This window comes from Sphingomonas sp. BE138, from assembly GCF_031456125.1.
In the GTDB taxonomy this organism is placed as follows: domain Bacteria; phylum Pseudomonadota; class Alphaproteobacteria; order Sphingomonadales; family Sphingomonadaceae; genus Sphingomonas.
In genome coordinates this window covers 345122-401072 of sequence record NZ_JAVDUC010000001.1, presented here as the reverse complement: position 1 = coordinate 401072, position 55951 = coordinate 345122, and the positions used below count along the sequence as shown (strand labels likewise).

54 protein-coding genes and 1 tRNA gene (2 of these 55 cut by a window edge) are annotated in these 55951 nt (G+C 68.8%); 29 read left to right on the top strand and 26 right to left on the bottom strand.

Annotated elements, in window-relative coordinates; genetic code table 11:
- The 10 genes from J2Y58_RS01710 to J2Y58_RS01665 all read left to right on the top strand — a co-directional run.
- Positions 1–437 carry the 3' end of an HlyD family type I secretion periplasmic adaptor subunit gene (locus tag J2Y58_RS01710; RefSeq protein WP_310097773.1) on the top strand. The gene continues 925 nt to the left of window position 1, outside the view, so the window shows 437 of its 1362 coding nt (coding positions 926–1362); the start codon falls outside the window, past its left edge; it ends in the stop codon at positions 435–437.
- A gap of 71 nt (positions 438–508) precedes the next feature.
- Positions 509–1450: an ATP-binding cassette domain-containing protein gene (locus tag J2Y58_RS01705; RefSeq protein WP_310097769.1), complete on the top strand. Its 942-nt coding sequence runs from the start codon at positions 509–511 to the stop codon at positions 1448–1450.
- A complete protein-coding gene (locus J2Y58_RS01700) occupies positions 1447–2673 on the top strand; it encodes an ABC transporter permease (RefSeq protein WP_310097766.1) in 1227 nt (408 codons plus the stop codon). Before J2Y58_RS01705 ends, J2Y58_RS01700 begins: the two co-directional genes overlap by 4 nt.
- Before the next feature lie 184 nt (positions 2674–2857).
- Entirely contained in the window at positions 2858–5401 is a 2544-nt protein-coding gene (locus J2Y58_RS01695; protein WP_310097763.1) for a TonB-dependent receptor domain-containing protein, read from the top strand.
- Positions 5402–5495: 94 nt separating this feature from the next.
- Positions 5496–6656, top strand: coding sequence for a histidine kinase (locus J2Y58_RS01690; RefSeq protein WP_310097760.1), 1161 nt, complete (start codon positions 5496–5498; stop codon positions 6654–6656).
- Positions 6656–7456: a LytTR family DNA-binding domain-containing protein gene (locus tag J2Y58_RS01685; RefSeq protein ID WP_310097757.1), complete on the top strand. Its 801-nt coding sequence runs from the start codon at positions 6656–6658 to the stop codon at positions 7454–7456. Before J2Y58_RS01690 ends, J2Y58_RS01685 begins: the two co-directional genes overlap by 1 nt.
- Positions 7456–8400: a rhodanese-related sulfurtransferase gene (locus J2Y58_RS01680; protein WP_310097754.1), complete on the top strand. Its 945-nt coding sequence runs from the start codon at positions 7456–7458 to the stop codon at positions 8398–8400. The genes J2Y58_RS01685 and J2Y58_RS01680 overlap by 1 nt, the downstream gene beginning before the upstream one ends.
- Before the next feature lie 200 nt (positions 8401–8600).
- Positions 8601–9689: an AI-2E family transporter gene (locus tag J2Y58_RS01675; protein ID WP_310097752.1), complete on the top strand. Its 1089-nt coding sequence runs from the start codon at positions 8601–8603 to the stop codon at positions 9687–9689.
- 66 nt (positions 9690–9755) lie between these two features.
- Complete coding sequence (locus J2Y58_RS01670) at positions 9756–11621, top strand: ABC-F family ATP-binding cassette domain-containing protein (RefSeq protein ID WP_310097749.1); 1866 nt, start codon at positions 9756–9758, stop codon at positions 11619–11621.
- Positions 11618–12703, top strand: coding sequence for a nitronate monooxygenase (locus tag J2Y58_RS01665; RefSeq protein WP_310097746.1), 1086 nt, complete (start codon positions 11618–11620; stop codon positions 12701–12703). Before J2Y58_RS01670 ends, J2Y58_RS01665 begins: the two co-directional genes overlap by 4 nt.
- Here the strand turns inward: J2Y58_RS01665 and J2Y58_RS01660 are convergent.
- Together J2Y58_RS01660 and J2Y58_RS01655 are read right to left on the bottom strand one after the other, a co-directional pair.
- Positions 12664–12924 carry a DUF3297 family protein gene (locus tag J2Y58_RS01660; protein WP_310097743.1) on the bottom strand — a complete coding sequence of 87 codons (261 nt, stop codon included), beginning with the start codon at positions 12922–12924 and terminating at the stop codon, positions 12664–12666. The two genes, J2Y58_RS01665 and J2Y58_RS01660, sit on opposite strands and share 40 nt — an antisense overlap.
- A gap of 260 nt (positions 12925–13184) precedes the next feature.
- On the bottom strand, positions 13185–13382 hold the full coding sequence (locus tag J2Y58_RS01655) for a hypothetical protein (RefSeq protein ID WP_310097740.1): 198 nt from the start codon (positions 13380–13382) through the stop codon (positions 13185–13187).
- Between the two features lie 134 nt (positions 13383–13516).
- On the opposite strand from J2Y58_RS01655, the gene J2Y58_RS01650 reads away from it, so the two are divergent.
- Positions 13517–13909, top strand: a complete 393-nt coding sequence (locus tag J2Y58_RS01650; RefSeq protein WP_310097738.1) for an EVE domain-containing protein — start codon at positions 13517–13519, stop codon at positions 13907–13909.
- Between the two features lie 24 nt (positions 13910–13933).
- Here J2Y58_RS01650 and J2Y58_RS01645 read toward each other — a convergent pair whose 3' ends face one another.
- Entirely contained in the window at positions 13934–14599 is a 666-nt protein-coding gene (locus tag J2Y58_RS01645) for a PEPxxWA-CTERM sorting domain-containing protein (RefSeq protein ID WP_310097735.1), read from the bottom strand.
- A gap of 393 nt (positions 14600–14992) precedes the next feature.
- Here J2Y58_RS01645 and J2Y58_RS01640 point away from each other — a divergent pair, with 393 nt between their 5' ends.
- Complete coding sequence (locus J2Y58_RS01640; protein WP_310097732.1) at positions 14993–17311, top strand: TonB-dependent receptor domain-containing protein; 2319 nt, start codon at positions 14993–14995, stop codon at positions 17309–17311.
- A 132-nt stretch (positions 17312–17443) separates the two neighbouring features.
- On the opposite strand, the gene J2Y58_RS01635 is transcribed toward J2Y58_RS01640, so the two are convergent.
- Positions 17444–18148 (bottom strand): HAD family hydrolase, encoded by a 705-nt coding sequence (locus tag J2Y58_RS01635; protein WP_310097729.1) that lies wholly within the window; start codon positions 18146–18148, stop codon positions 17444–17446.
- Between the two features lie 350 nt (positions 18149–18498).
- Here J2Y58_RS01635 and J2Y58_RS01630 point away from each other — a divergent pair, with 350 nt between their 5' ends.
- Entirely contained in the window at positions 18499–19542 is a 1044-nt protein-coding gene (locus J2Y58_RS01630) for an acyltransferase (RefSeq protein WP_310097727.1), read from the top strand.
- A gap of 147 nt (positions 19543–19689) precedes the next feature.
- On the opposite strand, the gene typA is transcribed toward J2Y58_RS01630, so the two are convergent.
- The gene (gene typA / locus J2Y58_RS01625) at positions 19690–21513 is read right to left on the bottom strand and encodes a translational GTPase TypA (RefSeq protein ID WP_310097724.1); all 1824 of its coding nucleotides are present in this window, start codon (positions 21511–21513) and stop codon (positions 19690–19692) included.
- Positions 21514–21692: 179 nt separating this feature from the next.
- On the opposite strand from typA, the gene J2Y58_RS01620 reads away from it, so the two are divergent.
- The 3 genes from J2Y58_RS01620 (at position 21693) to J2Y58_RS01610 (ending at position 23772) form a co-directional block, all read left to right on the top strand.
- Positions 21693–22898 carry a toxic anion resistance protein gene (locus J2Y58_RS01620; RefSeq protein WP_310097721.1) on the top strand — a complete coding sequence of 402 codons (1206 nt, stop codon included), beginning with the start codon at positions 21693–21695 and terminating at the stop codon, positions 22896–22898.
- Positions 22895–23593, top strand: a complete 699-nt coding sequence (locus tag J2Y58_RS01615; RefSeq protein ID WP_310097718.1) for a hypothetical protein — start codon at positions 22895–22897, stop codon at positions 23591–23593. The genes J2Y58_RS01620 and J2Y58_RS01615 overlap by 4 nt, the downstream gene beginning before the upstream one ends.
- A 103-nt stretch (positions 23594–23696) precedes the next feature.
- Positions 23697–23772: transfer RNA gene (locus tag J2Y58_RS01610), tRNA-Val, on the top strand.
- 9 nt (positions 23773–23781) lie between these two features.
- Here the strand turns inward: J2Y58_RS01610 and J2Y58_RS01605 are convergent.
- The 7 genes from J2Y58_RS01605 to J2Y58_RS01575 all read right to left on the bottom strand — a co-directional run bounded on the left by J2Y58_RS01605 (position 23782) and on the right by J2Y58_RS01575 (position 28737).
- On the bottom strand, positions 23782–24714 hold the full coding sequence (locus J2Y58_RS01605; protein ID WP_310097715.1) for a winged helix DNA-binding protein: 933 nt from the start codon (positions 24712–24714) through the stop codon (positions 23782–23784).
- A 3-nt stretch (positions 24715–24717) separates the two neighbouring features.
- Positions 24718–26208, bottom strand: a complete 1491-nt coding sequence (locus J2Y58_RS01600; RefSeq protein WP_310097712.1) for an NAD(P)(+) transhydrogenase (Re/Si-specific) subunit beta — start codon at positions 26206–26208, stop codon at positions 24718–24720.
- Positions 26209–26308: 100 nt separating this feature from the next.
- Positions 26309–26605, bottom strand: a complete 297-nt coding sequence (locus J2Y58_RS01595; RefSeq protein WP_310097709.1) for an NAD(P) transhydrogenase subunit alpha — start codon at positions 26603–26605, stop codon at positions 26309–26311.
- A gap of 17 nt (positions 26606–26622) precedes the next feature.
- Positions 26623–26991: a PH domain-containing protein gene (locus J2Y58_RS01590; RefSeq protein WP_310097705.1), complete on the bottom strand. Its 369-nt coding sequence runs from the start codon at positions 26989–26991 to the stop codon at positions 26623–26625.
- Positions 26992–27006: 15 nt separating this feature from the next.
- Positions 27007–27483, bottom strand: coding sequence for a hypothetical protein (locus J2Y58_RS01585; protein ID WP_310097702.1), 477 nt, complete (start codon positions 27481–27483; stop codon positions 27007–27009).
- A gap of 2 nt (positions 27484–27485) precedes the next feature.
- Positions 27486–28607 (bottom strand): NAD(P) transhydrogenase subunit alpha, encoded by a 1122-nt coding sequence (locus J2Y58_RS01580; protein ID WP_310097699.1) that lies wholly within the window; start codon positions 28605–28607, stop codon positions 27486–27488.
- A gap of 7 nt (positions 28608–28614) precedes the next feature.
- The gene (locus J2Y58_RS01575) at positions 28615–28737 is read right to left on the bottom strand and encodes an aa3-type cytochrome c oxidase subunit IV (protein WP_310097696.1); all 123 of its coding nucleotides are present in this window, start codon (positions 28735–28737) and stop codon (positions 28615–28617) included.
- A 153-nt stretch (positions 28738–28890) separates the two neighbouring features.
- Between J2Y58_RS01575 and J2Y58_RS01570 the strand changes: the two genes are divergently transcribed.
- Entirely contained in the window at positions 28891–30300 is a 1410-nt protein-coding gene (locus tag J2Y58_RS01570; RefSeq protein WP_310098338.1) for a sigma-54 dependent transcriptional regulator, read from the top strand.
- 19 nt (positions 30301–30319) lie between these two features.
- Positions 30320–31075 (top strand): SDR family oxidoreductase, encoded by a 756-nt coding sequence (locus J2Y58_RS01565; protein ID WP_310097693.1) that lies wholly within the window; start codon positions 30320–30322, stop codon positions 31073–31075.
- 6 nt (positions 31076–31081) lie between these two features.
- On the opposite strand, the gene J2Y58_RS01560 is transcribed toward J2Y58_RS01565, so the two are convergent.
- The 9 genes from J2Y58_RS01560 to J2Y58_RS01520 form a co-directional block, all read right to left on the bottom strand.
- Positions 31082–31969 (bottom strand): bestrophin family ion channel, encoded by an 888-nt coding sequence (locus J2Y58_RS01560; RefSeq protein ID WP_310097690.1) that lies wholly within the window; start codon positions 31967–31969, stop codon positions 31082–31084.
- A gap of 52 nt (positions 31970–32021) precedes the next feature.
- Entirely contained in the window at positions 32022–33074 is a 1053-nt protein-coding gene (gene folP, locus J2Y58_RS01555) for a dihydropteroate synthase (protein WP_310097688.1), read from the bottom strand.
- Between the two features lie 40 nt (positions 33075–33114).
- Complete coding sequence (locus tag J2Y58_RS01550; protein ID WP_310097686.1) at positions 33115–34248, bottom strand: site-specific DNA-methyltransferase; 1134 nt, start codon at positions 34246–34248, stop codon at positions 33115–33117.
- A 183-nt stretch (positions 34249–34431) separates the two neighbouring features.
- Positions 34432–35040: a ribonuclease HII gene (locus tag J2Y58_RS01545; RefSeq protein ID WP_310097683.1), complete on the bottom strand. Its 609-nt coding sequence runs from the start codon at positions 35038–35040 to the stop codon at positions 34432–34434.
- Positions 35028–35852 carry a bifunctional hydroxymethylpyrimidine kinase/phosphomethylpyrimidine kinase gene (gene thiD, locus J2Y58_RS01540; RefSeq protein ID WP_310097680.1) on the bottom strand — a complete coding sequence of 275 codons (825 nt, stop codon included), beginning with the start codon at positions 35850–35852 and terminating at the stop codon, positions 35028–35030. Before thiD ends, J2Y58_RS01545 begins: the two co-directional genes overlap by 13 nt.
- Complete coding sequence (locus tag J2Y58_RS01535; protein WP_310097677.1) at positions 35849–36073, bottom strand: DUF1272 domain-containing protein; 225 nt, start codon at positions 36071–36073, stop codon at positions 35849–35851. Before J2Y58_RS01535 ends, thiD begins: the two co-directional genes overlap by 4 nt.
- A gap of 53 nt (positions 36074–36126) precedes the next feature.
- The gene (locus J2Y58_RS01530; RefSeq protein WP_310097673.1) at positions 36127–36957 is read right to left on the bottom strand and encodes a ferredoxin--NADP reductase; all 831 of its coding nucleotides are present in this window, start codon (positions 36955–36957) and stop codon (positions 36127–36129) included.
- A gap of 102 nt (positions 36958–37059) precedes the next feature.
- Entirely contained in the window at positions 37060–37221 is a 162-nt protein-coding gene (locus J2Y58_RS01525) for a hypothetical protein (RefSeq protein ID WP_310097671.1), read from the bottom strand.
- Between the two features lie 15 nt (positions 37222–37236).
- Positions 37237–37491 (bottom strand): hypothetical protein, encoded by a 255-nt coding sequence (locus J2Y58_RS01520; RefSeq protein ID WP_310097668.1) that lies wholly within the window; start codon positions 37489–37491, stop codon positions 37237–37239.
- A gap of 100 nt (positions 37492–37591) precedes the next feature.
- On the opposite strand from J2Y58_RS01520, the gene uvrB reads away from it, so the two are divergent.
- Positions 37592–39775, top strand: coding sequence for an excinuclease ABC subunit UvrB (uvrB, locus tag J2Y58_RS01515; protein ID WP_310097665.1), 2184 nt, complete (start codon positions 37592–37594; stop codon positions 39773–39775).
- 221 nt (positions 39776–39996) lie between these two features.
- Positions 39997–40737, top strand: a complete 741-nt coding sequence (locus J2Y58_RS01510; protein ID WP_310097662.1) for an energy transducer TonB — start codon at positions 39997–39999, stop codon at positions 40735–40737.
- A gap of 114 nt (positions 40738–40851) precedes the next feature.
- Here J2Y58_RS01510 and J2Y58_RS01505 read toward each other — a convergent pair whose 3' ends face one another.
- Both J2Y58_RS01505 and J2Y58_RS01500 read right to left on the bottom strand, forming a co-directional pair.
- On the bottom strand, positions 40852–40986 hold the full coding sequence (locus J2Y58_RS01505) for a hypothetical protein (RefSeq protein WP_310097659.1): 135 nt from the start codon (positions 40984–40986) through the stop codon (positions 40852–40854).
- 12 nt (positions 40987–40998) lie between these two features.
- Positions 40999–41367: a PRC-barrel domain-containing protein gene (locus J2Y58_RS01500; RefSeq protein ID WP_310097656.1), complete on the bottom strand. Its 369-nt coding sequence runs from the start codon at positions 41365–41367 to the stop codon at positions 40999–41001.
- Between the two features lie 110 nt (positions 41368–41477).
- Here J2Y58_RS01500 and J2Y58_RS01495 point away from each other — a divergent pair, with 110 nt between their 5' ends.
- The 6 genes from J2Y58_RS01495 (at position 41478) to J2Y58_RS01470 (ending at position 48834) form a co-directional block, all read left to right on the top strand.
- The gene (locus tag J2Y58_RS01495) at positions 41478–42008 is read left to right on the top strand and encodes a hypothetical protein (protein ID WP_310097653.1); all 531 of its coding nucleotides are present in this window, start codon (positions 41478–41480) and stop codon (positions 42006–42008) included.
- 703 nt (positions 42009–42711) lie between these two features.
- Positions 42712–44889, top strand: coding sequence for a TonB-dependent siderophore receptor (locus tag J2Y58_RS01490; RefSeq protein WP_310097650.1), 2178 nt, complete (start codon positions 42712–42714; stop codon positions 44887–44889).
- A 58-nt stretch (positions 44890–44947) separates the two neighbouring features.
- Entirely contained in the window at positions 44948–45943 is a 996-nt protein-coding gene (locus J2Y58_RS01485) for an SDR family oxidoreductase (protein WP_310097647.1), read from the top strand.
- A gap of 226 nt (positions 45944–46169) precedes the next feature.
- Positions 46170–46697 carry an SRPBCC family protein gene (locus tag J2Y58_RS01480; RefSeq protein ID WP_310097643.1) on the top strand — a complete coding sequence of 176 codons (528 nt, stop codon included), beginning with the start codon at positions 46170–46172 and terminating at the stop codon, positions 46695–46697.
- Entirely contained in the window at positions 46694–47869 is a 1176-nt protein-coding gene (locus J2Y58_RS01475) for a zinc-dependent alcohol dehydrogenase (RefSeq protein ID WP_310097640.1), read from the top strand. The genes J2Y58_RS01480 and J2Y58_RS01475 overlap by 4 nt, the downstream gene beginning before the upstream one ends.
- 179 nt (positions 47870–48048) lie before the next feature.
- Entirely contained in the window at positions 48049–48834 is a 786-nt protein-coding gene (locus J2Y58_RS01470; protein WP_310097637.1) for an SDR family NAD(P)-dependent oxidoreductase, read from the top strand.
- A 227-nt stretch (positions 48835–49061) separates the two neighbouring features.
- Here J2Y58_RS01470 and J2Y58_RS01465 read toward each other — a convergent pair whose 3' ends face one another.
- On the bottom strand, positions 49062–50462 hold the full coding sequence (locus J2Y58_RS01465; protein ID WP_310097635.1) for a short-chain fatty acyl-CoA regulator family protein: 1401 nt from the start codon (positions 50460–50462) through the stop codon (positions 49062–49064).
- 147 nt (positions 50463–50609) lie between these two features.
- On the opposite strand from J2Y58_RS01465, the gene J2Y58_RS01460 reads away from it, so the two are divergent.
- From J2Y58_RS01460 to J2Y58_RS01450, 3 genes are all read left to right on the top strand, one after another.
- Positions 50610–50768: a hypothetical protein gene (locus J2Y58_RS01460; protein WP_310097632.1), complete on the top strand. Its 159-nt coding sequence runs from the start codon at positions 50610–50612 to the stop codon at positions 50766–50768.
- A gap of 31 nt (positions 50769–50799) precedes the next feature.
- Entirely contained in the window at positions 50800–52389 is a 1590-nt protein-coding gene (locus J2Y58_RS01455; RefSeq protein ID WP_310097629.1) for an isocitrate lyase, read from the top strand.
- A gap of 106 nt (positions 52390–52495) precedes the next feature.
- Positions 52496–52738 (top strand): hypothetical protein, encoded by a 243-nt coding sequence (locus J2Y58_RS01450; RefSeq protein WP_310097626.1) that lies wholly within the window; start codon positions 52496–52498, stop codon positions 52736–52738.
- A 98-nt stretch (positions 52739–52836) separates the two neighbouring features.
- Here J2Y58_RS01450 and mdoH read toward each other — a convergent pair whose 3' ends face one another.
- Both mdoH and J2Y58_RS01440 read right to left on the bottom strand, forming a co-directional pair.
- Positions 52837–54639, bottom strand: coding sequence for a glucans biosynthesis glucosyltransferase MdoH (mdoH, locus tag J2Y58_RS01445; RefSeq protein WP_310097621.1), 1803 nt, complete (start codon positions 54637–54639; stop codon positions 52837–52839).
- A protein-coding gene (locus J2Y58_RS01440) for a glucan biosynthesis protein (RefSeq protein WP_310097618.1) crosses the window boundary here: on the bottom strand, positions 54636–55951 show its 3' portion. It continues 178 nt past the right edge of the window; the window shows 1316 of its 1494 coding nt (coding positions 179–1494); the start codon falls outside the window, past its right edge — the gene reads right to left on this strand; it ends in the stop codon at positions 54636–54638. Before J2Y58_RS01440 ends, mdoH begins: the two co-directional genes overlap by 4 nt.

Sequence of the window (55951 nt, the reverse complement as noted above, 5' to 3'; positions counted from 1 at the left end):
TCGGGCTGACCGTGTTCACGCCGGGTGGGGTCATCCAGCCGGGACAGAAGCTGATGGACATCGTTCCCGAACAGGCGCAGCTGCGCATCCAGGCGCGCATCTCGCCCGACGACGCCGACGACCTGAAGGTCGGGCAACTGACGCGCGTGAAGTTCCCCAGCCTGCACGAGCGCGACATCCCGCCGTTGAACGGCACGCTGACGCGGCTGTCGGCGGACAGCTTCACCGACGAGAAGAGCGGCATCAGCTATTTCACCGGCGAGGTCACCGTGTCGCCGCAGGAGCTGCACGTGCTGGCCAGGTTCCGCGGCGAGCAGTTCAAGCTGCGTCCCGGCATGCCCGCGCAGGTGCTGATCCCGCTGCGCCCGCGCACCGCGCTGGATTACGCGCTAGAGCCGCTGGTCGGCAGCTTCTGGGCGTCGTTCCGCGAGCATTGATCGCACCGCGATAGCGGTTGGCGGCGCGGTGCCGCCCCGCTAGGCTCTGCCGCGAACAGGGGGCACGACGCGTGGCATCGACCGGATATGCCGTCATCGCCGACGGATTGGTGAAGCGATACGGCGAGCGGCGGGTGGTGGACGGCGTCGACCTCGCCGTGCCGCACGGCGCGATCTACGGCGTGCTCGGCCCCAACGGCGCGGGCAAGACCACGACGCTACGCATGACGCTGGGCATCATCGAGCCGGATGCCGGCACGCGCACGCTGCTCGGCGCGCACCATCCGCGCGATGCCGGCGACCGCGTCGGCTATCTGCCGGAGGAGCGCGGGCTCTATCCCTCGATGACCGCGCGCGACGCCGTGGCGTTCATGGGCGCGCTGCGCGGACTCGACCAGCGGACCGGGCGCACGCGCGCGGCCGAGCTGCTGGAGGCCGCCGGACTCGGCCATGCGGTAGACGAGAAGATCCGCAAGCTCTCCAAGGGCATGGCACAGATCGTCCAGCTGCTGGGCGCGGTGGTGCACCGCCCCGACCTGCTCGTGCTCGACGAACCGTTCTCGGGCCTCGACCCGGTCAACCAGGAACGGCTGGAAGCGCTGATCCTTGCCGAGCGCGACCGCGGTGCGACGATCCTTTTCTCCACCCACGTCATGCAGCATGCGCAGCGGTTGTGCGATCGCTTGGCGATCATCGCCGGCGGCCGGCGCCGGTTCGAGGGAACGGTCGACGCGGCGCGCGCGCTGCTGCCGCAACAGGTCGATTACGTCCCCAACCACCCCGACGCGCGGCTGGCGCAGATGCTGCCCCCCGACGCGCTGCCGCGCGGCGAGGGCTGGCGATTCGAACTGCCCGGTGAAGGAATCGAGGGACTGCTCACGCGCCTGATCGCGGCGGGCTATGGCATCAAGGGGCTGTCGATCGAGCGCCCGGGATTGCACGACGCCTTCGTCCGCATCGTCGGCCGCGCCGCCGCCGGGTCGCCGGTGCCCGAAGCGGAGCGAGCCGCATGAGCCCGCTGCGCCGGCCGATCCGCCAGACGCTGACGATCGCGCGCCGCGATTTCAAGGCGACGGTGTTCACGCCGATCTTCCTGCTGTTCCTGTTCGCGCCGGTGCTGATGGCGTCGTTCGGGGCGATCGGCGGGATGGGTGCGGCCTCGGTCTCGCAGGGCTCGACCGACAAGGTGCGGCTGGTGGCGATGCTGCCGATCGCGACCGCCCCGGCGCTGCACGGCGCCGATGCGCAGCTACGCGGGTTGTTCGGCACCGACGCCAGCCCTCCGGTGCTGGCGCTGCGCCCGCCCGCCGCCGACCCGCAGCGCGCAGCCCGCGCGGCGCTGACCGCGCGCGACGCCGACGTCACCGCGATCCTCTACGGCTCGCTCGACCGTCCCGTGATCGCCTATGGCGCGGGCGGCCGGCAGGACGCGCGCTACCTGGCGGCGGTCGCGCGGCAAGCGGCGCTGTTCGAGCGAGCCGGCAGCATCCCGCCCGCCGCACGGCTGGAGCGGGTGGTCACCGACGCGCCGTCGCGCAGCGGGCGCGACGCCGCGGCCTTCTTCGCGGTCTTCGGCATCTTCTTCCTGACGCTGTTCCTGTCCGGACAGGTGGTCGGCACGATGGCCGAGGAACGCAACAACAAGGTCATCGAAATTCTCGCCGCCGCGGTCCCGCTGGAAAGCGTGTTCCTCGGCAAGCTGTTGGGCATGTACGGCGTCGCGGTACTGTTCGTCACGTTCTGGGCCGTGGTGCTCAGCCAGGTCGAGATGCTGCTGCCCGGCGACATGGGCGGCGCGCTGGAGCAATTGCGCCCCGCGATCGGCGTCGTGCCGTTCGCCCTTCTGTTCGCGACCTATTTCACCACCGCCTTCCTGCTGCTCGGCTCGGTGTTCTTGGGGGTGGGCGCGCAGGCATCGACGATGCGCGAGGTGCAGATGCTGTCGCTGCCGATCACCATCGTGCAGGTGGCGATGTTTGGTCTGGCCTCATCCGCGGTGTCGCATCCGGGCAGCTGGCTGGCGACGGCGGCGACGATCTTCCCGCTCTCCTCCCCGTTCGCCATGGCCGGCCGCGCGGCGGCGGACACGGCACTGTGGCCGCACGCCGCGGCGCTGGCGTGGCAATTGCTGTGGGTCGCGATCTTCATCACCGTCGGCGCGCGGCTGTTCCGCCGCGGGGTCCTGCAATCGGGCAATGCGAAGCCGGCGTGGCGGCGGCTGCTCGCGCGACGCTGATTAACCGACGCAAGTCAGCCGCGCTGTCGCTTTTTTGCAACGGCCTACGGTGAAGTTTGGGGCGGTCTTGATGATCTCCACGGTTGTCACGTAGCCGACATATTTGCCGGTCAGGGGCGCGGCATCGGCGATCGGATGCCGGCTCTCGAAATCGCAAGCCTGTTGGGCTCAAAGGGGAATTTACATGCGGAACAAGCTCTTCTGCGGCGCCGCCGTTGTCGCGCTCATCCTTCCGGGCGCGGCGTTCGCGCAGTCGACGGCCTCCACGGAGTTCGAAGGCAACACCACCGAGGACATCGTGGTCACGGGCACCGTCAATCCGGAAGTTGGCGGTATCCGCATTCCCGACCAGCCGAAGGCCACGGTCATCATCGGCGAGGAGTTGATCCGTCGCCAGCGCCCCGGCCAATCGATCAACGAGATGCTGAACCTGGTGCCGGGCGTCAGCAACCAGTCGAACGATCCGTATGGCTCGGGCGGCGGCAACTTCCGCGTTCGCGGCTTCGATTCGTCGCGCATCTCGCAGACCTTGGACGGCATTCCGCTGAACGACAGCGGCAATTACGCGCTTTACACCAACCAGCAGGTCGACTCGGAGATCATCGGCTCGACCTCGGTCAACCTGGGCGCCACCGATGTCGACAGCCCGACCGCCTCGGCAGTCGGCGGCACGATCAATATCCGCACGCGGATGCCCGACGACAAGCTGAACGCACTCGCCAGCTTCTCGCACGGCGACTTCGACTTCGTGCGCGCCTTCGGCATGATCGACACCGGCGAGTTCACGAAGTTCGGCACCAAGGCGTTCGGCTCGGCCTCGTGGACGCGTTACAAGAGCCCGTTCAACGACTATAGCCGCGTGGAAAAGCAGCAGTATAACGGGCGTATCTATCAACCGCTCTCGGGTGACGATTTCATCTCGATCGCCGGCCACTATAACGAGAACCGCAACAACTTCTTCGGCTCGTTCGCGCTCGGCAACACCTTCCCGACGAACTACGACTCCTCGAGCCTGAACCTGAATTATCCGTGCACCGTCTCGGCGGCGCGCGCGGGTGTGGCCGATGCGCCGAACAGCTGCGGCACCGAATTCGACCGCCGCTTCAACCCGTCGAACACCGGCAACATCCGCGGCAATTCGCGTTTCACGCTGGCCGATGGTTTGGTCCTGACGGTGGATCCCAGCTTCCAGTACGTGAAGGCGAACGGCGGCGGCACCGTGGCCGGGTTGGAGACGCTGCGCACGGTTGGCACCGGCGCCTCCGCAACCCGGATCGGCGGTTTCATCGGCAACGCCTATTATTTCGGGCGTGACCTGAACGGTGACGGCGATGTCCTCGACAGCGTTCGGCTGATCGCACCAAGCCAGACCCGCACGCGCCGGTACATGGTGATCTCTAACCTGATCTACGACTTCAACGAGCATCATCGCGTTCGCCTCGCCTACACGTTCGATCGTGCCTGGCACCGTCAGACCGGTGAATCCGGGTTCGTCGACAACGGCGGTACGCCGTTCGACGTGTTCCCGATCAACGATCCGGTCACCGACCTGAACGGCAATGTCGTTCAGAAGCGCGACCGCCGCTCGTTCGCGACTCTGCACCAGATCTCGGGCCAGTATCGCGGCGAATTCTTTGAAGATCGTCTGGTCGCCGACATCGGCGTGCGCGTGCCGTTCTTCAGCCGCGACTTGCGTCAGTATTGCTACACCACCTCGGCGGGTGGTAACGTCGACTGCATTCCGCAGCAGTATCAGGCGGCGTACCAGGCAGCGACCCCCACGGCTCGCCTGCCGCAGGACCGCAACTATAATTACAATCGCGTGCTGCCGAACATCGGTCTGTCGTACAACTTCACGCCGACCGCGAGCGTCTTCGCCAGCTACGCCAAGGGCCTTTCGGTGCCTGGCACCGATCAGCTCTACAACGCGATCTACTTTCCGACCGGCACGGGCGGCAGCGAGCCCGCACCGGAAACCACCGACAGCTTCGACCTGGGCTTCCGCTACAAGTCGTCGCGCATCCAGGCGCAGCTGAGCGGCTGGTACATCAAGTTCCAGAACCGCATCGGTACCGCGTTCGACGCCGAACTGGGCGAGAGCGTGACCCGCAACCTCGGCCCGGTCGACCGTTACGGCTTTGATGCGGCCGTGTCCTACTCGCCGGTCAAGCAGCTGAACGTCTACGTGTTTGGTTCGTACCTCAACTCGGAGATCAAGAACGATCTGCTGGGCGGCACCTGCAATGCGGTGGCGGTCAGCGTCGGATCATACGGCTGCACCGCGGTTAACGCGCAATACTTCCTGCCGACCGCCGGCAAGTTCGAATCGGGCGTGTCGAAGTGGCTTGCCGGCACCCGCGTGCAGGCGTCGCTCGGCCCCGTACAGCTCGGCGCGCAGTACAAGTACACCGGCTCGCGCTGGGTGAACGACCTGAACCTGCCGCTGGTTTCGATCGCGACCGGTGGTGCGCGAACGCAGATCTTCGGTGCGAAGGCTCCGGCCTATAACATCGTCGATCTCGATGCACGCATTTCGCTGGAGCAGTTCGGTGCCAAGAACACCTTCATCCAGCTGAACGTCTCGAACCTGTTCGACGACTTCTTCGTCGGCTACATCGGAGGTGCGAGCACCAACCTCGTCGGCACGACCGGTGTCGGCGGCAGCGCGCCGTTCGTGCAGGTCGGCGTGCCGCGCACGGTCAGCGCGACGCTGCAGATCGGCTTCTGACCCAAGCACCTGGCGCAAGCCCGGGCCGCCGTTCCTCCCGGAACGGCGGCCCTTCTTTTTGCGCCCGCTGCCCGGGCCGTGTAGAGGGAGCGGGATGGCGACTTCCGTGACCAACGTCTCCGCGGCTCCTGCCCCCTCCGCCCCCTCGGCCTATGCCGGCACGCCGGAGCGCCCGCTGTTCGTGCGGCCGTTTTTCGAGAACAAGGCGTCGGCCTTCTGGAAGCTGCAGGCGGCGGGCTGGACAGGCTATCTGGTTCTGCGCTCGGTCTCGTCGCTCAGCAGCAATGCCTCGCTCAACGTGATCCTGTCGGTGCTGACCGAATCGATCATCGGCTATTGCATCACCTTGCTGCTCTCGACGCTCTACGGCTTCTACCGGCAACTGCCGCGCGTCACCGGCATCCTGCTGTCGGTGTTCACGCTGGCCGCCGCGGCGTTCCTCTATGCGACGCTCTACGCCTTCTCGTTCAGCCTCATCATCCGTGCCGAGCCCGGCGTTGACATGTCGACGCTGCTCGCCGCGCTGTTCCTCAGCTTCACGGTGCTCGCCGGCTGGTCGGCGCTGTACTTCGGGATCAATTTCTACCTGATCCTCGAGGACCAGATCGACCAGAACCTGCATCTGGAGAACCAGGCGTCCTCGGCGCAACTCGCGATGCTGCGTTACCAGTTGAACCCGCACTTCCTCTTCAACACGCTCAACTCGATTTCGACGCTGGTGCTGCTGAAACAGACCGAGCGGGCCAATGCGATGCTGAGCAGGCTGTCGTCGTTCCTGCGCTACACGCTCGCCAACGAGCCCACCGCGCACGTCACGGTCGCGCAGGAGATCGAGACGCTGAAGCTGTATCTCGATATCGAGAAGATGCGGTTCGAGGACCGGCTCCGTCCGAAATTCGACATCGATCCCGCCGCGGAAAAGGCGCGGCTGCCGTCGCTGCTGCTCCAGCCGCTGGTCGAGAATGCGATCAAATATGCGGTGACGCCGCAAGAGGACGGCGCGGAAATCTGCATCGCGGTGCGGCTCGTCGGCGACAGGGTGCTGCTCGGCGTATCCGATACCGGACCGGGCTTGATGCCCACGAAAAGCCGGCCATCCCTTTCAACCGGCGTTGGCATCGCCAATATCAGGGAGCGGCTGGCGCAGGCTTACGGGCCGGACCACCGCTTCGATGTGCGCGCCATGCCGACGGGCGGGTTCGGGGTCGAGATCGAGATCCCGTACCAGCTCGAAGTACCGAATAGAGAGGTGTGATGACGATTCGTACCATCCTCGTCGACGACGAGCCGCTTGCGATCCAGGGGCTGGAGCTACGCCTGGCGGTGCACGACGACGTCGAGATCATCGCCAAGTGCCAGAACGGCCGCGAGGCGATCAGCGCGATCAAGACCCACAAGCCCGACCTCGTCTTTCTCGACATCCAGATGCCGGGATTCGACGGCTTCTCGGTGGTGCAGGGCCTGATGGACGTCGAGCCGCCGCTGTTCGTCTTCGTCACCGCTTACTCCGATCATGCGATCCGCGCGTTCGAGGCGCAGGCGACCGATTACCTGATGAAGCCGGTCGAGGAGTCGCGGCTCGCCGACACGCTCGACCGCGTGCGGCAGCGGCTCTCCGAGCGGCAGAGCGCGGGCGAGGCGGAAAAGCTGAAGGAGGCGCTGGCCGAACATGCGCCGGAGGCGGCCGCCGAAATGGCGGACGGCGGCGACGCGGTGAACGCCAGCCGCTTCGAGAAGATGATCAACATCAAGGACCAGGGCCAGATCTTCCGCGTCGACGTCGACACGATCGAGCGGATCGACGCGGCGGGCGATTACATGGTGATCTACACCGGCGATCGGAACCTGATCCTGCGCGAGACGATGAAGGATCTGGAGAAGCGGCTCGATCCGCGCCGTTTCCAGCGCATCCATCGCTCGACAATCGTCAACCTCGACCTGGTCAAGCAGGTGAGACCGCATACCAACGGCGAATGCTTCCTGGTGCTCGATTCGGGGGCGAACGTGAAGGTCAGCCGCAGTTACCGCGACGTGGTAGCGCGCTTCGTCCACTGATGCCGGTTCCGAGCAGCAACGCCGACCTGCCGGTCACCGTCGCCGCGCTGTACCGGTTCGCGCGGTTCGATGATCCGCATGCGCTGCGCGAACCGTTGCTCGCGTGCGCCCGCGACCACGGCGTGAAGGGCACGCTGCTGCTCGCGACCGAGGGCATCAACGGGACGATCGCCGGACCGGACGGCGGCGTCGCGGCGGTGATCGCGCACATCCGCACGCTGCCGGGCTGCGCCGAGCCGTCGCTCAAATACGCGCGCGCCGCGACGCCGCCCTTCCACCGGCTGAAGGTGAAGGTGAAGCGCGAGATCGTGACGATGGGCGTCGCCGTCGATCCGCTGACCGATGCGGGCACCTATGTCGCGCCCGCAGACTGGAACGCGCTGATCGCCGATCCGGAGACGTTGGTGATCGACACCCGCAACGCCTATGAGGTCGCGGTCGGAACGTTCGCAGGCGCGGTCGATCCGGGGACGGCGGGGTTCGCCGACTTTCCGGCGTGGTTCCGCGCGCATCGCGACGAGCTTCTGGCCGGCAAGCGCCGCGTGGCGATGTTCTGCACCGGCGGCATCCGTTGTGAAAAATCCACCGCCTTCCTGAAGGCGGAAGGGATCGAGCAGGTCCACCATCTCGACGGCGGCATCCTGCGCTATCTGGAGGAAACGCCCGAAGCGGACAGCACCTGGCAGGGCGAATGCTTCGTCTTCGACCAGCGCGTCGCGGTCGCGCACGGCCTGACCCCCGGCACGCATACGCTGTGCCATGCGTGCCGGATGCCCGTCAGCGAGGCCGACCGCGCCTCCCCTCGCTATGTCGAGGGGGAGAGCTGCCCGGCGTGCCACGACACGCGCACGGCTGGAGAACGCGCCGGCTATGCCGAGCGCCACCGGCAGGAGCTGCTCGCCGCCGCGCGCGGCGAGGCGCATGTCGGACGGGTGTTCGGCTAGCGTCGCCGCCGCGACGTCTGCTCACTCCCGACCTTCTCGTCGCTCCGGCGGAGCAGGGGTGACGAGACGAGAAAAGATCAGGCGGCGGCCGGAGACGGCACACCAGCCGGAACGAAACCTAACCGACATCGGTAGCGTTCCCCCTCCGCAACGAGCCGAATATCGGCCGGTGCAAGGGATCATCACGGGGGCTCGCACATATGACGATCGGACGGCGGCACGTCGAAGACGGCGGGCTCATCCTGTTCCTGGCGCTCATCACCGTCGCCCTGCTGGCGGTCGTCTCGGGCTTTATCGGTGCGCTGCTCTGGGCGGCGCTCGCCGCCCTGCTCTTCCAGCCGATCTTTCAGCGCTTTCTCACACGCTGGCCGGATCGCCGCAACATGGCCGCCGCACTGACGCTGCTGGTCATCACCGTCGCGGTGGTGATCCCGGCGCTGGTCCTCGGCAGCCTGATCGTCGATCAGGCCGCGGGCGTGTATCAGCAGATCCGCACCGGCCAGATCAATTTCGCGCTCTATTTCGAACAGATCCACGACGCGCTGCCCGCCCGGCTCCAGCGCGCGCTCGACACCGCCGGGTTCGGCAGCTTCGAGCGCGCGCAGGCGCGCATCTCGGAGACGGTCAGCAACAGCGCGAGCATGTTGACGCGCCAGGCGCTGTCGATCGGCGCCAACGCGGCGGCGTTCCTGCTGGCGTTCGGCGTCGGGCTCTACGTCACCTATTTCCTGCTGCGCGACGGCGAGAAGATCGGGCCGGCGATCGTCCGCGGCCTGCCGCTGGAGCCTTCGGTCGCCGAGCGGCTGGCGGACAAGTTCGTCGCGGTCGTCCGCGCGACGATCAAGGGCTCGGGCGTGGTCGCGCTGGTACAGGGCGCGCTGGGTGCAATCACCTTCTGGATCGTCGGCTTGCCCGCCGGTCTTCTGTGGGGCGTGCTGATGGCGGTCGCGGCGCTGCTGCCCGCGGTCGGCCCGGCGATCATCTGGGGGCCGGTGGCGGTCTATCTGCTGGCGACCGGCGCGATCTGGCAGGCGGCGGTGGTGATCGCGTCGGGCGTGTTCGTGATCGGTCTGGCCGACAACGTCCTGCGCCCGATCCTCGTCGGTCGCGACACCGGCCTGCCCGACTGGCTGGTGCTGGTCACCACGCTGGGCGGTATCGACCTGCTGGGTTTGAGCGGGATCGTCGTCGGACCGGTCGTCGGCGCGCTGTTCCTGACCGCCTGGGGCATCCTGGGCGAGCAACGCGGGGTGAAGCAGCCGGCAACGGCGGAAGCCGGCGCCGACTGACGGTCGGCTGACGGCGTGGGCACCCCTCCCTTTCCCCCTCCCGCGCGATCCGCTACAGGCGCGCGCATGCTTTCTCTCAACGGCATCACCGTGCGGCTTGGCGGTCGCACGATCCTCGACCGCGCCAGCGCCGCGCTGCCGCCGGGCAGCCGCGTCGGGCTGATCGGGCGCAATGGCGCGGGCAAGTCGACGATGGTGCGCGTCATCGCCGGGCTGCTCGACCCCGACGAAGGCTCGGCCGACATGCCGCGCGGCGCGCGCATCGGCTATATCGCGCAGGAGGCGCCCGCCGGGGACTCGACCCCGCTGGAGACGGTGCTCGCCGCCGATACCGAGCGCGCCGCGTTGCTGGAGGAAGCCGAGGCGTTCGACGGCACCGGCTGCATGGATCGGCTGGGCGAGGTCCACGACCGGCTGATCGCGATCGACGCTTATGCCGCGCCGTCGCGCGCCGCGCGTATCCTGGTCGGGCTCGGTTTCGACGAGGAAGCGCAACAGCGCCCGCTCGACAGCTTTTCGGGCGGGTGGAAGATGCGCGTCGCGCTCGCCGCTTTGCTGTTCTCGCAGCCCGACCTGCTGCTGCTCGACGAACCCAGCAACCACCTGGATCTCGAAGCGGTGATGTGGCTGGAGGATTTCCTCAAGAGCTACCGCGCGACGATTGTCGTCGTCAGCCACGAGCGCGACTTCCTCAACAACGTCGTCGACCATATCCTGCACCTGCAAGGCGGCAAGACGACGCTCTATCCCGGCGGCTACGACGCCTTCGAGCGTCAGCGCGCCGAGCGGATGGCGCAGCTCGCCGCCGCCAAGGCCAACCAGGATGCGCAGCGCGCCAAGCTGCAGGATTATGTCGCCCGCAATTCCGCGCGCGCGTCGACTGCGAAACAGGCGCAAAGCCGTGCCAAGATGCTGGCGAAGATGCAGCCGATCGCCGAGGTCGCGAACGACCCGACGCTCAGCTTCGACTTCCCCAACCCGACCGAGCTGCGCCCGCCGCTCATCACGCTCGATCATGCCGCGGTCGGTTACGGCGACACGCCGATCCTGTCGCGGCTCAACCTGCGGATGGACCCCGAGGATCGCATCGCCCTTCTCGGCCGCAACGGGAACGGCAAGACCACGCTCGCGCGCCTGCTCGCGGCGCAGCTGACGCCGATGAACGGCGAGATGAACGCCACCGGCAAGATGAAGGTCGGCTACTTCACCCAGTATCAGGTCGAGGAGCTGGAGGCCGACGACACCCCGCTCGCGCACATGACCCGCGTCATGCCGGCCGCGACCCCGGCGGCGGTGCGTGCGCAGCTCGGCCGCTTCGGCTTCTCGGGCGACCGCGCCACCGCGCGCGTCGGCAGCATGTCGGGCGGCGAGCGCGCGCGGCTGGCGCTGGCGCTGGTCACGCGCGAGGCCCCGCACCTGCTGATCCTCGACGAGCCGACCAACCACCTCGACGTCGATGCGCGCGAGGCGCTGGTGCAGGCGCTCAACGCCTATACCGGCGCGGTGCTGCTGGTCAGCCACGACCGGCACATGGTGGAGCTGAGCGCCGACCGGCTCGTGCTGGTCGACAACGGCACCGCGAAGGAGTTCGACGGCAGCCTCGACGATTACATCGCCTTCGTGCTGGCGGGCGACGGCAAGGGGGCGGACAAGCCGAAGGGCAGCAAGCAGGACCGCAAGGCCGCCGCCGCCGCGCGTGAGAACGACAAGGCGCTGAAGAAGGAAGCGCGCGACGCCGAGGCAGAGCTGGCGAAGCTGACCGCCGAGCGCGCGGCGGTCGATCGGGCGATGTTCGACCCGTCGACGGCGGAGGCGAAGCTCGCCGGGCTGACGATGACCGAGCTGATGAAGCGCCGCGCCGACCTGACCGACCGCATCGACGCGGCGGAGGCGCGCTGGATGGCGGCCAGCGAGGCACTGGAGGCGGCATGACCGCGCTGGCGGCACGGCTCGGGCTGTCGGTGCCGCTGATCCAGGCGCCGATGGCGGGCGTGTCGACCCCGGCGCTGGCGGCGGCGGTGTGCGAGGCGGGCGCGCTCGGCTCCATCGCGCTGGGCGCCACCGACGCCGCTGGCGGGCGCGCGATGATCGATGCGGTGCGCGCGGCGACGACGCGGGCCTTCAACGTCAACCTGTTCGTGCACGCCGATCCCGTCCCCGATGATGCGCGCGAGGCGGCGTGGCGAAAGTGGCTCGCGCCCGAGTTCGCCCGCTTCGGGGCGCAGCCGCCCGCCACCCTGCGCACGATCTACCGCAGCTTCGCCGACGACACCGCGATGCTGGCGATGCTGGTCCAGGCACGCCCGGCGGTGGTCAGCTTTCACTTCGGCCTGCCGTCGCCGGCGGCAATCCACGCCTTGAAGGCCACGGGGGCGCTGCTGATGGCCACCGCCACCGACGTGGCGGAAGCGCAAGCGATCGAACGCGCCGGCGTCGACGTGATCGTCGCGCAGGGCATCGAGGCCGGCGGACACCGCGGCATGTTCGATCCCGGGGCACCCGACGAGCAACTCGGAACGCTGGCGCTCACGCGGCTGCTGGTGCGCCGCTGCGGCGTGCCGGTCGTCGCCGCAGGCGGGATCATGGACGGGTCCGGGATCGCGGCGGCGCTGGCGCTGGGCGCGGAGGCGGCGCAGCTGGGCACCGCCTTCATCGCCTGCCCGGAGTCGGCCGCCAGTGCCGCCTACCGCGCGGCGCTGGCGGCAGCGGAGCGGACGCGGATGACCGCGCTGATCTCCGGACGCCCTGCCCGCTGCCTCGTGAACCGCTTCACCGAGCTGGCCGGTGCGCCCGACAGCCCGGGCTATCCGATCGCCTATGACGCCGGAAAGGCGCTGCACGCCGCCGCGTCGGCACGCGGCGAGCACGGCTATGGTGCGCACTGGGCCGGGCAAGGCGCGCGGCTGGCGCGTGCGCTGCCCGCGGCGACGCTCGTCGCGACGCTGCGCGACGAAGTCGCCCGCGCGGGCTTGGGTCAGGCGTCGCCTTCGTCCGGCGCCGCGTTTTCGAAATAGGCCTCGACCGGGCCGGTCAGCTTGATCGTCAGCGGACGGCCGTTGCGGTCGACCTTCTTGCCGAGCGCTACGCGGATCCAGCCCTCCGACATGCTATATTCCTCGACGTCGCGCCGCTCGACACCCTTGAAGCGGATGCCGACACCGCGCTGGAGGGCGGCCTGGTCGAAGAACGGGCTCGACGGATCGATCGACAGATGGTCGGGAGGAGTATCGCTCATGCCCGCGCCCTTGCCGCAAAGCGGTGCCCGCGGCCACAAAAAAGAGAACGGCGCGAGGCTCCTGCCCCGCGCCGCTCCACATCCTACCAGCCGTAATAGCCGGGGGCGTAATATCCCCGATCATACCCGCGCGGCCCGTAGTAATAAGCGCGCGGCGGCGGGGCGTAGTAACGATCGCGATAATAGACGCGCGGCGGCGGCGCGTAATAAGCGCGGTCGTCGTAATAACCGCCACGATCGTAGTAATAGCCGCGGTCGTACTAGCGGTCGCGGTTGCTCGACGCGATCGCCGCGCCCAGCCCCAGCCCGATCACGCCGCCGATGATCGCGCCCGCCGCCGCATCGCCGCCGCGGTCGCGGTGACGCCAGTAACGTTGCGCTTCGGCGGGTGCGGCGCTGGCCAGCGCCATCGACGCCAGGCCGGTGGCCAAAACGGTCTTCTTCCACAACGCAGACATAAGCGGACCTCCTGTACTCGCTCGCCTGTTGGTCTCATGGCATATCGGTGCGAGCCTGAGGGTTATGAATAGCTTGGCGGGGCTGAACCGGCGCGGAATGCCATATTCATGCTCGGTTTAATTGCGGAGGAAGCATGGCGCACTGGCTGCTGAAGACCGAGCCGGAGAGCTACGGCTGGAGCGATCTGGTCCGCGAGGGCGTGACCGAGTGGACCGGCGTGCGCAACCATGCCGCCGCGGCGCATCTTCGCGCGATGGCGGTCGGTGACCGAGTGCTGATCTATCACAGCGGCGCGCAAAAGGCGGTGGTCGGCACGGCGGTGGTGGAACGCGGGGCGCAACCGGATGGGGCGGCGCCGTGGGTTTCGGTCGCAGTGCGTGCCGGGGATGCGTTGGCGCGACCGGTGACGCTCGCCGCGATGAAGGCGACGCCTGCGCTGGCCGATATGGCCATGCTGCGTCAATCGCGCCTGTCGGTCAGCCCCATCGCACCGGGGGAGTGGGACGCGATCCTCGCGCTGGCGTGACGCGCGCCCCACTCCTCCGGTCGATCAGACGGCCTGCCGGTACCGTGCGGTCGGGCGGCGGCGCATCGCATAGCCGATCACGCCCAGGCCCAGCATCATCATTCCCCAGGTGGCCGGCTCCGGCACCGCGGCGGCGGTGGAGAAGCGCACGTTGTCGAACTCCAGCGCGTTGCCGTTGGTGGAGAAGCGCAGGCCGGTCAGCTGCTCGCCCGCCCCGGCCGAAAAGGTGACGGCGCGGTTGGTCAGCCCCGACGCCTGGTTGCCGTTCGCGGCGGCCGGAGTCGCCAGGTCCGAACCCGAGAAGCTGCGCAGTACCGCGCCGCCGATCCCGAGGACGTCGATCGTGTTGCCGGCGTCGAGCGAGCCGAGATAGACCGAAATGTTGCCGAACGTCTCGGCGAGCGAGGTGACGGTGGCGACGCTGCTCCCACGGACGTACGCATAGGCGTTCGTCGCCGCCGCACCGAACGGGTTCGCGCTCTGGTTGGCCACGCTGCCGGCCGCGAGCGCGCCGCCGCTCACCGCGAACCCGCTGGTCGCCGCATTGTCGAAGGTCACCTGCGCCCCATTGGCCGATGCCGAAAACGCTGCCGCCGACCCCGTCTCGGCGATGAACGTGACCGCGGACGCCGGTGCCGCGGCCACCACCGCGGACGCCGCGGCGGTAGTAAGGAAAATTAGCGTCTTCATAGAGGGATACCCTGTAAGCGGTGACTGTTCGGCGGTGACGAAGAACTCCCACCCGCGGTTCCGCCGTCCAACGTTACTAATTTTGGTTACGGATCGGTAAACGAGGCGGTGATTTGCGCTTGCCTTTTCAGAAGCCTCCGAAAACCGCCGGAAACGGGGACGGGATCGCGTTCGACACCGCGTCGCAGCGTTCCATGATGGGACAGTGGCAGACGTATCCGGCGTCAAATCCCTGTCGCGACGCGGAAATCTTTCGTCACGTTTCATCATCTCGACACAATCCGCGCCTAGCCGCGCCGCGCCGGGACGCCGCCTGGCTCGCCATGGATCAAGTGCCGCAACAGCCGGCGCACCAGCGGGCACGGCCTCCCGATCGTTCCAAAGGGGTTTCCGATGCGTCGTTCGTCCAAGTCGATCCTGCTCGCGGCGCTTGCCGCCGGCGTTGCGTTGTCCGCCATGCCCGCCGCGGCGCAGGCCGGTGCTGCTACTACCGCTGCCGATCCCGTCGCGGACGGCACCGATGCCGGGCTGGGCGAGGTGGTGGTGACCGCCGAGCGCCGCAGCGAGAACATCCAGCGCGTGCCGGTCTCGGTCGCGGTGGTCAGCGGCGACGACCTGCGCACCTTCCAGTCGGGGGGCGAGGACGCGCTGGCACTCGCCGGCCGCGTGCCGGGGCTTTATGCCGAAACCACCACCGGGCGCATCTTCCCGCGCTTCTACATCCGTGGCCTCGGCAACATCGACTTCTACCTGGGCGCGTCGCAGCCGGTATCGATCATCCAGGACGATGTCGTGCTCGAGCATGTCGTGCTGAAGTCCAATCCGGTCTACGACGTCGCCAATGTCGAGGTGCTGCGCGGGCCGCAGGGCTCGCTGTTCGGGCGCAACACGACCGCGGGCATCATCAAGTTCGACACGATCCGCCCCGGCCAGACCTGGACCAGCCGCTTCAACGCCTCCTACGGCACCTACAACACCGCGACCTTCGACGCGGGCGTCGGCGGGCCGATCGTGCAGGACAAGATCGCGGTGCGCCTGTCCGGGCTGTACCAACACCGCGACGACTGGATCGACAACACCTACACCGGCTTCAGCGCCGACGGTACGCGCGGCGGCCGCGACACGCTGGGCGGCTTCGACGAGCGTGACGCGCGTTTGCAGGTGCTGTTCACCCCGACGGAGACCCTGTCGGTCAACGTATCGGGCCACGTCCGCGATTACGAAGGCACCTCGACCGTCTTCCACCGCGGCGCGCTGCTCCGCGGGCAGAACAACGTCAACCTCGAACCGCGCGACCGCATCGCGCTGGACGAAGCCGACAACAACCCGCAGGCCTACCGCACCTATGGCGGATCGGTGAACGCCGCCTGGGATTTCGGTGCAGCGACGCTCACCTCGATCACCGCCTATGAGACCACGTCGGGCTACAGCCGCGGCGATACCGATGGCGGCGCGGCGGCCAATTTCGGCAACGTCGGCTTCGGCGAGAGCATGGGCCGCATCCGCGACCTCGATCAGTGGACCCAGGAGCTCCGCCTCGCCAGCAATGGCGACAATGCGTTCAAATGGCAGCTCGGAGGCTTCTATTTCGACAGCCGCGACGTCACCGAATTCTACCAGCGCGGCTATTTCCTGTCACCGGGACAGACCGGGCGTAACCCGAACAACTGGGTGCGGCTGCGCAACGTCAACACCAGCTGGGCGGTCTTCGGGCAGGCAAGCTACCGCATTGCCGACCGCCTGACGCTCACCGCCGGCGCGCGCTATACCGAGGACGACAAGGATACGCGCCTGGTCAAGCCGGTGCTGAACGCGGCGGGCACCTCCGACGAATTTCGCCGCTTGAACCCGAACGCGCCGACGCAGGTGAAGCTGAGCGGCAAGGAGCCGAGCTGGGATCTGTCGGCGCTCTACGAAATCGACCCAACCGCCAGCATCTACGCCCGCGTAGCGCGCGGCTTCCGTGGCCCGACGATCCAGGGCCGCTCGGCGGTGTTCAACACCCCGTTCACGACCGCGGACAGCGAGACGATCATGTCCTACGAGGCAGGCGTGAAGACGCAGCCGACCAGCAAGCTGCGCCTCAATGCCACCGCCTTCACCTACCGCGTGAACGACATCCAGCTGAACGCCAATGACGTCAACGGCAACGGCACGCTGTTCAACGCCGACCATGCCAACGCCTACGGCGTCGAAGCGGAGCTGGACTGGAAGCCGATCCGCAACATCACCTTCTCGCTGGGCGGCAGCGCGATCCACACCGAGATCAAGGACAAGCGCGTCTATGCGCAGGTTTGCGCCTTCAACGGCGTGCCGACCTGCACCGTGCTCGACCCGACCGTGCGGGGCGGTCTGTTCGCGCAGATCGACGGCAACCCGCTGCCCAACGCGCCGCGCTGGCAGGTCGATGCGGCGGTCCGCTACGACATTCCGCTGTCGGATCGCGGCAACTTCTTCGTGGCAAGCGATCTCAACATGCAGGGCTACACGAACCTCGTGCTCTACAAGACCCGCGAGTTCTTCGCGAACGACAACCTGGAGCTGGGGCTGAAGGCCGGGTTCACGACCACCGACGGCCGCTATGAAATCGCGGCGTTTGCGCGCAACATCACGAACGAGAAGAACCTGAAGGGCGTAATCGAGAACTACAACGCCGCGGTGTTCAACGAGCCGCGGATCGTCGGCATCTCGCTCAGCGGCCGCTTCGACTGACCAACGAGGGGAGGCTTCGGCCTCCCCTTTTTGTTCACGTCATTCCCTCGGAGGCGGGAATCCAGACGCGCAGGTCTTCGCAAGGCGCGAAAGGTCAGAGGTTCTGGATCCCCGCCGGCGCGGGAACGACGACTATCGATCGCGCTCCATTTCCGCGATCCAGTCCGGCAGGTCGGCCAGCGACGCGAGTTGGCGGAAGCGCGGGTGATCGACCGGAGCGGTCGCCGCTTCGTGCGCCCACGCCATCGGCTGCGGAATGAACGCGCCCCACGCCCCTGCCTCCAGCGCGGGCAGCACGTCCGAGCGCATCGAATCGCCCGCCATCACCGCGCGCTCGGGCGCGCAACCGTAGCGGTGGAAGACGCGCACGAACGTGTCGGCGCGCTTGTCGCTGACGATCTCCACGCCCGTGAACAACTGGCCGAGCCCGGAGGCGGCGAGCTTCACTTCCTGGTGGAGCAGGTCGCCCTTGGTCACCAGCACCAGTCGCCCCATTCCCGCCAGCCGCTCCAGCGTCTCGCCGATCCCGTCGAGCAGCTCGACCGGATGCGCCAGCAACTCGCGCCCGATCGCCAGGATGCGGCGTACGGCGGCGGCGGAGAGGTCGTCGCCGGCCAGCTCCAGCGCGGTCTCGATCATCGACAGCGTAAAGCTTTTCGCGCCATAGCCGTAGTGGCGCAGGTTGCGCACCTCGATCGCCTGCATCCGCGCGCGCGCCGCCGCATCGTCGGCAAAGGGCGCGACCAGATCGGCGAACGCCTGCTCGGCAGCGGCGAAGAAACGCATGTTGTGCCAGAGCGTGTCGTCGGCATCGAGGCAGATAAGGTCGATCGGCATGGCCGGCCTCTACGCGCCGCAGAGCCTGCGCACCAGCCGTGTCCCAAGCGCCGGGATGTGTGTGGCGGCGCGTTGCATTATCAACGATTTACGCCGCGAATGTTGCGAATGTTGAGACGGTGGCGGGTTGGAGACGACGGACGCGAATGTTGCGAATGTTGAGACGATCGCACGTTGGACGGTACCAAGCGAGATCCTCCACTCCTCACGCAAGCGCATAACGGAGCGAAGCGGGCGATGCCGTGGCGGAGGGGTCGGTCGCATGCGACGAGCGTACCGCAAAACGGCTGCTGTAGGACAGCGCCACCGCCTTCAACGCTATCGCAAGCTCTATCGGCGATGACGGCGGCATGGTTCGGTCGCTTGCGGATCACGACGGGTACGGGAGCAACGATTTCCAGTTGCTGCGGACGATCGCCGCACTGGCGGTGATCGTGTCGCATGCGTTCGCGCTGGCGAGCGGCGTCGCCGACGACGAACCTTTCAACAAGAGCGGCTGGACGCCGGGCGCCTGTGCCGTGATCGTCTTTTTCGCCATGTCCGGCTTCCTGATCGCCGGGAGCGTCGAACGCCGGCCCGAGTTCGGCGCGTTCGCCGCGGCGCGTGCGCGGCGCATCTTCCCGGCCTATCTGATCGCGCTGGTACTTGTCGTGGCGGTGCTCGGCGGCGCAGCGACGACGTTGCGCCTGCCCGATTATTATGCCCACCCCGCGACATGGGACTTCGTCCTGCGGCATGCGGTATTCGAGACCTCCCTCAAAGGGTTGCCGGGCGTCTTCGCGAGCAATCCTCATCCGTGGACGGTCAACGGATCGCTATGGTCGCTCCCGCTCGAGGTTCTTTGCTATTTCCTGCTGTACGGCGCGGCCCGGCTCCGGCTGCTGGGGCGGGCACATGGCGCATGGTTCCTCGCCGCGGGGATCGGATGTTCGGCGGTGATGCGTGTGGAAGGGGTCGGCGGGACGCTGCCGCACGTCCTGCCGAGTTTCGTCACCGGCGCGGCACTTTACGTTTATCGCGCCCAGGTGCCGGCGAGCGGACCGTTGCTCGGCGCGCTGCTCTGCCTGTCGTGGGCGGGTGCAGGCCTGCCGCTGCACGATGAGATGGCGCGCGTCGTCATCGCTTATGGGGCGATCGTGGTCGCGACCGGTAGCAGCGCGCCGGGACGGCTCGTCGCCCGCGGCGGCGACTACAGCTACGGCCTGTACCTGTACGGCTGGCCGGCGACACAGGCGGTGGTGTGGGCGATCCCGGGGATCAGCGTCGGGCCGTTGCTCGCGGCGGTGTTGCCGTGCGCGGGCGCGCTGGCGGTGGCGTCGTGGCATTGGATCGAGCGGCCCGCGCTCGCGCCGCGACGGCGAGAGGCGCACGCGTTGAGAACGGCGTCCGCCTGACAGCGAAACGGCCGCCTCGATGGGCGGCCGTTTCCGTGTCGGAGCCACCGCGGGCGACACCCGCTTCGTCGGACGGCGCTTGTCGCGCCGCCGGCCGACCACGGCTCGAGCCCGCGGGCAGCTTCGCTACCCGCCGGCCGCCTCGCCTTATGCCGCTTCCTTCGCCCGGCTGGCGCGCTTGCGCTCGTGCGGGTCGAGGTGGCGCTTGCGCAGGCGGATCGACTTCGGGGTCACCTCGACCATCTCGTCGTCGTCGATGTACGCAATCGCCTGTTCCAGCGTCATCTTCTTCGGCGGGGTCAGGCGGATCGCATCGTCCTTGCCGCCCGACGCACGGAAGTTGGTCAGCTGCTTCGCCTTCATCGGATTGACCTCCAGGTCATCCGTCTTGGCGTTCTCGCCGATGATCATGCCCTCGTACAGCGCCTCGCCGTGGCCGACGAACAGGATGCCGCGATCCTCGAGCGGACCGAGCGCGTAGGACTGCGCCTCGCCGGCGCCGTTCGAGATCAGCACGCCGTTCTTGCGACCCTCGATCGCGCCCTTGTGCGGCCCGTACTTCTCGAACAGCCGGTTCATGATGCCGGTGCCGCGCGTGTCGCTGAGGAACTCGCCGTGGTAGCCGATCATGCCGCGCGACGGCGCGGAGAAGGTGATGCGCGTCTTGCCGCCGGTCGACGGCCGCATGTCGGTCATCTCCGCCTTGCGCAGGTTCATCTTCTCGACGACCGTGCCCGAATGCTCCTCGTCGACGTCGATGATGACGGTTTCGTACGGCTCGGTCTTCTTGCCGTTCTCGTCCTCGCCGAACAGCACGCGCGGGCGGCTGATCCCCAGCTCGAAGCCCTCGCGGCGCATCGTCTCGATCAGCACGCCCAGCTGAAGCTCGCCGCGGCCCGCCACCTCGAAGCTGTCGCGGTCGGCGGCCTCGGTCACCTTGATCGCGACGTTGGTCTCCGCCTCGCGCATCAGGCGGTCGCGGATCATGCGGCTGGTCACCTTGCTGCCCTCACGTCCCGCCATCGGCGAATCGTTGACCGCGAAGCGCATCGACAGCGTCGGCGGATCGATCGGCTGCGCCTGGATCGGCGTGCTGACCGAGGTATCGGCGATCGTGTTCGCCACCGTCGCGACGGTCAGCCCGGCGAGCGAGATGATGTCGCCCGCGCGCGCTTCCTCGACGGGTACGCGCTCCAGCCCGCGGAAGCTCATCAGCTTCGACGCGCGGCCGGTCTCGATCACATTGCCCTGGTTGTCGAGCGCGTGGATCGGCTGGTTCAGCTTCACCACCCCCGACTGGACGCGACCCGTCAGGATACGGCCCAGGAAGTTGTCGCGATCGAGCAGCGTGACGAGGAAGCTGAACGGCGCGTCCTGGTCGAGCGACGGCGGCGGCACATGGTCCACGATCTTCTGGAACAGCGGGGTCAGCGTGCCCTCGCGACGGTCCATGTCCTCCGAGGCGTAGCCGTTGCGGCCCGAGGCGTAGAGGACCGGGAAGTCGAGCTGCTCGTCGTTCGCTTCCAGCGCGACGAACAGGTCGAACACCTCGTCCAGCACTTCCTGGATGCGCGCGTCCGACCGGTCGACCTTGTTGACGACCACGATCGGGCGCAGGCCCAGCGCGAGCGCCTTGCCGGTCACGAACTTGGTCTGCGGCATCGCGCCCTCGGCGGCGTCGACCAGCAGGATCACGCCGTCGACCATCGAAAGGATCCGCTCCACCTCGCCGCCGAAATCGGCGTGGCCCGGCGTGTCGACGATGTTGATCCGCGTGCCTTCCCACTCGATCGAGGTCGGCTTGGCGAGGATGGTGATCCCGCGCTCCTTTTCGAGGTCGTTCGAATCCATCGCGCGCTCTTCCACGCGCTGGTTGTCGCGGAACGTGCCGGACTGGCGGAACAACTGGTCGACGAGGGTGGTCTTGCCATGATCGACGTGCGCGATGATGGCGATGTTGCGCAGGTTCATACGGGTTCCTGAGGGTGGCCCGCTTGTCCGCAGGCAGTTTCGCCGCGCCGCATAGCGGAAAGTTCCATCGGATGCCAGTGCCTCGACAGCCGTGTCGCAGCGTATTACATAGACAACACAGTTGAAAGCGAACGGCGGACGCGGGACAAGGCGTTCGCCAAGAGAAGGATGACGAGGACATGGCGACCGCTCCGAACGATGCGACCGAGCCGACGCTGGTGCTCACCCCGCCCGATCCGGTGCCGGAGGTGCGGGCGGAAAAGGCCGCCGGCCTGGTGCCGGTGGACGACACGAAGCGCAGCGAGCTGGAGCGCCGCGTCGACCAGTTCGTCGAACAGCTGATCGCCGAGGACGTCAACTCGCCCGAGTTCGGCAAGCGCGTCGATGCGATCACGGCGATGGGGCAGAAGGAGATCCGCGACGCCGCGGGCCAGTCGAACCGCTTCCTCGATCGCCCGGTGCGCGCGATGGATCAGGAGGCGGGCGTCGGAAAGGACCTGGCCGAGCTGCGCCGCGTCGTCGAGGACCTGGACCCCGGCAAGAAGGGCAAGCTGACCACGCCGCAGAAGCTGTTCGGGGTGATCCCGTTCGGCAACAAGGTCCGCAATTACTTCGACGGCTACAAGTCGGCGCAGACGCACATCGCCTCTATCCTGAAGAGCCTGGGCAGCGGCAAGGACGAGCTGCTGATGGACAATGCCGCGATCGATACCGAGCGCGCGAACCTGTGGGCGGCGATGGGGCGGCTGGAGCAGATGATCCATCTGTCGCGCACGATGGACGCGCGGCTGGAGGACAAGGCCAACGAGCTCGACCATAGCGATCCCGCCAAGGCGAAGGCGATCCGCGAGAGTGCGCTGTTCTACGCCCGCCAGCGGACGCAGGACCTGCTGACGCAGATGGCGGTGACGGTGCAGGGCTATCTGGCGCTCGACCTGGTCAAGAAGAACAACGTCGAGCTGATCAAGGGCGTCGATCGCGCCAGCACGACGACGGTCGCGGCGCTGCGCACCGCCGTGACGGTGGCGCAGGCGCTGACCAACCAGAAACTGGTGCTGGAGCAGATCACGCAGCTGAACACCACCACCGCCGGGCTGATCGATTCGACCGGCAACCTGCTGCGGCAGAATACCGCACGCGTGCACGAGCAGGCGGCGGCCTCGACGATCCCGCTGGAGACGCTGCAACGCGCGTTCCAGAACATCTACGACACGATGGACGCGATCGACACGTTCAAGCTGAAGGCGCTCGACACGATGAAGGTGACGGTCGACACGCTGGGCAACGAGGTCGAGAAGTCGCGCGGCTATATCGCGCGCGCGGAGGGGGCGACGCAGAACCGCGTCGGGGGCGGGCCTGAGCAGTTCAAGCTGGAGTCGCTGTGACCCCTCCCCCGCCCTCCGATGTGGATGATGCGATCGCGGTCGCCCGGGTCGCGCAGGAGCGGCGGCGCGGCGGCGCGGTGATCCCGCTGCAACGCCGGCCCCGGCGCGGGCGCGGCGGGCGCAAGCAGCGCGCCGTCGTCATCGCGGTCGGCGCGGGCGTGATCCTTGCCGTCGCGATGCTGATGGGGCTGGGCGCATTCGGGCTGGTGGCGGTCGCGGCGCTGATCCTCGCGCTGACCGCGCTGGTGCTGTTCGCCCCCGCCACCCCGGTGCCGACGCCCGAGCGGATCGCAAAGTCGGAGCTGAAGGCGGTCCCCGCGCAGGCGGCGCGCTGGCTCGACGCGCGGCGCGCCGCACTGCCGGCGCCGGCGGCGGGCGTGCTCAACCGGCTGGACCAGCGGCTCGATACGCTGGGCGTGCAGGTGGGGGCGCTCGATGCCGACAGCCCGCTGGCAGGCGAACTGCGCCGGCTGGTCGGGGAGCAACTGCCCGCCTTCGTGGACGATTACGCGCGCGTGCCCCCGGCGATGCGCAACACGCCGCGCAACGGCATGACGCCCGACCAGCAGCTGGTCGAAGGGCTGGGCGTGATCGAGCGCGAACTGGGCGAGATCAGCGCGCGGCTGGCGCAGGGCGATCTCGACGCGCTGGAGACCAAGCGGCGGTATCTGCAGATCAAATACGAAGAGGAGTGAGCCGCCCGCCCCTGTCCGGCGCAGCAACGGTCGGCGCGGGCCCTCTTGATCCGCCGACGCACGGCTGTATGGATGCGCGCTCCACCGGGCCGCGGCCCGCGTCGGGCGCTTAGCTCAGCTGGTAGAGCGGCTCGTTTACACCGAGTAGGTCGGCGGTTCGAACCCGTCAGCGCCCACCATCCATCCCCTCACACCAACGGCAGCCGCGCGTCCGCCAGGGCCGCGACGTAGCGGTGCATCGCGCCTTCCGCCTCGGCGGTCAGCGCGACGAACGCGCGGCGGCGGTCGTCGGGATCGGGCGCGCGATCGAGCAGGCGGGCGGCGGTCAGCTTGCCGATCCAGCGCAATGCGGTGGTCGGCGCGACCGCGGCGGCGATGCACAGGCTCGACACCGACACGCGCGCCCCCTCCAGCCGTGCCGCGAACAGATCGAGCAGCATGTCCCACGCCGGGTCCTCGAACAGCCCGTCGCCGAAGAAGCGGTCGCGCAGCCGCCGCGCGCGCAGCACGTCGCGGACCGTTCCGGCGGTGATGTCGGCGGCGGCCGGGCTCGGCGCGAAGGTCGTCCGGCGGTCCTCGGCGCGGCCGCCGCCACCGCCCTCGCGTTCGCCGAAGCGCGCGAGCATGTCGGCGATCCGCGCCACCTCGGCGTTCAGCCGCGCGAAGCGCTCGCGCTCCTCGTCGCTGCTGCGCACCGCGCTCCCGCCGTCTCCACGCGCCGCGGCGACCGCCAGCGCGCCGATCCAGTCGGCCTGATCGGGGGCGCAGAGCAATTGCACGTCGTCGACCGCATCGCCCAGCGCGGCGATCACGAAATCGATCTGCGCGACGCTCATCGCCACCACGCTGCGCCACGCATGCGCCTGCGCCAGCGTGCCGACCGACGCGACGGTATCGTGAGCCAGTTCGTCGGGTGCCCCCTCCAGATCGAGCACCACCACCGGCGCCGGATCGGGCAACGCCGCCAGCGCCGCCGCCGCTTCCTCCAGCGCGACATGCGCGGTGACCTGCCCGCCGATCAGCGCGATCGCGTCCTGCGCGGCGGCGCCGCCGACCGCATCCATGGTCGCCAGCACGAACGGCGTCGTGCGCGCGCCTGCATGACCGAACGAGGTCGCCATGGCTCAGTCGAGCGCCTTGACGATATCCTCGACCATCTTCTTCGCGTCGGCCAGCAGCATCATGGTGTTGTCCCTGTAGAAAACGTCGTTGTCGACGCCGGCATAGCCGACACCGCCCATCGAACGTTTCACGAACAGCACCGTTTTGGCCTTTTCGACGTCGAGCACCGGCATGCCGTAGATCGGAGAGGTCTTGTCGGTCTTCGCCGCCGGGTTGGTGACGTCGTTCGCGCCGATCACGAACGCGACGTCGGTCTGCGCGAATTCGGAGTTGATGTCCTCCAGCTCGAACACCTCGTCATACGGGACGTTCGCTTCGGCCAGCAACACGTTCATATGTCCCGGCATCCGCCCCGCGACCGGGTGGATCGCATATTTCACGCGCACGCCCTCGGCCTTCAGCTTGTCGGCCATTTCGCGCAGCACATGCTGCGCCTGCGCAACCGCCATGCCGTATCCGGGGACGATGATGACCTGCTCGGCCTGGCTCATCAGGAACGCCGCGTCCTCGGCCGATCCGCGCTTCCACGGTCGATCCGTTTTGGCCGCACCTGCGCCGCCCGCCGCGGCGTCGGCGCCGAATCCGCCCGCAATGACGCTGATGAAGCTGCGGTTCATCGCGCGGCACATGATGTAGCTGAGGATCGCGCCCGACGATCCGACCAGCGCGCCGGTGATGATCATCGCGCTGTTGTGGAGCGTGAAGCCCATCGCGGCGGCCGCCCAGCCCGAATAGCTGTTGAGCATGCTGACGACGACCGGCATGTCCGCGCCGCCGATCGGCACGATCAGCAGGAAGCCGATCGCGAACGACAGGAGCGTGATCGTCCAGAACACCCACGGGCTCTGGTCGAGCGTGAAATAGCCGACCAGCGCCAGGATCGCGGCGAGCACGGAAAGATTGATGACATGGCGCGCGGGCAGCAGGATCGGCGCGCCGCCCATGTTGCCGTTCAGCTTCAGGAACGCGATGACCGACCCCGAGAAGGTGATCGCGCCGATCGCGACGCCCAGCCCCATCTCGACGCGGCTGACCGGGTTGATGAGCGCGAACGCGCCGTCGGGGGTGAGCACCGGCACCGCGATCCCGAACGCGACCGGGTTCAGATAGGCGGCGGCGGCGACCAGCACCGCGGCGAGCCCGACGAGGCTGTGGAAGGCGGCGACGAGCTGCGGCATCGCGGTCATCGCGATCCGCCGCGCGGTGGTCAGCCCGATCGCCGCGCCCAGCGCGATGGCAGCGACGATCTCGAGGACCGCGACCGTGTCGATCGCGGAGAGCAAGGCGGCATAGTCATAGCCTTCGACCAGCAATGTGATTGTCGGCACATGCGTGACCAGCGTCGTCACGACCGCGATCCCCATCCCGATCATGCCGAAGCGGTTGCCGCGCTGGCTGGTGGTCGGGCTGGACAGTCCGCGCAGCGCGAGGATGAAGCACACGCCCGCGACGAGGTACGCGAAGGCGACCCATGGATTGACGGCGTGTTGCACTTGGCTCTGCTCCCCTGTCGTCACCCCAGCGAAAGCTGGGGTCTGCTCCCCACGCGCGCGCGTGTGCGGCGCGAGATCCCGGCGTTCGCCGGCATGACGGTCAATGTTTCGCCGCCGGGCGGTCCTTTTTCCTGTACATCGCCAGCATCCGCTGCGTGACCGCGAAGCCGCCGAAGATGTTGATGCTCGCCAGCACCACCGCCAGCAGCCCCAGCCACTTGCCCCCGACGCTGCCGGCCGCGGCGCTGGCGATCAGCGCGCCGACGATGATGACCGAGGAGATCGCGTTGGTCACCGCCATCAACGGCGTGTGCAGCGCCGGCGTGACCGACCAGACGACATAATAGCCGACGAAACACGCCAGCACGAAGATCGACAGGATCGCGATGAAATCCACGATGGCTCTCCTTGTCCTCAGCGCTTGGCCAGCACCAGTTCCGCCAGCAGCCGCTGGATCGCGGCGGGATCCGCGTTGCGGCTGACCTTCAGCGTCAGCGGCTGCGGATTGCCCGACACCCAGATCGCCAGGTCCGAATCGAGGTCGAACGTCCCCGCGCTTTCGACCGCGAAGCGCGTGATCGAGCGGTACGGCACGCTCTGGAACGACACCTTCGTTCCGGTCAGCCCCTGGACGTCGACCAGCACGAAGCGATAGTTGGTCAGGAAGGCGGTGTCGCGCAGCGAGCGGAACGCGGCGAGCACTTCCTCGCCCGCGATCAGCGCATGGCCGAATTTGTCGCGGATCTCGTCCGGCTCGACTTCATGGCTGGAAAACAATCCCATGTCCGTCCCCCTTCGTCAGTCGCGCCGCGCCGCCACCGTGCGATCGCGGATCGTCACCATCTCGCCGAACAGCCGGTCGGCTTCCGCGAAATGCTCGGCACGGTCGCGCTTTGCCTGTGCGGCCGCCCTGCGCTGCTCGTCCTTCAGCGCGCGGCGGCGCTGCGCCTCGGTCTGCACCACGCCCGGCGGGGGTGGCGGCGGCGGCGGACGCGTACATTCGTAGATGGTGTTGCGGTCGTGCTTCGCCCGGTCGGCGACCGCGCGCGCATAGACGTCGGCGAGCTTCGTCCCCGCGAGCGAGCGCACGAAGGCCGCATCGCGCGCCGCGCTCTTCGCCAGGTACGCCTCGACCGTGTCCGGCGCGCAATGCGGCACCACGAACATCTGGTAACGGTCGACGAGGTCGTAGAACGCCTTGCGATCGGCCTGCTCGGGCGACTCGGCCGCTGCCGCCCCGCCGAGCAGCAGCGCGATCGGCAGTGCCCAGGCCATCCTCACGACAGCAGTCGCGCGTTGACCACCTGCCCGCCGCGGGTCAGCCGGATGGCATCGCCGATCTCGGCGTCCAGCACCGGGCGCCCCTGCTCCTTGTCCCAGAAGGTCGACAGGAAATTGTAGAGGTTGCGCGCGAACAGCGCCGAGGCGTCGGCGGGAAGCCGCCCGGCGACGTTGCGATGCCCGACGATCCTGACGCCGTGCCGCTCCACCACCTCGCCCGCGACCGCGCCCTCGACATTGCCGCCCTGTTCCACCGCCAAGTCGACCACGACCGAGCCCGGCCGCATCGACGCGAGCTGCGCATCGCTGACCAGCCGCGGGGCGGGGCGACCGGGGATCAGCGCGGTCGTAATCACGATGTCCTGCCGGGCGATGTGCGCCGAGACGAGTTCGACCTGCGCGGCCTGATATTCCGGCGACATCTCGCCGGCATAGCCGCCCGCGCCCTCGCCCTCGATCCCGGCGACGTTCTCGACGAAGATCGGCTTGGCACCCAGCGACTGGATCTGCTCCCGGGTCGCGGAGCGGACGTCGGTGGCGGACACCTGCGCGCCCAGCCGCCGCGCGGTGGCGATCGCCTGGAGCCCGGCGACGCCCACCCCCATCACGAACACGCGCGCCGCGCTGACGGTGCCCGCCGCCGTCATCATCATCGGGAAGGCGCGACCGTATTCGGCGGCGGCATCCAGCACCGCCTTGTACCCGGCGAGGTTGGATTGCGACGACAGGATGTCCATCGACTGCGCGCGGGTGATGCGCGGCATGAATTCCATCGCCAGCGCCTCCAGCCCGGCGGCGGCATAGCCGTCGACGCGCGCGCGCTCTCCGAACGGGTTCAGCCCCGCGACGACCCAGGCGCCCGGCGCCACGCCGGCCAGCGATGCCGGGTCCGGCCCCTGCACCCCCAGCACGATATCCGCCCCCGCCAGCGTCGCGGCACGATCGGCGACGGTCGCACCGGCCGCGGCATAATCGGCGTCGGCATAGGAAGCCGCCGCCCCCGCCCCGGCCTCCACCGCCAGCGTCGCGCCCAGCGCGGCGAACTTCTTCACCGTCTCCGGCGTCGCCGCCACGCGGCGCTCGCCCGGCGCCTGCTCCCGTACGACCGCGATCTTCACCGCGCGGCTACGAGATGAGCCAGATGACGAGGAAGGCGATCAGGAAACAGGCGACCGCGCCGTACTTGAGCAGCCCGATCATGCTCGTGTAGGTTGCCTCATGTGCCTTCAGATCGGCAGGTTCGGCCATGATGATCCTCTTCCCCTTGGATTCTGCGCGCGACCGTAGGCATGCCGTCGGCAACTGGCAATATGGCCGTCGCTTGTGACGCCGGCGTTTAAGCCGCCCTTTACTCCGCCCCGCTAGGACCGCATCGAACGAACCATGGGGCCGGACCTGAACATGACGCGCAACGGACAACGTCTGCTGATGCTGGTCGACGCCGATGCCGGGCGGCGGCGGACCGTGGCGACGATCGCGGCGCGCAGCGGCTGGCGGACGATCGGGGTCGACGACGGCGGCCACGCGCTGGCGACGCTGGCGACCGAGGACGGGATGCAGCTCGACGCGATCATGCTCGACCACGGCGCCGGGGACGTCGAGCCCGCGCCGCTGATCGCGCAGCTGCGCGCCTATCGCCCGCAATTGCCGATCCTGCTGCTGACCGCGCATGCCTCGGTCGCCAGCGCGGTGGAGGCGATGCGGTCGGGCGCGACCGATTACCTCAGCAAGCCGCTGGCGCCCGAACGGTTGCTCCACGCGCTGGAGGCGGCGGTCGGCGCGACCGCGGCGGGCGAGCTGCGCCCGTTGACCGAGAAGATCCCGGCGATGCTGGGCTTCGACGAGATCGTCGGCTCCGCGCCCGAGTTCCGGGCCGCGATGGCGATCGCGGCGAAGGCGGCGCGTGCGCGCGTCGCGGTGCTGATCGAGGGCGAGAGCGGGGTCGGCAAGGAAGTGGTCGCCGAGGCGATCCACGCCGCCTCGCCGCGCTCGCACCTCGAGCGCGTGACCGTGAACTGCGCCGCGGTGCCGGGCAACACGATCGCCAGTGAATTGTTCGGGCACGAACCGGGCGCGTTCGCCGGCGCGTTCGAGCGGCGCCAGGGCCGCTTCGTCGCCGCGCACGGCGGGACGCTGTTCCTCGACGAGGTCGATTGCCTGCCGCTCGATGCGCAGGCGCTGCTGATGCGCGTGTTGCAGGACAATGAGGTGGTGCCGCTGGGTGCGCGCCATGCGCAGGCGGTCGACGTGCGCGTCATCGCCGCCACCAACAAGCGGCTAGCCGACGAGGTCGCGGCCGGGCGGTTCCGCGAGGACCTGTACTTCCGGCTCAACGCCGTCACCGTGCCGATCCCGCCGCTGCGCGAACGCGCCAGCGACATTCCCGCGCTCGCCCGCCACCTGCTGGAGCGGATCGCGCGCCAGCCGGGCCTGCGCCACCTGAACGTGACCGACGACGCGCTGACGTTGCTGGCGCAATACGACTGGCCCGGCAACGTCCGCCAGTTGCAGAACGCGTTGTTCCGCGCCGCGGTGCTGTGCGAGGGCGACACGCTGACCCGCGCCGACTTTCCGCAGATCGCCGCGCTCGGCAGCCGCCCGACCCCGCGACCGCGCGGCGAGCCGACCGGCGTCGCGCTGTTCGGCGCGGACGGCCATATGCGCGCGCTGGAAGAGATCGAGGCGGACATCATCCGCCTGGCGATCGGCCATTATCGCGGGCGGATGACCGAGGTCGCCCGGCGGCTGGGCATCGGGCGTTCGACGCTCTATCGCAAGCTGAGCGAGCTGGGGATCGACAACGCCGCCTGAGCACGGCACGCTGCCGCGCATGTCGGTGCCGTTTGCCGATCGCCGCTATCTGGTCACCGGCGCCGCTTCCGGCATCGGGCTGGCCGTCACGCACCATCTGGCGGCGCGCGGCGCGGCGCGGCTGGTGCTGGTCGATCGCGACGGCGACGCACTGGCGCGGGTCCAGCCGGGCTGCGCGGTCGATCGGCTGGCCGGCGATGTGTCCGACGAGCTTTTCTGGGACGATGCCGCACCGGCCCTGGCCGCGATCGACGGCGCGGTCCTCAATGCCGGGGTCGCGGGCGCGGGCGCGATCGCCGACCTGTCGCTGGCCGAATGGCGACGGATCCTGTCGGTCAATCTCGATGGCGCGTTCCTGAGCCTACGCGCCGCGATGCGCGCGATGGCGGGGCGTCCGGGCGCGATCGTCGCCGTCGCGTCGGCGGCCGGGATCAAGGCCGAACCGGGGGTCGCCGCCTATGGCGCATCGAAAGCCGGGCTGATCCACCTGGTCAAGGTGGCGGCCAGGGAGGGCGCCGCACAGCGGCTGCGCGTCAACGCGATCGCGCCTGCGGGCGTCGAGACGCCGGTGTGGGACGCCGTCCCGATGTTCGCCGACCGCGCCGCCGCGATCGGGCGTGACGCGGCGTTCGCGGAACTGTCGGCGACGGCGACGCCGCTCGGCCGCTTCGCCCGGCCGGAGGAGGTCGCCGCGCAGATCGGCTTCCTGCTGTCCGACGCCGCCGCGCTGATGACCGGCAGCGTGCTGGTCAGCGACGGCGGCTATACGCTGTAGCGGCGCCTACCACAGCACGCCCGATTTGTCGGGCACCATCGGATCGGGTGCCTCGTCGCCGATCGCCTGCAGCAGGTCGATCTCGATCGTGCGGCACATCGCGGTCAGCGGCAGGTCGTGGACCGTGTTCGCGAACGGATCGACCAGGTCGTCGCCGATCTGCAACACCGCCAGGAACATCAGCCCCGCCACCGTCGACCCCAGCGGCGTGGCGAACCCCAGCGTCTCGACCAGCCCGATCGGCAGCAGGATGCAGAACAGGTGGGTGAAGATCATTGGGAAGAAGCGATATTGATTGGGCAGCGGCGTGTTCTTCAACCGCTCCATGCCGCCTTGCGCATTGGCGATATCCACCAGCACGCTTTCCATCGCCGATTGCTGGATGGTGTCGATCCACCCTTTTTCCTTCGCCTCGTTGATCCGGCGGCCGGTGCCGTCGACGATGCCGTTGGCGGTGTTGGTGCGCGACAAGGCGAAGTCCGCCTCGCCCTTCGACAGGAAGCGCAGCACCTCGTCGTCGACCTTCTGCTTGCGCAACTGGCACCGCAAGGCGTTCACATAGGCGATCTGGCGGAGCACGATCGTGCGCTTCAGGTCGCGCGCCTCGGGATCGGGCAAGAAGTTGCGCGCCGCACGCGCGATGTTGCGGCTGGCGTTGATCATCAGCCCCCAGAGCGACCGGCCCTCCCACCAGCGCTGATAGGCCGAGTTGCTGCGAAACCCGAGGAACAGCGCCAGCGCCGAGCCGAACAGCGTCAACGGCAGTTCCGGCGCGTGAAACGGCAACACGTAATAGGTGACGGTGACGACCACGTCCCAGATGAACAGGACGCTGAGCGGCTTCCAGACCTCTCGAACGATCTGGGTGTAACTGGGTACCGGCGTGACGATCATGCCGCGGCTAACGCATGTTCATCGTTTCGGTGCCAGTATCATTTTCTTTCTCTCACGACACCGCCGACAGCGCATGGTCGCGCAGCCCGCGCCAGACGCGCAACGCCTGCACCGTTTCGCGCACGTCGTGGACGCGCAGCAGCTGCACCCCCGCCTGTGCACCCGCCACCGCCAGCGCCACCGACCCGCCGAGCCGTTCCGCCACCGGCGCCTCGTTGTCGAGCGCGCCGATCATCCGCTTGCGGCTGGCGCCCAGCATGATCGGGCAGCCCAGCCCGTGGAACAGCGCCAGCCCGCCCAGCAGCGCCAGATTGTCGGCGAGCGACTTGCCGAAACCGATGCCGGGATCGACCATGATCCGCGCGCGATCCACCCCCGCGGCGACCACCGCCTCGACGCGCGCCTCCAGCCAGTCGAACACCTCGGTCACCACGTTGCCGTAGCGCGGGCGGCCGTGCCCGCCGGCCCTGGGATCGGGCGAGTGCATCAGGATCACCGGCACGCCCGCCCGCGCGACCAGCTCGAGCGCGCGGTCGTCCCACAGCAGCGCCGACACGTCGTTGACGATCCCCGCCCCCGCCGCCAGCGCTGCCTCCATCACCGCGGCCTTACGCGTGTCGACCGAGACCAGCGCGCCGCCGCGCGCCAGCCGCTCGACCGCAGGAGCGACGCGGCGCGCCTCGTCCTCCTCCCACACCGGCGCGGCCCCGGGGCGCGTCGACTCGCCGCCGACATCGATCACCGCCGCGCCGTTCGCCGCCATCGCCATCCCCGCCGCGGCCGCGCCGGCCGGATCGTCGACATGCGCCCCGCCGTCGGAGAAGCTGTCGGGGGTGACGTTCAGGATGGCGGCGACCTGTGGCTGGTCGAAGCGCAACGTCCGACCGCCCAGCACCCAGGGGGCGCGCGGCGCGCAGACACGCGCGTGGAGCGTCGCGGCGCGCGGTCCGAGCTGTGCGACATCGGCGACGGGCACGATGCGGCGCGTGTCGCCGTCGATCACCTCATAGGCCGCGAACCACTGCATCCCGCCCGCCAGCCGCGCGACATGGCCATCGGGATAGGCGAACGGCGCATCGGCGAAGTGGATCGGGCGCAGGTGCATGCAGCTAACTCCCCCCTCCCTGGAACGGGAGGGGCTTACGTCACGGTTGCGTGGCGAGCAGGTACGTCTGCCGCAGCGTGTCGATCGCCTTCAGCGCGCCGTCATGCTCGTAATGCCAGAAGGTCCAGCCGTTGCACGCCGGTGCGCCCTGCACCGTCGATCCGACCTTGTGGATCGACCCGCTGGCGCCGCACGGCGAGGAGAGCGAGCCGTCTGCGCGCACCATCGCCTGCCACCGCCGCTTGGTATCGACCAGCATCGTGCCCGGCGTCAGGTAGCCGTTCTCGACCAGCACCCCGAACGCCACCTTCGGCTGCGACTTGGGGCTCTGCATCGTGGCGAGCGCCGATTCGTCGAGCGGCAGCGCGGCGGCGATCCGCTCCTCGGCCGCGGCGATATAATCGCCCTCGCGCTCGATCCCCATCCAGCGGCGGCCGAGCCGCTTGGCGACCGCGCCGGTGGTGCCGGTGCCGAAGAACGGGTCGAGCACCACGTCGCCCGGCTTCGTGCAGGCCAGCAAAATGCGGTACAGCAGCGCCTCGGGCTTCTGCGTCGGGTGGACCTTCACACCGTCCTTCTTCAACCGCTCGCCGCCGCCGCAGATCGGGAATTCCCAGTCGGAGCGCATCTGCAACTCGTCGTTCAGCGTCTTCATGCTGCGGTAGTTGAAGGTGTAGCGCGCCTTTTCGCCCTTCGACGCCCAGATCAGCGTCTCGTGCGCGTTGGTGAAGCGCGTACCGCGGAAATTCGGCATCGGATTGGCCTTGCGCCACACGATGTCGTTCAGGATCCAGTATCCGAGGTCCTGCACCGCGGCGCCGACGCGGAAGATGTTGTGGTAGCTGCCGATCACCCAGATCGTGCCGTCGTCCTTCAGCACGCGGTGCGCCTCGGCCAGCCACGCGCGCGTGAACGCGTCGTACTGCGCGAACGTGTCGAACTTGTCCCAGTCGTCGGTCACCGCGTCGACGTGGCTGCCGTCGGGACGGAACAGCTCGCCGCCGAGCTGGAGGTTGTACGGCGGGTCGGCGAAGATCATGTCCACCGACTTCGACGGCAGCGCCTTCATCTGCGCGATGCAGTCGCCGCGCAGGATCCGGTCGAGCGGCAGCACCGCCGGCGTTTCCGCCGCCGTCGCCCGCCGTCCGCGCACGACCTTTTCCAGAACCCCCATCGCCTTCAAGCTCCCCGTTTCGAGCCCCAGAAGGGCGGGAAAGCGCGAGTCCGTCAAGGGTCGTGCGGCGAAGCGAGTCGAGGCGCGACTCGTTGCAAAACCGGAACAAGATGAGTCCGTGTCCATATATTGAGTCGTGCGCGACTCGGCGGACTCAACGGGTGGTGGTGTGACCCAAAAGACTCAAAGCGGCAAAACACATTGCGCGACCGGCGCGAAGCTGCGGCGGTGCAGCGGGGTCGGTCCGTGCTCGCGCAACGCGGCGAGGTGCTGCGCGCTGCCGTAACCCTTGTTGGCGTGCCAGCCGTAATGCGGATGCGATTCGGCGGCGGCGATCATGATCCGGTCGCGGGTGTGCTTGGCGACGATCGACGCCGCGGCGATCGAGCGGCTGTGCGCATCGCCCGAGACGATCGCGGTCGCGGCATAGCCCCAGCGCGGCAGGCGGTTGCCGTCGACCAGCACATGGCCCGGCGCGCACCCCAGCACCTCCGCCAGCCGGTCGACCGCCAGCGTCATCGCCTTCATCGTCGCCCAGTAGATATTCAGCGCGTCGATCTCGGCCGGCTCGACGATCCCGATCCCCAGCGCCGCGCAATCGGTCAGCCGCGCGCACAGCCGCTCGCGCTCCGTCGCCGACAGCTTCTTCGAATCGTCGATCCCGCGCGGCACGCCCCTGGCGGGCAGCACCAGCGCACAGGCGACGACCGGCCCGGCGAGCGGCCCGCGCCCCGCCTCGTCCACCCCCGCGACCGGGGGCAGGCACGCACGCTCGTGCTTCAGGCCCGGCATGCGCGCTCCCACGCGTCGAACGGCGCGGTGCCGAGCGCGTGGCCCATCGGCCCGTGCCCCTGCCCCAGCCCCGGCGCGGCGCCCAGCGCGGCGCGGACGTACCGGATCGCGCGCGCGATCGCCGGCTCCAGCGTCAGCCCGGCGGCCAGCCCCGTCGCTATCGCGCTGGCCAGCGTGCAGCCGGTGCCGTGGCTGTGGCGGGTGTCGATGCGCGGGTTGCCCCATTCGGCGATGGTGCCGGTCGCGTCGACCAGCCGATCGACCACCGTGTCGCCGCTCGCATGCCCGCCCTTCACCAGCACCGCAGCGCCGGTCCGCGCCGCATACGCGCGCGCGGCGGGCTGGATCTCGGCGGCGTCGAGCGCCTCGCGCCCGCACAGCACCGCCAGCTCGGGCAGGTTCGGCGTGATCAGCGTGCTCATCCGCGCCAACCGCTCGAACGCCGCGATCGTATCGGCATCGGCCAGCGTCGCGCCGCTCGTCGCGACCATCACCGGATCGAGGACGATCGGCACCGCATATGACGCGCCCGCCAGTTCGTCGGCGACGGCCGCCGCGATCGCCGCGCCGCCCAGCATCCCGATCTTGACCGCATCCACGCCGATGTCGCGCGACACGCATGCCATCTGCTGGCGCACCATTCCGGGCGACAGCGCCGTGACGGCCTCGACGCCCAGCGTGTTCTGCGCGGTGACGGCGGTGATCGCGGTCATCGCGTGCCCGCCCAGCATCGCGACGGTCTTGATGTCCGCCTGGATACCCGCGCCGCCGCCGGAGTCGGAGCCGGCGACGATCAGGACGCGCGGCGTCACGCGCGGAACCGCCGTTCGGTGGCGGCGGGATGCTGCTTCAACGCCTTGCCGACGCGTGCCGGGCGGTCGAGCAACTCGCCGCCGCAATTCGGGCAGGTTTCGTCCAGCGCATCGGCGCAATCTGCGCAGAACGTGCATTCGAACGAACAGATGAACGCGCCGCCCTCGTCGGCGGGCAGGTCCGCGCCGCAGCGTTCGCAATCGGGTCGCATGTCGAGCATGGCGCGGGCTTCTAGCGCGCCACCCGCACGCCGTCACCCCGCCCGCTCCGCCGTCAATCGACGAACGCGCGCTCGATCACGAACTGGCCCGGGTTGGCGTTCGACCCTTCGACGAACCCCTTGTGCTCCAGCGTCGACGCGATCTCCCGGATCATCGCGGTCGATCCGCACAGCATCACCCGGTCGGTCTCGGGATCGAAGCGCGGCTCGCCGTCCAGCGCCGCGAACAGCCGCCCGCTCTCGATCAGCGCCGGGATGCGCCCGGTCGTATGGAAGTCCTCGCGCGTGACCGCGGGGACGTAGTGGAACCGGGTCGCCGCCTCGTCCGCCACCAGCGGATCGTCCGCCAGCCGCGCGCTCAGCTCGTCGTGGAAGGCGAGATCGTTGACGCGGCGCACCCCGTGGACGATCACGACCTGGTCGAAACGCTCGTACACGTCCGGATCGCGCGCGACGCTCAGGAACGGCGCCAGGCCGGTGCCGGTCGACAGCAGGAACAGCCGCTTGCCGCCCTCCAGCGCGTCCAGCACCAGCGTACCGGTCGGCTTCTTGCCGAGGTACAGCTGGTCGCCCGGCTCCACCGCCTGCAACCGTCCGGTCAGCGGGCCGCCCGGCACCTTGATCGACAGGAACTCCAGCTCCTCCGCCCAGGCCGGGCTGGCGATCGAATAGGCGCGCATCACCGGCTTGGCGGGCTTGTCCTCCGTACCGCCCTCACCCGGCAGCCCGATCATCACGAACTCGCCGGAGCGGAAGCGAAACGACGCCGGGCGCTCGACCGCGAAGCTGAACAGATGCTCGTTCCAATGGCGCACCCATTTCACCGCCACGCTGTGGAAGGCGGTGGACTCGGGGATAAGCACGGGCGCGCGCAGGTCGGTCATCGGTGATCCGGTCTGTGGATGGGAATTCTTGCGAATGGCGCGCATTATGGTGCGCATCCGACAGGGTCAACCATAGCTGGGCTTGGGCGCGGGCAAGCGTGCTCAGTCGCGCTGTGCCAGCGGCGCCTGTACGAAGCGCAACGCCACCCACTCGGTGGCCGCCGCCAGTTCCTCCGCCACGCGCGGCGCGTCGCCGTCGTCGACCAACGTCGCGGCGATCCGGCGCACCACCGTCGCATCACCGGAAAGCGCGGCGTCGAACATCGCCAGCAGCGTCGCCTACGCCGCGGTGACATGTTCCGCGCCGGGCATCCCGAACCGCAACCAGCGCAGCGCATGCGCATCGAGCAGCGCCATCAGCCTCGTGAAATCGGGCAACGCCGCCATCACCCCGCGCCACCCGAACCCGGGGGCCAGCGCCGCGCACGGGCAGCGCCCGGCCCGCGCCGCGGCGGTCCACATCCGCATCGCGCCGGTCAGGAAATGGAAATGCTCGTCCAGGTCCGGCGGCAGGCGGTCGAGGAAGCGGTACATCAGGTCACCTCGATTTGCGATTGACTCGCAGTAGCTGACACGGAACACATCGTCAACGCTGCCCTTTCGCCGCGCGGACCGTGCGCCCATATTGCCGCGCATGGCGATCCAGATCCGCACCAACCTGGCCGAACCCGAAACCGGCGAGGCGTTCGTCCCGCACCGTCCGAACCGCCCCGACAAGGTGGAGGGCGGCAAGCCGTTCAAGCTCGTCAGCGAGTATCAGCCCTCCGGCGATCAGCCGACCGCGATCCGCGAACTGGTCGAAACCGCGCGCGCGGGCGAAAAGGATCAGGTGCTGCTCGGCGTCACCGGCTCGGGCAAGACCTTCACCATGGCCAAGGTGATCGAGGAGATGCAGCGCCCCGCCCTGATCCTCGCGCCCAACAAGATCCTCGCCGCGCAGCTCTACGGCGAGTTCAAGTCGTTCTTCCCCGACAATGCCGTCGAATATTTCGTCAGCTATTACGATTACTATCAGCCCGAGGCGTACGTCCCGCGCTCCGACACCTATATCGAGAAGGAGTCGAGCATCAACGAGGCGATCGACCGCATGCGCCACTCGGCGACGCGGTCGCTGCTGGAACGCGACGACGTGCTGATTGTCGCGTCGGTGTCGTGCCTCTACGGCATCGGCTCGGTCGAGACCTATTCGGCGATGATCTTCGACCTGAAGAAGGGGCAGAGCGTCGACCAGCGCGAGATCGTCCGCAAGCTGGTCGCGTTGCAATACAAGCGCAACGACGCCGCGTTCCAGCGCGGCAATTTCCGCGTGAAGGGCGACAATCTCGAAATCTTTCCGTCGCATTATGAGGACAGCGCGTGGCGCGTGTCGTTCTTCGGCGACGAGATCGAGGAGATCGTCGAGTTCGATCCGCTGACCGGCAAGAAGTCGGCGAGCCTGGGCTCGATCCGCATCTACGCCAATTCGCACTATGTCACGCCCGGCCCGACGATGAAGCAGGCGACGGAGGCGATCAAGCACGAGCTGTCCGAGCGGCTGAAGGAGCTGGAGATCGAGGGCAAGTTGCTCGAGCGCCAGCGGCTGGAGCAGCGAACGAACTTCGACCTCGAGATGATCGCCGCGACCGGCAGCTGCAACGGCATCGAGAATTACAGCCGCTTCCTGACGGGCCGCCTGCCCGGCGAGCCGCCGCCCACGCTGTTCGAATATCTGCCCGAGAACGCGCTGCTGTTCGTCGACGAAAGCCACCAGACGATCGGCCAGATCAACGGCATGTCGCGCGGCGACCACCGCCGCAAGATCACGCTGGCCGAATACGGCTTCCGGCTCCCCTCGGCGATCGACAACCGCCCGCTGCGCTTCAACGAATGGGACGCGATGCGCCCGCAGACCGTGTGCGTGTCCGCGACGCCGGGCACGTGGGAGATGGAGCAGGCCGGCGGTGTCTTCGCCGAACAGGTCATCCGCCCCACCGGCCTCATCGACCCGCCGGTCGAGATCAAGCCGGTCGAGGAGCAGGTGCAGGACCTGATCCAGGAATGCCGCAAGACGACCGAGCTGGGCTACCGCACGCTCGTCACCACGCTGACGAAGCGGATGGCGGAGGACCTGACCGAATATATGCACGAGGCGGGGATCAAGGTCCGCTACATGCACTCCGACGTCGAGACGCTGGAGCGTATCGAGCTGATCCGCGACCTGCGGCTGGGCGTCTACGACGTGCTGATCGGCATCAACCTGCTGCGCGAGGGTCTCGACATTCCTGAATGCGGACTGGTCGCGATCCTCGACGCCGACAAGGAAGGCTTCCTGCGCTCCGAAACCTCGCTGATCCAGACGATCGGGCGCGCGGCGCGCAACGTCGACGGGCGCGTGATCCTCTATGCCGACCGCATCACCGGCAGCATGGAGCGCGCGATGAACGAGACCGCGCGCCGCCGCGAGAAGCAGCAGGCGTACAATGCCGAGCACGGCATCACGCCGACGACCGTGCGCAAGAACATCGGCGACATCATCGCGCACGTCGCGTCGAAGGACCAGGTGACGGTCGAGATCGACGAGGATCGCCCGCACATGGTGGGCCACAATCTGCGCGCCTATATAGAGGAGCTGGAAAAGAAGATGCGCAAGGCCGCCGCCGACCTCGAATTCGAGGAAGCCGGACGCCTGCGCGACGAGATTCGCGCGCTGGAACAGGAAGAGCTGGGCCTGCCCGTCGAGCAGCAGAAGCTGCCGCTGATGGGGCGCAGCAACGAGGGCAAGCCCGGCACGCGCAAGACCCGCTTCGGCAAGACGCAGCGCAAGTTCGGGAAGCGATAAGGGGCGACGGGCACCTCCCTTCCCCCGCAACCCATTCCCGTCACCCCGGCGAACGCCGGGGTCCAGCGACGCAGCGTTTCAGGACGAAGCGAAACGGCTGTTGCACTGAAATGCGGCGACGTTCCGCACCTGGACCCCGGCCTCCGCCGGGGTGACGGCACGACGTCTGTGCCGTGAAGCCGTCACTCCCGGTTCAGCCACACCTTCCTATATCCTCCATCATGTACGCACCCGCCGCCCGCGACCGGATCGGCCCCGCCCTCGCCGCCGCGGCGGTGAGCGCCGCGCTGGGCTGGGCGTTGCTGGTCGGGCTCGCCGGCGCGCCGCTCGCGCACCGGATCGAGGACGGGCTCGCGGTGTTCCGCGTCGACCCTCCGCCCCCGCCGCCGGTGAGGATCGTGCCGAAACGCACCCACAGCACCCGCGCCTCCGGCCGCGCCGCGCCGCCCAATATCCGCTCGCAGGCGACGCAGGTCGCCGCGCCCAGGCCGATCGTCGTGATTCCGCTTCCGCCGCCGCCGATCCCGGTCGCGCTCAAGCCGTTCGCCGGCAACCAGCCGACGCAGGGCGCGACGACGAAGGTCGGCCCCGGTACGGGCGCAGGTGGCGTCGGCGACGGCACCGGCAGCGGCGGCTGGGGCGACGGCGATGGCGGACCGGGTGACGACACGCCGCCGATCTGGAAGCGCGGGCGGCTGAGCGGTGCCGACTATCCGCCCGAGGTCGCCGACATCGGCTTCCAGGGCACGGTCTCGGTCAGGTTCCTCGTCTGGGTCGACGGGCGCGTCCGCGACTGCCGCGTGACCAAGAGCAGCGGCAATGCGATCCTCGACGCCACGACCTGCCGGCTGATCCAGCGCCGCTTCCGCTACGCGCCGTCGCGCGATGCCGAAGGGCCGGTGCCCGCGTGGGTGATCGAGAATCACGAATGGGCGATCGACCGCATACCGGCGGAGCGATAGCGGGGCACGCACCTCGACCCGAACCGCGTTCGTCCCGAGCATGTCGAGGGGCGTAGCCCGGGCACGTCCTTCATCAGGCTCGGCACGGACGGCTGGCGCGTGCCGGCCTCCCGGTCACCGGCGCTCGCGCGCCGGCTCGGCGTCGGTGGTCTGCGGAGGCGGCGTGCCGTTGCCCTTCTCCGGCGCGTCCGGGTCGGTCAGCAGTTCCTCCACCGCTTCCTGCACGTCGTTTTCCTTGCGCTCGGTCATCGTCCGCGCTCCTTATGCGATGTTCAGATTTTCGCCCTGCACCTGGTAATAACTGGCGACGCGGTCGGCATAGGCCTGGTCGAAGACGGGTGCGTTGTTCGCCCAGCTCGGCCCGCCCTCCAGCAGCCGCCGGTCGATCGTCACCACATAGCGGTCGCGCACCGGATCGAACTGGAGCAGCGAGAAGGGCAGCGGATAATAGCTCTTCCCCATCCCCAGGAACCCGCCCAGGCTCAGCACGGCATGCGTCGCGCGCCCGGTCGACTTGTGGACCATGAACGCGTGCACGGTGCCCAGATGATCGCCGTCGCGCGTGTCGACCTTCATCGTGTCGCTCAGATGGGCCTGCACCAGGATCTGCGTCGGTGCCTCGTCGGCCATGGCCTCATACTCCTATGTTAATCGATATCGCGCGGTGAACCGCCGTGGCGGTGCGGCGGTTCCGGGCGCGGCGGTTGAGCGCGTGGCGGCGATCCGCCATAGCGTCACGCGTGACCCGTTCATCCTTCCTGCCGTTCGCCGCTGTGCTCGCGCTGGTCGTCGGCGCCTGCGTGCCGCGCGCCGCGCCGCCCGTTCCCGTCGCGCTCCCCGCCCCCGCGGTGGCCCCGCCCCCGCCCGCGCCCCGGCCGGTCGCCGACTGGCAGGACTGGCCCTGGACCCCGGGGGCGTGGCGCTACCTCGGCGATGCCGGCGGCACGCGCGCCGTCTATGCCGCACCCGGTCAGCCGGTGGTGGCGGAGCTGCGCTGCGACCGCGCCGCGCGCGTCGTCACGCTCTCGCGCCCCGGCGCCGGCGCGACGCCCTTCACGATCCGGACGAGCGCCACGACGCGCGCGATCGCCACCGCGCTCGTACCCGGCGCGGTGCCGCAGGTGACCGCGCAATTCGCCCCCGACGATCGCCTGCTCGATGCGATGGCGTTCACGCGCGGGCGCTTCACGGTCGAGCAGAGCGGTACGACGCCGCTCGTCCTGCCGCCATGGGCGGAGGTCGGTCGCGTGATCCAGGATTGCCGCGGCTGACGCGGGCACGAGGATGCGGATCGTCGTGCAGAACGGCACGCAATTCAAGACTTGTATCGCACCCCGCAACCCCTCACATTGCAGATGCGGCTTACGCGGTCGCACCTGTTATCAACCAGCGAAAGGAGGTGATCCGATGTCTCATGGTTCAGCAATGGGGTCGGTTCAGTTCGTTCGGGAGATGCGCTTCTAGGCATCGCCCAACCGCTGCGGGAGGACCTGTCCTCCCTTCAACGTAGCGGCACAGGCGGTTCTTGGAGGCCAACATGGTCTCCCGGGCTGGAGCTCTCCGGCCGCTGACCATGTCAAGGGGTTGTCGGGCGTACCTCCGCGGGCGCTCGGCAACCTCTTCTCATATCCGGCGCAGGCGATCGGCGCATCGCACGCCGTCCTCACCGTCGCTCCCGCACAGCCGTGAGCCGATGTCTTTCGCGCAAGGCAGACCATCTGACGCTCGCTCGCCGCGCACGGTCGTGACGCGAGCGCGGCAAGGTCCTTCGACCGTTCGCACTGAGCCTGTCGAAGTGCGTGTCACGGGCGCACCACCTTCCACGCGTGCTTCGACAAGCGCAGCACGAACGAAGATAGCGATCAGGAAACGCCGCTCCCTACGCGGTGGCGCAGGCGCTCCCACCCGCACCACAAACCTTATTGCTACTCACTTGCAATCACGATAGAGCCGCCGCCACACCAAGGGGGACCGATGTTCTTTCGTCATTCCAGCAGCCTCGCCACGCTCGCCGCCCTGCTCGCGGCCGCACCCGCGATCGCTCAAACGCGTAGCGACGCGCGTGCCGAGTATGCCGCCGACGACGACGTGATCGTCACCGGCCGCCAGGCTCCCGACCTCGCCTCCGCCGCGACCAAGTCCGCGCTGCCGCTTGCCGAAACCGCGCAGTCGATCACCGTCGTCACCAGCGAGCAGATCGAGGAGCTGGGACTCCAGAACCTCAACCAGGCGCTGCGGTTCGTCGCCGGCGTCACCCCCGAGACGCGCGGATCGAGCGCCGAGGTCTACGACCAGTTCAAGCTGCGCGGGTTCGACGCGCCGGTCTTCCTCGACGGGCTCAAGCAGTTCGGCAGCACCACCGGCTACGCGATCCCGCAGGTCGACGTCTCGCGACTCGATCGTTTCGAGGTCCTGAAGGGTCCCGCCTCGACGCTGTATGGCCAGTCCGGGCCCGGCGGGCTGATCGCGCAATCGAGCAAGCTGCCGGTCGACGTGCCGCTGTACGGCGGCATCGCCGGCACCTACGGCGAATACGACCTCTACCGCGTCGACGCCGACCTTGGCGGTCGCGCGGGCGACGACGTGCTGTGGCGCGTCTACGGCAGCGCCAACGGCGCCGACACGCAGCAGCGTTTCGCCAGGCGCGAGCGGCAGACCGTGTCGGGCGCGGTGACGATCGGCAACGGATCGCGCACCACCTTCACCCTGCTCGGCACGTATTCGCACGATCCGCACAATGGCGCCTATGGCGTCTTCCCCGCGCTAGGCACGCTGATCGACAACCCCAATGGGCGGCTGTCGACGCGCTTCGACGGCGGCGAGGCGGGCAACCGCTACCGGCGCGAACAGGCGGCGGGCACGTACATCTTCACGCACGATTTCGGCGGCGGCTGGCGCTTCCGCGCGTCGGGGCGCTACCAGAACGTCACCTCGCAGCTCGGGCTGGTCTATGTCAGCGGCGCGCCGGTCGCGGGCAGCACGCGCGTGTTCAACCGCGCCAGCTACGCCACCGACGAGGAGCTGAACAACTGGACCTATGACAACCAGCTGACCGGCATCGTCCGTACCGGCCCGCTCACCCACCGCCTGCTGTTCGGCGTCGACCGCCAGGTCGCGCATTCGACCGAAGACGGCCAGTTCGGCGGGGCGACCCCGCTCGACGTCTACAATCCGGTCTATGGCACGATGGTGGTGCCGCGCACCCCGGCACAGGTCCCGAACGGCTTCGGCGAGTTCACGCTCGACGCGCGGCTGCGCCAGCAGGGCGTCTACGCGCAGGACCAGATCGAATGGGGTGCGCTCCGCGTCACGCTCGGCGGCCGGCACGACTGGGCACGCGGGCAGCAGAACGGCGGCACCGCGAAGAACGACCGCAAGTTCACCGGCCGTGCCTCGGCGCTCTACACGCTGCCGTTCGGCCTGGCACCCTACGTCAGCTACTCGACCTCGTTCGAGCCGCAGGCGTCGACCGTGCGCCGCGCCGACAACACGCTCGGGCTCGCCGACCCGTCGCTCGGCAAGCAGATCGAGGCAGGCGCGAAGTTCAGCGTCCCCGGCACCCCGATCCTGCTGTCGGGCGCGTGGTTCCGCATCGACCAGACCAACGTCGTCACCTCCACCCCCGACTTCACGATCTCGCGCCAGACCGGCGAGGTCCGCTCGACCGGTGTCGAGTTCGAGGGCAGCGCTCCGCTCGGCCTCGGCTTCACCGCCCGCGCCGCCTACAGTCGCCAGCGCGTACGCGTCACCAGCGACCCGCAGGACCCGTCGCGGGTCGGGCGCGGGCTGGAGACGGTCGGGCGCGGCGGTGCGTCGCTGATCCTCGACTGGGCGCCGGAGCGTGGCACCTTCCGCGGCCTGACCCTGGGCGGCGCGGTGCGCCACGTCGACGAGGTCTATGCCGGCGTCTACACGCCCCCCGAAAACCCGGCGGCGGCGTTCGCGCTCAATAGCCCGTCCTACACCGTCTACGACGCCTGGGCGCGCCTCGACCTGGAACGCGTGAACCCCGCGCTGAAGGGGCTGACCGCCTCCGTCAATGCGTCGAACCTGTTCGACAAGAGCTACATCACCTCCTGCTTCGCCAATTACGCCTGGTGCTGGTACGGCAACCGCCGCGTCGTGCAGGGAACGATCGGCTATCGCTTCTGACCGCAACCTCTGCCGCCGCCGCCCGTTCGCGCTGACATCCTTTCGGGAGTACAGCGACATGGACGAACAGGGCACCACGCGCCGCACCGTGCTGGGCGGCGCCGCGGCGGCAGGGCTGGTTTTCGGCGGCGGCGGCGCGGCAGCGGCACAGGGTGCGGGCGCCGCACCGCCGGCGGCACTGCGCGACCCGCGCACCGCCTATACCAGCCAGCCGTTCCCCGAACAGCGCCAGCCCTGGCCCGCGCTCCAAGGCAAGATGACCCCGCGCCCCGACAGCGGGGAGACCAGCTACCGCGGCTCGGGGCGCCTGACGGGCCGCAAGGCGCTGGTCACCGGCGGCGACAGCGGGATCGGCCGCGCCGCCGCCATCGCCTTCGCGCGCGAGGGCGCCGATGTCGCGATCAATTACCATCCGAGCGAAGAACCCGACGCACGCGAGGTCAAGGCGCTGATCGAACAGGCCGGGCGCAAGGCGGTGCTGCTCCCCGCCGACATCCGCACCGAGAAGGCGTGCACGAAGCTGGTCGCCGATGCGGTGCGGCAGCTCGGCGGGCTCGACCTGCTCGTGAACAACGCCGCCTATCAGCAGAGCAAGGCCGACATTTCCGAGATCACCGACGAGCAGATGGTGCGCACCTTCGAGACGAACATCTTCGCGATGTTCCGTATTGCGAAGGCCGCGATCCCCTCGATGCCGGCCGGCTCGGTCATCATCAACACCGGCTCAGTCAACAGCTACGACCCCGGCGAGGAACTGCTGGATTACGCCAGCACCAAGGGTGCGATCCTGATCTTCACCAAGGGGCTGGCCAAGCAGCTCGCCAAGAAGGGGATCCGCGTCAACATGGTCGCCCCCGGCCCGATCTGGACCCCGCTTCAGGTCGCGGGCGGGCAGCTGCCGGGCAAGATGGGCGAGTTCGGGCAGGACACCCCGCTCGGCCGCGCCGGACAGCCCGCGGAGCTGGCCGGACTGTACGTCGCCCTGGCGGAGAGCGGCGCCAGCTTCTCGACCGGCACCGCCGTCGGCGCGCACGGCGGCAAGGGCAATCCCTGACGCCCCCCAACACCGTCATTTCCGCGCAGGCGGGAATCCAGAACCCCTGAGGTAGCGGCCCCTTCGAGGACCTGCGCGTCCGGATCCCCGCCTGCGCGGGGATGACCGGGGGGGGGACGCCGCTCGCCCTCTTTCCCCAACCTCACTGACTCAGATCAAGCGACGGACTTTCCACGGAACGCTCCTCCCGACCGGCCATTGACCGCGCGACAGGAAAGGAGCCGACATGGCCGATGACGCCCCCCTTGCCGCCGCCAAGCAGGACAAGCCGACGGCGCTGACCGCCCGCGCGGTGACGATCAACCTGCCGGTCGACGAGGTCTACAGCCGCTTCCGCGACTTCGCCGCCTGGCCGGCCTTCATGGAGAATGTGGTCCGCATCGACGTGCGCGACGAGCGCCGGTCGCACTGGGTCGTCAAGGCGCCCGGCGGCGGTCAGGTCGAATGGGACGCGCGGATTACCGAGGAAGTGCCCGGCAAGCTGCTCGCCTGGGAAAGCGAGCCGGGTGCCGAGGTGCCCAACCGCGGCCGCGTCGAGTTCCGCGATGCGGGCGCGCGCGGGACGGTGATCGTCGCCACGATCGACTACGACCCGCCCGGCGGCGTGATCGGCAAGGTCATCGCCAAGATGTTCCAGCGCGAACCTGCCATCCAGTCCCGCCGCGACCTGCGCCGCTTCAAGCAGTTGCTGGAGACCGGCGAGGTCGCGACCCCGGCGATGAACGCCAAGCAATTCGAGGAGATGGGGCTGTGAAAGCGATCACCTGGCACGGCAAGCACGACGTCCGCGTCGATACCGTCGACGATCCCGGCATCGTCAACCCGCGCGACTGCGTCATCAAGGTGACGTCGACCGCGATCTGCGGGTCGGACCTTCACCTCTACGACGGCTACATCCCGACGATGAAGTCCGGCGACATCCTGGGCCATGAATTCATGGGCGAGGTGGTCGAGGTCGGCGCGAAGTCGACGCTCAGGAAGGGCCAGCGCGTCGTCGTCCCGTTCACCATTTCGTGCGGCAGCTGCTACCATTGCACGAAGCAGCAATTCTCCGCCTGCGACAACGGACTGCCCGCCGACAATCAGGATATCGCGCAGGAACTCTACGGCCAGCCCATGGCCGGGCTGTTCGGGTACAGCCACATGACCGGCGGCTATGCCGGCGGCCAGGCCGAATATGTCCGCGTGCCGTTCAGCGACGTCGGTCCGATCGTGATCCCGGACGGGGTCGAGGACGACAAGGTGCTGTTCCTCTCCGACATCCTGCCGACCGGCTGGATGGCCGCCGAGAACGCCGACATCGAACCGGGCGATACCGTCGCGGTCTGGGGTTGCGGCCCGGTCGGTCTGTTCGCGATCCAGTCGGCGTTCCTGATGGGCGCCGAGCGCGTGATCGCGATCGACCACTTTCCCAACCGGCTGAAGCTGGCGGCGAAATTCGGGGCGGAGACGATCAATTTCGAGGAAAGCGCGGTCTACGAGGCGCTGATGGTGATGACCGGCGGGATCGGTCCCGACGCGGTGATCGACAGCGTCGGGCTGGAGGCGCACGGCTTCTTCGTCGACAACGTGCTCGACCAGATCAAGGTGTCGACCTTCACCGGCACCGACCGCGCGCACGCCAACCGCCAGGCGATCATCGCGTGCCGCAAGGGCGGGCGCGTGTCGATGCCCGCGGTCTACGGCGGCTTCGTCGACAAATGGCCGCTCGGCGCGTTCATGGAAAAGGGGCTGACGCTCAAGACCGGCCAGACCCACGTCCAGCGCTATCTGCCCGCGCTGCTGACCGCGATCCTCGAGGAGAAGATCGACACCACCTTCCTCATTTCGCACCGCATGCCGCTCGAAAAGGGGCCGGAGGGGTACAAGATGTTCCACGATCAGCAGAACGAGGTGACGAAGATCGTGCTGAAGCCGGGGATGTAGGCGCGCCCGACACCACCCCTCACCGTCATTCCCGCCCTACCCCGTCGTCGTTCCCGCCCAACCCCGTCGTCATTCCCGCGCAGGCGGGAATCCAGACACGCAGGTCTTCGCAAGAGTCGAAACGTCAGAGGTTCTGGATCCCCGCCTCCGCGGGGAGGACGGCCAAAATGGAGAGAGCAATGCCCAACAAATTCGCCATCATCACCGGCGCCTCGACCGGCATCGGCTTCGAACTCGCCACCCTCGCCGCGCAGAACGGCTACGACATCCTCGTCGTCGCCGATGAGCCGCTGATCGACGCAGCCGCGGCCGACTTCCGCCAGTTCGGCACCGAGGTCACCTCGGTGGAGGCCGATTTGTCGACGATCGAGGGCGTCGACCGCCTGCTCGCCGCCGCCGAGGGTCGCCCGGTCGACCTGCTGTGCGCCAATGCCGGCAAGGGGCTGGGCCGCGGCTTCCTCGATCAGGAGGTCGCGGAGTGGCGGCGCGTGGTCGACACCAACATCACCGGCACGCTCTACCTGCTCCAGAAGGTGCTGCGCCAGATGACCGAGCGGCACCAGGGCAAGGTGCTGGTCACCGGCTCGATCGCCGGCTTCATCCCCGGCAGCTTCCAGGCGGTCTACAACGGGACGAAGGCGTTCGTGGATTCCTTCACCGACGCGATCCGCGACGAGCTGAAGGATCACAAGGACATTACGATCACCACGCTGATGCCGGGCCCGGTCGATACCGAATTCTTCGACCGCGCCGACATGATGGACACCGACGTCGGCACCAGCGACACCAAGTCCGACCCCGCCAAGGTCGCCAAGGACGGGTGGGACGCGCTGATGGCGGGCAAGCATTCGATCGTGTCCGGCTGGAAGAACAAGCTCCAGGTCGCCGCCTCGCACGTCCTGCCGCCCGAGGTGACCGCGCACATGCACCGCAACATGGCCGAGCCGGGGACGGCGAAGGAGTAACGCCGACCTATCCCTCGCCCCTGGACAGGGGAGAGGGATAGCGGAGCTTGCCAGCGTGCTGGCTAGCGCAGCTTGGGTGAGGGGTCGAGCGAGCCGAAGGCTCGCGCGTTCGCTGGCGCGAGCGCCCCCCCACCCGGCTCCGACCAAGTCTTTGCTCGCGCAAAGCCTAAGTCTGCGCATCCCTCTCCCCTCCGAGAGGGGCGAGGGAGCGATAGGTCCACCCCCCATCAATCCCCCGCAAACGCCCACCCCGACACCCCGCGCTCGCGATCGTTGACCAGCAACGCGCGCCCCGCCGGCGGCGCCGAGCGCTGCGGGCACCCGACCCGATGACACCCGCGACACCCCGGCCCGACCGGCGTCGCCGCGCCGGTCAGCTCCAGTCCCCGCGCCGCCGCGACGCCGCCCGCCACGTCCGCCGGCACCCCCAGCGTCAGCGCGAACGCACTCTCCACCCGGTTCGCCCCCGCCCCGACCGCCGCACCGGTGACCGCGACGGCGAGCGTGAACCAGCGCGTTCCGTCTTCCAGCTCCAGCAGCTGCGGCACGACGCTTCCCGGCCGGTCGAAGGCATGGTGCACCCGCCACAGCGGACAACGCCCCTCCCCGGCCAGCAGTGGCGTGTTGCTCGCACCCATGAACCGCTTCGACACCTGCCCCGCGCGGTCGATGCGCAGCAGGAAGAACGGCAACCCGCGCGCACCGACGCGTTGCAGCGTCGTCAGCCGGTGCGCGACCTGCTCCAGCCCCGCCCCGAACCGGCGTTGCAGCACCTCCAGGTCGTATCCGCTCGCCTCGCACGCGCGCAGGAACCGCGCATAGGGCATCATCACCGCGGCGGCGAAATAGCTGGCGAGATGCCGTCGCAACAAACGCTCCGCCACGCGCTCCAACGCCGCCCCGCGCGCCAGCGCGTCGATCTCGGCACGCGCCTCCAGCAGTGCGCATTGCACCGCCAGCGCGAAGGTGCGCGACCACGGCGCCAGCCGCTCCGACAATTGCAATTGCCGCGCGTGCAGGTCGAGCCGCCGCAGCTGATCGGGCAGCGCCTCGACCGGCAGGATGCGGATCGCCAGACCATGCCGGACCCGCAACCGCTCGACCAGCGCGCCGTACAGGTCCGCCCCGATCAGCCGCAGCTCGTCCGCCAGCGCCTCGGCCGCGGCGTCGAGATCGGGGAAATGGTTGCGCCACCGCTCGATCTCGCGCCGCACCGCCGTCGCCGGATCGTCGCCGACCGCCGCTGTCGCCGTGCCGCCCTGCCCGCGCCCGTGCCCGCCGTCGAACGCGCGCGCGAACGCTTCCGCGCCGCCCGGCGCCGCGGCCAGCCATTCCTCGACCTCGCTGCGATCGACCTCCAGGTCGGCGAACATGGGATCGGCCAGCCGCCGCCGGATCGCCTCCGCCCCGCCGCCCGGTTCGCCCGCCGCCAGCACGCGCGGGTCGAAATCGAACCGGTCGGCCAAAGTCACCAGCAGCCCCGCCGGGATGGCGCGCTGGTTGCGTTCGATCAGGTTGAGATAGCTTGGCGAGATCGCCAGCAGCTCGGCCATCGCCGCCTGCGTCAGTCCGTGCCGCCGCCGCAGCCGCCGCACCGCATGGCCTGCGAAGACCTTGTCCCGGCTCATCCCCGCCTCTGTAACGATCTTTACAACACGACAAGTGATCGCACGCTTGGCGGCACGAAGCGACACATTTTTCGCGTGGGATCGTGACTGCGGCACGCTTGCGAAGGGTAAGATGACGGCATCACCGATCGAAAGGAGCGTTTCCTCATGCCGCACACCGAACCGCAACGCAGCCGCGCGGTCTTCTCGACCGAGGATTTCGGGCTGATGAAGGAAGCCGTCGCCCATTACGTCCGCCAGATCGCCGACGATCCGCGCTCGTCGAAATTCTCCAGCCTCTACCACCGTCTCGGCCGGCTCGGCTGAGCGCGCCGACGACCGCAGCGAAAGGACGCCCATGACATATCAGGACACCATCATCGACGCCGGCCGGCTCGTCACCAGCAACGGCGACGCGTGGCGGGGTATCCAGCCGGAGGCGGTCGCGCGGATGCGGTTGCAGAACCGCTTCCGCACCGGGCTCGACATCGCGCGCCACACCGCGGCGGTGATGCGGCGCGACATGGCCGCCTATGATACGGACCCGTCTGCCTACACCCAGTCGCTGGGCTGCTGGCACGGCTTCATCGCGCAGCAGAAGATCATCAGCATCCGCAAGCATTTCGGCACCACGCAGGGCCGCTATCTGTATCTGTCGGGCTGGATGGTCGCGGCGCTGCGCAGCGCGTTCGGTCCGCTGCCCGACCAGTCGATGCACGAGAAGACCAGCGTGCCCGCGCTGATCGAGGAACTCTATACCTTCCTCAAGCAGGCCGACGCGCGCGAGCTGGGCCTGATGTTCCGCGACATCGACAAGGCGCGCGCCGCGGGCAACGCGGTCGAGGCGCAGCGGCTGATCCACGCCGTCGATCACTACGAAAGCCATGTCGTGCCGGTCATCGCCGACATCGATGCCGGCTTCGGCAATGCCGAGGCGACGTACCTGCTCGCCAGGAAGATGATCGAGGCCGGCGCCTGCGCGCTCCAGATCGAGAACCAGGTCTCCGACGAGAAGCAGTGCGGCCATCAGGACGGCAAGGTGACGGTGCCGCACGAGGACTTCCTCGCCAAGATCCGCGCGTGTCGCTACGCCTTCCTCGAACTGGGGGTGGACGACGGGATCATCGTCGCGCGCACCGACTCGCTCGGTGCCGGGCTGACCAAGCAGATCGCCTTTTCGCGCGCGCCCGGCGATCTGGGCGACCGGTATAATGCGTTTCTCGACACCGAACCCGTTTCCGAGGCCGCGAATAACGACGTGTTGATTGCACGTGACGGGGTATTTTGGCGGCCGAAGCGGCTCCCGTCGAACCTGTACCGGTTCCGCGCCGGCACCGGGGAGGACCGCTGCGTGCTCGATTGCGTCACCGCGCTACGCCACGGCGCCGACCTGCTCTGGATCGAAACCGAACGTCCCGACATCGCGCAGATCGCCGGCATGGTCGACCGCATCCGCGCCGAGGTGCCCGATGCCAAGCTGGCCTACAACAACTCGCCCAGCTTCAACTGGACGCTTAACTTTCGCCAGCAAGCCTATGATCGCTGGGCCGAAGAAGGTCGCGACGTGTCCGGCTACGACCGCGCGCGGCTGATGGATACGGGCTATGACGACACCGAGCTGGCGGCCGAGGCGGACGAGCGCATCCGCACCTTCCAGCGCGACGCCTCGGCGCGCGCCGGCATCTTCCACCACCTCATCACGCTGCCGACCTACCACACCGCCGCGCTGAGTACGGACTTGTTGTCACGCGATTATTTCGGCGATCAGGGAATGCTTGGCTATGTAAAGGGCGTGCAACGCCGCGAAATCCGCGAAGGGATCGCCTGCGTCCGCCACCAGAACATGTCAGGCAGCGACATCGGCGACGATCACAAGGAATATTTCGCCGGCGACGCGGCGCTGAAGGCCGGCGGCGTCCACAATACAATGAACCAGTTCGCCGCCTGACCGCTCCTGAAGTCTCGGCTCCCGCGCCTTTCGTCGCATTGTCATATTACTGCCGTTGCAAGACGCGCCACCGCATGAGAGTAGCAGGGGCCTCGAGGGAGATGTTATGATGAAGAAATTCCTGATGGCGGCTGCGGTCGCTTCGCTCGCCACCGTTCCGGCGGTTGCGGCGCCGGTCAACTCGGCCGCCAGCCTGTCGGTCGCCAAGGCGGCGCGCGCGTCGGCGCCGACCGCCAAGAAGAACGAGCTGGTCGGCGGCGGCCTGATCGTCGCGGCCGTCGCGGCGGCGGCGGTGATCGCCGGCATCATCATCATCGCCGACGATGGTGACGATTCGGACAGCAACTGAGCTGATCGAGCCAAAGGAGGGGGCGGCGCACGGCGTCGCCCCCTTTTTCGTGCGCGTCGCTCTCGTCGCGCGTGACAGGACGCTGGGAGCGCCCGGCGTTACCCCGCGACCGTCGACGGCATCGCGCGCGGTTCGCGATCCTCCGCATCGGTCACGAACACCCGCGCCCGCGCCGCGCGGGCCCCCCAGCGATCGCTGGCGGTCCATTGCACGATCAGCGGCGACAGCAGCAGCCCGGCGGTGACCGGCGCCAGCCACAGCGCCGCGACCGGCATCAGCGGCGACAACGCGAGGAGCACCGCCCCCGCCAGCACGTGCCACCGATACCGCGGCAGGATCGCGCGCAGCGGCAGGCCGCCGCCGCGCCGGTTCTGCGTATGCCACTCCGCCTTGCGCTGCCGCGCGATGCCGAGCAGGTCGATCGTCTGGGTCAGCGCGATCGCCGGCGCGGCCAGCGTCGACAGCGGCACGTCGACCAGCACCGAGCGCAGGATCGCGCCGGTCCCGCCCAGCGAGGCCCGCCGCCGCGCGTCGGCCAGCGCATGAACGATCCCCAGCACCTTCGGCCCGAACAGCAGCGCCAGCGTCAGCTCCAGCACCATTCCCGACGGATCGCCCGACATCAGCCCGGCCTCGCCGCGCACCGCCTGCACCACGCTGACGGTGATCAGCAACAGCCACAGCGGCGACGCCAGATACCCCGCCGCCCCCAGCAGCAGTTGCAACCGGTTGATCCAGTGGAACCCCGACGCGCCGAGCAGCGCCAGATGCTGGAGGTTGCCCTGTGCCCAGCGCCGGTCGCGCACCGCGGCGTCGATCAACGTCGGGGGATATTCCTCGAACGTCTCCTCGGTCATCACCATGTGCACGCGCCAGCCGCGGCGACGCAGCAGCGCGGCCTCGACGACGTCGTGGCTCATGATCGTGCCCCCGAACGGCGGCGCGCCGCGCAGCACCGGCAGCCCGCAGCTCTCCGCGAAGGCGCGCACGCGGATCAGCGCATTGTGCCCCCAGAAGGTCGCCTCCGCGCCCGACCACCAGACCAGCCCCGCGGTCGCGGCAGGGCCGTAGATACGGCTGGCGAACTGCATCCAGCGCTGGAACAGCGTCGTCGCGCCGATCACCTGCGGCACGGTCTGGAGCAGCGCCACCGCCGGGCGACGGTCCATGATCTGCGCCATGCCGACGATCGTGTCGCCGCCCATCAGGCTGTCCGCGTCGAGCATCAGCATATAGTCATAGGCGCCGCCGTGCGCGCGCAGCCAGTCGGCGATGTTACCCGGCTTGCGGCCGACATTCTCCATGCGCCGCCGGTAGAAGACCGCGCAGTCGCTCCGCGCGGCCAGCGCCCGCCACGCCGCGAGCTCGGCCGCCTCGTTGTCGGCCGCGGAATCGCTCAGAATGAAGAAGTCGAACGCGGCGCAGGTGCCGGCGCGTGCGAGCGCGTCGGCCATATGCTGCAACCGCCCGCAGACTTCGCCGATGTCCTCGTTGTGCACCGGCATCAGGATCGCGGTGCGCCCCTTCAGCGGCTCCGACCAGCGCGGCATGGGCGTGAAGCCCGGGTGCAGCCCGGTCGCCAGCACGATGAACCCCACCGCCGCATTGATGAACCCGAAGGCGAGCAGCGCGAAGAGCGGAAAGAACACCGTCAGCAGCAGCATGTCGCTGACCGCCAGCCCGTCGGTCAGCACCGACTCCTTGAGCGCGGTCGACGCCAGCAGCGCCAGCACCAGCGTCAGCAGCACCAGGATCGCGCGGCGCGCCAGGACGTCCGCGCCCGATCCGATCGCGCCGTCGAACGGGTCCGGCGCGCGCCCCGGCGGCGGCGCGCCGTCGAAGCGCTGCTCGGGCATCTCGAGCGGTGCGGGCGGCGGCAGGCACGGGGGCGTGTCGGTCACGTGCTGTACAGCGGCATCAGCAGCGTCTCGCTGAGCGCCGCGCCGTCGCGCTTCAGGAACAGCCGCACGTCGGCGGGCCCATCCCCCTCCGGTGCGATATCGGCGGTGACGCGCCAGCGGTTCCGCTGTCCGACGACCGGATAGGCGGCGCTCGCCAGCACCTTGCCGCGCGTCACCCCGATGTCGGCGCTGACCCCGCTTTCGCGCGTCAGCCCGGCCAGGCCGTCGCCCATGAAGTCCGCGACCAGCTTCACCGCGCCCGCCACCGGCGCACCGCCGGGTCGTCCCGCGCTGCCGGTCCAGGTGTCGACGACATGCGCCGCGCGGTCGCGGCTGGGATCGTCCGATCCCCAGGTCAGCCGATAGTCATAGGCCAGCCGTTGCCCCGCGCGCACCGGGGCGCCCGGCGTCCAGAAGCAAACGACATTGTCGGTCGTCTCGCCGGCGGTCGGGAACGCGTAAAGCAACACGCGCCCGGCGCCCCATTTGCCCTTCGGCTCGATCCACAGGTTCGGGCGGCGATCGTAGAAGGCACCGTCGTCCTGATAATGGCTGAAATCGCGGTCGCGCTGCAGCAGCCCGAACCCGCGCACGTCGTCCGCCGCAAAGCTGTCGGTGGTCGGCTGCGCCGGGTTGCGCAAGGGGCGCCAGACATGCTCGCCGCCCGCGGTCCACAGCGCCAGCCCGTCCGAATCGTGGATCTCGGGGCGCCAGTCGGTCGCGGTCGCATGGGCGCGATCGTCGTACCAGAACATGCTGGTCGCGGGCGCGATCCCCAGCCGCGCGACCGCACGCCGCAGGAACAGCACCGACGACACGTCCTGTACCACCGCCCCGCGATGCCGCGAGACGAAGCGATAGGCGCCGGTCAGGCTCTCCCCGTCGAGCAGGGCATAGATCGTGTAACCGCCGTCGGCGAGCCGCTCGATCCAGAACTCGGTGAAGGTCGGAAATTGCTCCTTTTCCAGCCCGGTATCCACCGCGACGCCGCGCGCCGACAGGCCGTACTGGTCCTGCGATCCCGCCGAGCGGAAATAGGACGCGCCCATATAGGCCAGCCAGTCGCTCTCGCGCCCCGGCTCCATCACGCGGAACCCCGCGAAGCCCGGTGCCGGCGACACGCCCGGCTTGGTCTCGAACAGGTCGGTGGCATAGTCGACGCGCGTCGCACGGCCGTTCTCGACCACGTTCAACCCGACGGGCACCGGCGCATACTTGCCGAGCGGAAACGGCCGCACGCCCCCGGCCAGCGTCCTGTCAGGCCGATAGCGGATCCCGCCGACCGCATCGTAATCCAACGCCGCCGCTGCCG

Excerpts from the sequence above, each read along its gene's own strand:
- J2Y58_RS01550 (WP_310097686.1), bottom strand. The coding sequence starts at position 34,248 with ATGGGGGTTCTGGAAAAGGTCGTGCGCGGACGGCGGGCGACGGCGGCG.
- J2Y58_RS01605 (WP_310097715.1), bottom strand. The coding sequence starts at position 24,714 with ATGGCGACCTCGTTCGGTCATGCAGGCGCGCGCACGACGCCGTTCGTG.
- J2Y58_RS01525 (WP_310097671.1), bottom strand. The coding sequence starts at position 37,221 with ATGTTCGACGCCGCGCTTTCCGGTGATGCGACGGTGGTGCGCCGGATC.
- J2Y58_RS01570 (WP_310098338.1), top strand. The coding sequence starts at position 28,891 with ATGACGCGCAACGGACAACGTCTGCTGATGCTGGTCGACGCCGATGCC.
- J2Y58_RS01490 (WP_310097650.1), top strand. The coding sequence starts at position 42,712 with ATGTTCTTTCGTCATTCCAGCAGCCTCGCCACGCTCGCCGCCCTGCTC.
- J2Y58_RS01650 (WP_310097738.1), top strand. The coding sequence starts at position 13,517 with ATGGCGCACTGGCTGCTGAAGACCGAGCCGGAGAGCTACGGCTGGAGC.
- J2Y58_RS01655 (WP_310097740.1), bottom strand. The coding sequence starts at position 13,382 with ATGTCTGCGTTGTGGAAGAAGACCGTTTTGGCCACCGGCCTGGCGTCG.
- folP (WP_310097688.1), bottom strand. The coding sequence starts at position 33,074 with ATGCACCTGCGCCCGATCCACTTCGCCGATGCGCCGTTCGCCTATCCC.
- J2Y58_RS01620 (WP_310097721.1), top strand. The coding sequence starts at position 21,693 with ATGGCGACCGCTCCGAACGATGCGACCGAGCCGACGCTGGTGCTCACC.
- J2Y58_RS01590 (WP_310097705.1), bottom strand. The coding sequence starts at position 26,991 with ATGGGATTGTTTTCCAGCCATGAAGTCGAGCCGGACGAGATCCGCGAC.
- J2Y58_RS01695 (WP_310097763.1), top strand. The coding sequence starts at position 2,858 with ATGCGGAACAAGCTCTTCTGCGGCGCCGCCGTTGTCGCGCTCATCCTT.
- J2Y58_RS01585 (WP_310097702.1), bottom strand. The coding sequence starts at position 27,483 with ATGGCCTGGGCACTGCCGATCGCGCTGCTGCTCGGCGGGGCGGCAGCG.
- J2Y58_RS01500 (WP_310097656.1), bottom strand. The coding sequence starts at position 41,367 with ATGGCCGACGAGGCACCGACGCAGATCCTGGTGCAGGCCCATCTGAGC.
- J2Y58_RS01505 (WP_310097659.1), bottom strand. The coding sequence starts at position 40,986 with ATGACCGAGCGCAAGGAAAACGACGTGCAGGAAGCGGTGGAGGAACTG.
- J2Y58_RS01675 (WP_310097752.1), top strand. The coding sequence starts at position 8,601 with ATGACGATCGGACGGCGGCACGTCGAAGACGGCGGGCTCATCCTGTTC.
- J2Y58_RS01630 (WP_310097727.1), top strand. The coding sequence starts at position 18,499 with ATGGTTCGGTCGCTTGCGGATCACGACGGGTACGGGAGCAACGATTTC.
- J2Y58_RS01670 (WP_310097749.1), top strand. The coding sequence starts at position 9,756 with ATGCTTTCTCTCAACGGCATCACCGTGCGGCTTGGCGGTCGCACGATC.
- J2Y58_RS01700 (WP_310097766.1), top strand. The coding sequence starts at position 1,447 with ATGAGCCCGCTGCGCCGGCCGATCCGCCAGACGCTGACGATCGCGCGC.
- J2Y58_RS01660 (WP_310097743.1), bottom strand. The coding sequence starts at position 12,924 with ATGAGCGATACTCCTCCCGACCATCTGTCGATCGATCCGTCGAGCCCG.
- J2Y58_RS01510 (WP_310097662.1), top strand. The coding sequence starts at position 39,997 with ATGTACGCACCCGCCGCCCGCGACCGGATCGGCCCCGCCCTCGCCGCC.
- J2Y58_RS01565 (WP_310097693.1), top strand. The coding sequence starts at position 30,320 with ATGTCGGTGCCGTTTGCCGATCGCCGCTATCTGGTCACCGGCGCCGCT.
- J2Y58_RS01690 (WP_310097760.1), top strand. The coding sequence starts at position 5,496 with ATGGCGACTTCCGTGACCAACGTCTCCGCGGCTCCTGCCCCCTCCGCC.
- J2Y58_RS01665 (WP_310097746.1), top strand. The coding sequence starts at position 11,618 with ATGACCGCGCTGGCGGCACGGCTCGGGCTGTCGGTGCCGCTGATCCAG.
- J2Y58_RS01560 (WP_310097690.1), bottom strand. The coding sequence starts at position 31,969 with ATGATCGTCACGCCGGTACCCAGTTACACCCAGATCGTTCGAGAGGTC.
- J2Y58_RS01465 (WP_310097635.1), bottom strand. The coding sequence starts at position 50,462 with ATGAGCCGGGACAAGGTCTTCGCAGGCCATGCGGTGCGGCGGCTGCGG.
- J2Y58_RS01485 (WP_310097647.1), top strand. The coding sequence starts at position 44,948 with ATGGACGAACAGGGCACCACGCGCCGCACCGTGCTGGGCGGCGCCGCG.
- J2Y58_RS01680 (WP_310097754.1), top strand. The coding sequence starts at position 7,456 with ATGCCGGTTCCGAGCAGCAACGCCGACCTGCCGGTCACCGTCGCCGCG.
- J2Y58_RS01640 (WP_310097732.1), top strand. The coding sequence starts at position 14,993 with ATGCGTCGTTCGTCCAAGTCGATCCTGCTCGCGGCGCTTGCCGCCGGC.
- J2Y58_RS01685 (WP_310097757.1), top strand. The coding sequence starts at position 6,656 with ATGACGATTCGTACCATCCTCGTCGACGACGAGCCGCTTGCGATCCAG.
- J2Y58_RS01450 (WP_310097626.1), top strand. The coding sequence starts at position 52,496 with ATGATGAAGAAATTCCTGATGGCGGCTGCGGTCGCTTCGCTCGCCACC.
- J2Y58_RS01645 (WP_310097735.1), bottom strand. The coding sequence starts at position 14,599 with ATGAAGACGCTAATTTTCCTTACTACCGCCGCGGCGTCCGCGGTGGTG.
- J2Y58_RS01460 (WP_310097632.1), top strand. The coding sequence starts at position 50,610 with ATGCCGCACACCGAACCGCAACGCAGCCGCGCGGTCTTCTCGACCGAG.
- J2Y58_RS01635 (WP_310097729.1), bottom strand. The coding sequence starts at position 18,148 with ATGCCGATCGACCTTATCTGCCTCGATGCCGACGACACGCTCTGGCAC.
- J2Y58_RS01455 (WP_310097629.1), top strand. The coding sequence starts at position 50,800 with ATGACATATCAGGACACCATCATCGACGCCGGCCGGCTCGTCACCAGC.
- J2Y58_RS01535 (WP_310097677.1), bottom strand. The coding sequence starts at position 36,073 with ATGCTCGACATGCGACCCGATTGCGAACGCTGCGGCGCGGACCTGCCC.
- uvrB (WP_310097665.1), top strand. The coding sequence starts at position 37,592 with ATGGCGATCCAGATCCGCACCAACCTGGCCGAACCCGAAACCGGCGAG.
- J2Y58_RS01470 (WP_310097637.1), top strand. The coding sequence starts at position 48,049 with ATGCCCAACAAATTCGCCATCATCACCGGCGCCTCGACCGGCATCGGC.
- J2Y58_RS01520 (WP_310097668.1), bottom strand. The coding sequence starts at position 37,491 with ATGTACCGCTTCCTCGACCGCCTGCCGCCGGACCTGGACGAGCATTTC.
- J2Y58_RS01480 (WP_310097643.1), top strand. The coding sequence starts at position 46,170 with ATGGCCGATGACGCCCCCCTTGCCGCCGCCAAGCAGGACAAGCCGACG.
- J2Y58_RS01545 (WP_310097683.1), bottom strand. The coding sequence starts at position 35,040 with ATGCCGGGCCTGAAGCACGAGCGTGCGTGCCTGCCCCCGGTCGCGGGG.
- typA (WP_310097724.1), bottom strand. The coding sequence starts at position 21,513 with ATGAACCTGCGCAACATCGCCATCATCGCGCACGTCGATCATGGCAAG.
- J2Y58_RS01575 (WP_310097696.1), bottom strand. The coding sequence starts at position 28,737 with ATGGCCGAACCTGCCGATCTGAAGGCACATGAGGCAACCTACACGAGC.
- J2Y58_RS01530 (WP_310097673.1), bottom strand. The coding sequence starts at position 36,957 with ATGACCGACCTGCGCGCGCCCGTGCTTATCCCCGAGTCCACCGCCTTC.